Below are 57,240 nucleotides of genomic sequence, written 5' to 3'. Positions count from 1 at the left end.
TTTATCTTTTATCTATTATATTTTTTATGATTTATTAGACTATATACTACTCTTTATTTTTAATTTATTAATTGTAATCTTATTATTAAAATTACTTTAAATAATATAAATCCCCTTTTATTTCTGTTGAAAAAACTTTTTAAAAGTTATATCATTATTTGTAATTAATATTAACAAATAATTTTTATCAATATGGGAGGTGTATAAATGAAAAAATATTTTAACTTAGCAACTTTTTATTTAATTTTAGGACTAGCTATGGGTGTATTTTATAGGGAATTTACAAAGATTAATGGATTTGAAGGAAAAACATCACTATCAATTATTCATACTCATATCTTAACTTTTGGATTTATATTTTTTATTTTAGTTTTACTTTTAGAGAAGAACTTTAAGTTATCCCAAAATAAAAATTTTAAAAAATGGTGTATTTTTTATAATATTTCATTAATATACTTAGTAGTTACATTTACTATTAGGGGAACATTTCAAGTATTAGGTCATGATTTTGTAGGTTTAAATCATATATCTGGTCTTTCACATGTTCTTTTAAGTATAGCTTTGATATGGTTTACAATTATATGTAATAAAGCTATAAAAAATTGATAATCACTTACTAATATATTTAAATAAAAATAAGGAAGAAGCTAAATTAACTTCTTCCTTACATTAATTTAATAATAATTATATTATCTCTTTTTCTTTAGGAATAATCCTCCAAGTAAAGATGTTAGTCCTAGCATGCCCATAGAAGCTGCATTAACAGGTGCACCTGTTTGAGGTAGTTCTTCTTTTATTTCCTCATCTCCTGGTTTTTGTTCTTCACCTGGCTTTTGCTCTTCACCTGGTTTTTGCTCATCTCCTGGTTTTTGTTCTTCACCTGGCTTTTGCTCTTCACTTGGTTTTTGCTCATCTCCTGGCTTTTGTTCTTCACCTGGCTTTTGCTCTTCACCTGGTTTTTGCTCATCTCCTGGTTTTTGTTCTTCACCTGGCTTTTGCTCTTCACTTGGTTTTTGCTCATCTCCTGGCTTTTGTTCTTCACCTGGCTTTTGCTCTTCACCTGGTTTTTGTTCATCTCCTGGTTTTTGTTCATCTCCTGGCTTTTGTTCATCTCCTGGCTTTTGCTCTTCACCTGGTTTTTGTTCATCTCCTGGTTTTTGTTCATCTCCTGGCTTTTGTTCATCTCCTGGCTTTTGCTCTTCACCTGGTTTTTGTTCATCTCCTGGTTTTTGTTCATCTCCTGGCTTTTGCTCTTCTGTAGGATTATCAGAGTTTTCCACCTTAGAAAATGTTATTTTTATTGAGTTTGCTTGGTCTCCCCAGAATGTATAGTCAAAGTATCCATTCTTAGCTAAGCTTTCTACTGCTGATGCTGCATTGTCTTTTGTTAAGACAATTCCATTAACTTCTACTTTGTCTACTTTGTATCCTTCTGCTGGGTTAACTGTTACTCTTACTTCTTCTCCAGTCTTTACTAATACGTCTCCTCCAGTTAGAGTTTGACCATTTATTTCTACTGATCCATTTCCTTCTGTTGTTACATTTAGTATTGTTTGATTAGTTTCAAGCTTAGCAAATGTTATTTTTATTGAGTTTGCTTGGTCTCCCCAGAATGTATAGTCAAAGTATCCATTCTTAGCTAAGCTTTCTACTGCTGATGCTGCATTGTCTTTTGTTAAGACAATTCCATTAACTTCTACTTTATCTAATTTATATCCCTCTGCTGGATTTACTTTTACTCTTACTTCTTCTCCAGTCTTTACTAATACGTCTCCACCAGTTAGCTCTTGGTTATTTAGTACTACTGTTCCTTTTCCCTCAGTTGTTACATTTATAACTGTTTCCTTAGCTTCAACCTTAGCAAATGTTACTTTTATTGAGTTTGCTTGATCTCCCCAGAATGTATAGTCAAAATATCCATTCTTAGCTAAGCTTTCTACTGCTGATGCTGCATTATCTTTTGTTAAGATAATTCCATTAACTTCTACTTTATCTAATTTATATCCTGCTGCTGGATTTACTTTTACTCTTACTGATTCACCAGGTTTTACTGATACATCTCCACCAGTTAAAGTTTGTCCATTTATTTCTACTGATCCATTTCCTTCTGTTGTTACATTTAGTATTGTTTGATTAGTTTCAACTTTAGAAAATGTTACTTTTATTGAGTTTGCTTGATCTCCCCAGAATGTATAGTCAAAATATCCATTCTTAGCTAAGCTTTCTACCGCTGATGCTGCATTGTCTTTTGTTAAGACAATTCCATTAACTTCTACTTTGTCTACTTTGTATCCTTCTGCTGGATTTACTTTTACTCTTACTGATTCACCAGTTTTTACTAATACGTCTCCTCCAGTTAGAGTTTGACCATTTATTTCTACTGATCCATTTCCTTCTGTTGTTACTTTTAATGTTGTTTGATTAGTTTCAACTTTAGCAAATGTTACTTTTACTGAGTTTGCTTGATCTCCCCAGAATGTATAGTCAAAATATCCATTAGCTAAGCTTTCCATTGCTGATGGTGCATTGTCTTTTGTTAATACTACACCATTAACTTCTACCTTATCTAATTCATATCCTTCTGATGGATTTACTTTTACTCTTACTGATTCACCAGTTTTTACTGATACATCTCCACCAGTTAAAGTTTGTCCATTTATTTCTACTGATCCTTTTCCTTCTGTTGTTACATTTAGTATTGTTTGATTAGTTTCAACCTTAGCAAATGTTACTTTTATTGAGTTTGCTTGGTCTCCCCAGAATGTATAATCAAAATATCCATTAGCTAAGCTTTCCATTGCTGATGGTGCATTGTCTTTTGTTAATACTACACCATTAACTTCTACCTTATCTAATTCATATCCTTCTGCTGGATTTACATTTACTCTTACTGATTCACCAGCTTTTACTGATACATCTCCACCAGTTAAAGTTTGGCCATTTATTGCTACTGTTCCTTTTCCTTCAGTTATAACCTTTAATGAAGCATAGTTTGACTCTTGAACTTCTATTCTATTTTCAACTGTATCAACTATATCTTGTGCATATACAGTTTCCATCCCCTGAGCTGATAATGCAACTATCAGCGCCATTATAAGCTTTTTTTCATAAAAAAACCCCTCCATTTACTTATTTTTTATTAATTTTATCACCACCATTGTTTACTATTCAATTACTTTAATGTTAGTTATTCCTAAATTATTTTTAATATTTATAAAATTTTAATTAATATATAAATATAAAATTATAAAAATTTACAAAATAATAAAAATATTATTTTAATAAATATAGTGTATTTTAAAAAAGACCGCCTTCTATAATTAATCCTAATTTTGAGCATATCTAATCAAATCTACTGGATTACTTCTATTGAAGTACCTTTTATACCTAAATATACATATTCACAACTTGAATCATTACATACTCCAATTGACTCTACTATTAAATTTTCTACATATATATCAATATCTATATTCTTCATATAAATCATGTTTATCACAGTAGTCTCTTAATATCTTTCTTTGCACTTATATGTTGACTACTATATGAAATAATATTCCTAATAAAACTTAAATTAAATTGTAAGAACTTAAATTATAATAATATTTATAATAAATTTCTTGATTTTAATTATGAAAAAGTTGAAATTCTCTCTTTAAAATCACAAATATAATTATCTCTTCATAAAATAACTAGTATTATAAATACCTAAGGAGTGTCTAATGAATCCATATTGTGATAATAGTATAAACTTTGAAAAGTTACCAAAGAAATTCCCACCTCAACATCAATCAGTTCAACCTGGAATAGAATCAATAATGGTTCCTAGTCCTATATTTGATAATCCTGATTATAAGGGCAGTGAAAAATTAAAAGGAAAATCAGTTCTTATTACTGGTGGTGATAGTGGAATTGGTAGAGCAGTTTCTATAGCATTTGCAAAAGAAGGAGCAAATATTGTAATCTCTTATCTTTACGAAAATGATGATGCTGAAACCACAAAGAAATATGTAGAAAAATATGGTGGAAAATGCTACTTAGTTCCTGGTGATATTTCTAATAAAAACTTCTGTGAAAAATTAGTTAGATTTACAGTGGAAACTTTAGGTGGGATAGATGTTTTAATAAATAATGCTGGAGTTCAATTCCCTCAAAATAATATAAACTGTATTTCACAAGAGCAACTTGAATTAACCTTTAAAATAAATATTTTCTCAATGTTCTATCTTACACAAGAAGCTTTAAAATACATGAAAAGAGGAAGTACAATAGTAAATACTACCTCTGTTACTGCTTACCAAGGCAAGGAAAATCTTATAGATTACTCCTCAACCAAAGGTGCTGTAGTTACCTTTACAAGATCACTTTCACAATCAATCGTTAAAAATGGAATAAGAGTTAACGCAGTAGCTCCAGGTCCTATTTGGACTCCTCTTATAGTATCAAGTTTTTCAGAGGAAGAAGTAGCTCGTTTTGGATCTGATGTCCCAATGAAACGTGCTGGTCAACCTTTTGAACTCGCACCAGCATATGTCTACTTAGCATCTGATGATTCCTCCTACGTAACAGGACAAGTTCTTCATGTAAATGGTGGAACTATGGTAGATAGTTAAAAACTTTATATTAAAAAAAGCCTGTTTTTATTTAAAACAGGCTTTTTTTAATTCTATTTATGGTACGTTTCTCCGTATCAGTATTAAGTGAGGTTTTTATAATATTTTTACATAAAAAAAGGTTGTAGTTTAAACCACAACCTATAATAATCTAAAATTATCTTCTATTTTGCTCTTTTTTAGCTCTTCTACAAGATATACATCTTGTTGGCTCATTTTCAAATCCTTTTTCTTTGTAGAATTCTTGCTCTCCTACTGAAAATATGAATTCACTTCCGCAATCTCTGCATTTTAATGTTTTATCTGACATAAACATTCCTCCTAAAATTAAAGATTCTAAATGGATATATAATCTCTAATTTTGAGAACTATTTATCTAAATGAAACTTTTTTTGTTAGCTACTCTGCTACTATTTTAGTATAACATAGTACTTAACTATTTACAACCTTTTATATTTATTTTTTTTAATTATTTAAAATTAATACATTTTTTTCTATATAACTATATCTAAATTCAACACCTTTAATCGAATATTTCTTAACATAAAAGAAAAAGGAATACCCTTAATAGGTACTCATCCTTATTTTACTAGATATTCAACTAGTTTATCATTTATATTAAGTTTTATTTAGTCTATTTCTCTTAATTCATTTTAATCTATTTAAAGTAAAAATATCCATTATTTGTGATAAGGTTCATTCTTCATAATTCTAAATGCTCTATAAACTTGTTCTAATAACATTACTCTAAATAATTGATGGGGAAATGTCATTTTTGAAAAGCATAATTTGTAATCAGCTCTTTTTATTACTTCTTGTGATAAACCAAGGCTTCCTCCAATTACAAAGGTAATATTTGAATTTCCCATAACTCCACAATTCTCTATATACTTTGAAAATTTCTCAGAAGTTATTTCATTACCTTTTAAATCCATAGCAATTACATGCATATTATCCTTTATTTTTGAAAGTATTAACTTACCTTCTTTTTCTTTTATTTGAAGCTCCTCTTTTTCTGAAGCATTATCTGGTGTTTTCTCATCAGGAAGTTCTATTATTTCTAATTTGCAATATCTACTTAATCTTTTTGAATACTCATCTATAGCTTGCTTTAAATACTTTTCCTTTAGTTTCCCTACTGAAATAACTGTTATATTCATCTTTCGCCCTCCTAGTTTTAACTACCAATAATATTACCATAAAGTAAAGCTCTTAGTAATCCTATAAAATACCCTATACCTCTTATTAATAATTCATAATTAGTGAGATATATAAATGAGTTATTAATTTTTAGTACATGGTCTTAATAAATTTTAAATACCATAATATTTTAAAACTAAAATATTAATTTTTATATATAAAAAAGACTATGCAAGATATATTCTTACATAGTCTTTTAAACTTTTTATAGCATATGCATTGCAGCTCCTGTAAAGAATGGTATTAACCAAATTACCCAAACAATTATACTAAATTTGTGGAATTTAGCTATCATATTTTTATCTTTCTTTACTAAAACTACAGTTGCCCAGATAGCATGTACTAACATTAATATTAATGCTGCTCCACCTGTTATTGTGTGGAAACTAAAGTTTATTCCCCCAGCTATCTTTTCCATAGCTCCAGTTCCTGTAGTATCACAAATTAGACCTAAGTAGAAAAATGCTAAGTGCCATAGTTTTAAAGTTTTTTGAATCTTTTCAGACCAAACACCTATACTATAAAATAATAGTGCTAAATTCATAAATATTATTGCTATAATTAATTCTTTTGACATTACTTTCATCTCCTTTTTTATTTGAACCATGTTCATATTATAATACCATTGTATTCTACTTACAATTTAGTAATATTAATTTCTTAATAAAAAGACTTTATTAATTTTCAAAATTTAATAATTGCAAAGCAATACATTTAATAATAATTATTTACAAATTATCATTCTGTATCAAATTCAGATTTATAAAAAAAGTAAGAACATTTTTACATGTTCTTACTTGTAAATTTTAATATCCTAATTCTTCATTTAAAAATATTACATGTATTCTATTTGAATTACTTTGACTTCTGATTAAAGTATATTCTCTACATATCTTTTCTGGACTTTTACAATCCATGCAATTTCCCACCTTAGCACAAGGTGTTTTCTTATTTAATCTTTTTGCATTAGCAGGAGCTGAAATCCTTCTATTTCTTTGTATAGCTTCACTTAAATTTTCAACAATTTTATTATATCCTGCTACAATTATGACCTTATCTGGTCCATAAAGCATAGCTGCTACTCTGTTTCCATTACCATCAACATTATATATTTCACCCTCTTCAGTAATTGCATTTGTACTTGTGAAATATACATCTGATGAAAAGGCACCTCTGTATATCTTTTTTATATCTTCAGGTTTTAACCCCTCTTTATATCTATCTAAAAATTCATATCTTCCACTTCTAAGATGATCTATAACTCCAGCTTCAAATAAGGACATAGAGCCTCCGCAAGCTACTATATCTCCACTATTAGTTAATTCTTCTATCTTACTTATAAGTTCTTCTTTTGAATTTACTAAATATCCATTCATATTATTTTCTTCTAAAGCTTTTATAACTTTATTAATTCTACATTCTCTTAACCACATAACATTCTTATCCATAATATAAACTCACCCAAAATAATTAATACTTAAATTATATCATATTAAAATCTTAAAAAAGCACATAAAAAAGAGGTAGACTAGGTCTACCTATTCAAAAAATTAATTATTTTCCACAACACTTTTTATATTTCTTTCCACTTCCACATGGACATGGTTCATTTCTTCCAACTTTAACTTCTTCATTTCTTACAGTTTTTGAATCTCTGTATCTGAATTGGATTTCTCTTCTCTTTTCTCCTGAGAATATAGCATCCCATTGAGGTAAGTTAAATAAGTAATCTGCTTTTGCATCTAACATATTATAGTATAAATTTTCAAAGTCTATATCAAATGATAATTCTGTATTGCTTTCAACTTTTTCTAAGTCATATGGAGTTTTTAAACTATCGTTTATTCCATCTACGAATCCCATTACAAACTCTTCTGTTGTACCGTATTCTTTAGCTAAATCTGCAATTGTAGCTTTCTTAACTTCTTTGTGATTAGCTAATAAATCTTTGTATATTTTAGTTTCTACATCACTATATTCTTTCCAGAATGCAGCTTCTCCCTTAACCTTAACATATTCTACAACCATGTCTGTCCATTGCTTATATAAACTCATACTTCCTTCTCCTTTTTAATCAACTTTATATCAAAATTATAATAATTTAGACAATATATTTCAATATTTTACTAATTAATAAACATATAAAATATATATTTTTAATACATATGAAATTATTTGTTTACATTTTTACAAATTCCCTAATTATTTATCTTTAAATTAGGTATATCTTCTTTTCCGAAAGGTTTACTAATGTCAAAATTACCACCTAATGAATCAACCATTTGATTATCAACAAGTATATTAATCTTATTAATACTTGGTATTTGGGTTATTGTAGCTATTATACCTTCTAAGGTTGCCTGTTCTTTAGTTGCACTCATATTTACAATAGCTTCTTTGCTTAAATTTATGATTGCAATATCATCTTTTATATCAAAAGATAATAATTTAGTATCCTTAGGTAATATAGGAGCTAAACTTCCCTTTTGAGATGGCCCTTGAATAAGAGCTTGTATTAAATACTGCCCTAAAATTTCATCACCATCAACAAGTATTTCTTGTTGCTCTATTTTAGGATTTTGTTCATCCTTAGTTCCATCAAAGTATAAAGATAAATCAATATCTCCTATTAAATCATTAGCTATTGTTTTTACCCTCTCATTATTGTTAGCTGCTAACTTATCCATTTTTATGCTGTCACATCCAACTAACAAAAAAGATGATAGAATTAATAAAATCATCCCTTTTTTCATATAAATTCCCCTTACTTAAAAACTTATATAACTACTTGGTTTATGTCTATCTGCTAACTTAAGCTCTAAATCTTTCCCTATGTTAATTTTATGTGCATTTAATACATTAATAACAGCTTGTTCAGCTAATTCTGGCACATTATTAGTATTGCTTAAATGACCTAATATTATTTTTCTATGCTTATCATGCTTCATTATATCAACGATAGCTTTTCCGCAATCTTCATTAGATAAATGTCCAACCTCACTAAGTACCCTTCTTTTTAGTTCATAAGGGTATGGTCCAAACTTAACCATCTGTACATCATGATTTGATTCTAATAAAATAACTTCAGATTCTCTAATATTTCTTAATATTTCCTCTGTAAATGTTCCAATATCAGTCGCAATACTTGCACTTTTTCCTTTGTGCTTTATAGTATAACCTGTTGAAGCCACAGAATCGTGTGGAGTATTAAAAGATGTTATATCTAAATCATTTAAACTCATGGTGCTTCTCTTAGGCATAATTTTTATATTTTCTTCTTTTATTTTTCCTAGGGATTTCTCCATGGCTTTCCAAGTAAGCTCATTTGCATATATAGGTATATTAAATTTTCTTGATAATATACCTGCTCCTTTTATATGGTCACTATGCTCATGGGTTATGAAAATACCATCAATCTCATTTGGATTTTGACCTACTTCTTGTAAACCATCTATTATTTTTTTGCCTGATAATCCTGCATCAATTAGTATTTTAGTTTTTTTTGAACCTACTAATATGCTATTACCACTGCTTCCACTATATAGTGAACAAAAAATCATATATTTCCCCCATTTATTGTTCTTATTTTCTGACTATATCAGCACCAAGCATTCTGAACTTTTCTTCTATATGAGGGTATCCTCTATCTATGTGTTCAATACTTGTTATTTCTGTAACTCCATCAGAAATTAAACCTGCGATAACCATTGCAGCTCCTGCTCTTAAGTCAGTAGCCTTAACAACAGCCCCTGTAAGTCTATCTACACCATCTATAATAGCTGATCTTCCTTCAACTTTTATAGTAGCTCCCATTTTTTTAAGTTCATCTACATGCTTATGTCTATTTTCCCATATAGTTTCAACTATTATACTTCTACCTTTAGCTGTAGATAGTAGAGTACACATTGGTTGTTGAACGTCTGTTGGGAATCCTGGATATGGAGCAGTTTTTAAATTTACTCCTTTTAAATCTCCATCAACATAAACTCTAACACTATCGTCTCCCTCTTCTACTTTAGCTCCCATTTCTAAAAGCTTAGCTGAAATTGATTCTAAGTGCTTTGGTATAACATTTTGAATTGTTACGTCTCCTCTTGTAGCTGCCGCTGCTATCATAAATGTTCCTGCTTCTATTTGATCAGGTACAACACTATAATTACAGCCTTTTAATTCCTTAACACCTTTGATTCTTATGACATCCGTCCCTGCCCCTTTAACATTAGCTCCCATAGCATTTAAAAAGTTTGCTACGTCTACTACGTGTGGCTCTCTTGCAGCATTTTCTAACACTGTAGTTCCTTCTGCTAAAGTTGCCGCTATCATAAGGTTTATAGTAGCTCCAACACTTACTACGTCAAAGAATATATTTGTTCCTATTAATTTTTCTGCCATTATATTTACAGCACCATGCTCTATTGAAACCTTAGCTCCTAGTGCTTCAAATCCTTTTATATGTTGGTCAATAGGTCTAACTCCTATTGGACAACCTCCTGGAAGTTCAACTTTAGCCTCTTTAAAACGTGCTAAAAGTGCTCCTATGAAATAATAAGAAGCTCTCATTTTTCTTACATCATTTCCACAAGCTTCTACAGTTTTTATTTCTTCAGCATTTATCTTTAATGTGTTATTATCCAATTTTTCAACATTACATCCTAATGATCTAATTATTCTCTCTAAGCAATGTACATCAGCTATATCTGGTACATTATCAATAATACATTCACCTTTGCTAGCTAGTATAGCTGCCGGTAATATAGCTACGGCAGCATTTTTAGCTCCGTTTATTTCTATAGATCCCTTTAAAGCTTTACCGCCATTTATAATTAATCTATTCATACAATTCACCCTTGCTAATTTTTTATATGTATACAATTACCATTTTCTTCTTTTTTATTCTTGTTTAGTTAAAATTTTTATTTCGATTAACCATATTTAAACTGGCTAAACCGTGAAATTTAAAGTATTACTCATAATTTTCATTATATCATAATAAGCTAATATTTAAAGATTTTTTTTATTGTTTACTTTTAAAATTTACCCAATTTATATTGTCTAAAAATACTTTTTATTCTGAAATTTCTCTCTTATTATTTTTTTTAAAAATTCTATATGTTATAATTTATAACAAAGTTTGTATTTATTTGGAACAAACTAATATTCAAGAGAGGTTTTGTTATGAAATATTATTTAGTAGCATTGTTTGATGAGGAGTCTTGTAAATCCCTTGAATCAATTCAAAGAGGTTTATTAAGAAAATACAAATTACCAAGAAATCATATAAGTTTACACATTCCTCTTGAAACAATTGATAACCCCAATCTAGATAAACTAGATGAAGTGGTCCTTAAATTAATCAAACCTTATAAGAAATTTAAGATAGAGTTAACTGGTAGTGCTGAGTTTAATGAAAGTACTAATAAAGCTCTAAACTTACAAATCGAAAACAAAGGTTATATTAAAAAAATTCATAGATTATTCAATGATATGTTAAAGTTACATGGTTTTAATGTTAGGGAGCGTGTTGACTCTCCTCTATACATACCTATAAACACCCCTAACTTTAAAGAAAATCATAAAAAGAATAATACGCAACCTACTGTTTTTAACTTAAGAGAATCTTCTCAAAAGAACATATTAAAAATTTCTAAAATAGAACTTTGGAGATTTCAAAATAACAAAAGAGAAATCCCTGTAAAATCATACGATCTAAGAAATTACTAAATAATTTATATTGTGTCTATTTATATTAATATTTATATGACATATATTCAATTAACTTAGGTTAAAATAATTGTAAATTAACATTTCGTAACTTTTTAGATTTGTATTCGTTTTCGCTCCTTTTCAATTGTGAAAAGATTCTGTAAAATTAACTAGTAAGCATTTTTTGCTTAAGAAGATAGGGGGATATACTCATGGAGTTAGATAATTTTTTTATTCAACAAGATAAGTTTAACAAGGAACTTGTTATCGATAGTAATTTAAATAACTATAAAGTTACCACTAGAATGTACTTAGCGCTTCAAGTTAAAATAAGCGAATTAGCTGATGAAACAAAATGTTTTATTTATTGGAACGATAGCAATAAATCTAAAGTTTCAAAACAATTAGTTTTAGAAAAATATATCGATTGTTTAAAACAAATCCTTACTATAGGCTTAAATAAAAATTATACTTGCTTAAAGAAATTAATAGTTAAACCAAATGATTATTGTTTAAGCGATCAATTTTTAACTTTACTTATAGATGTAAATGACTTAATAATATCTCCATCTATTGATCACTATAAAACATTATTTGAAGATTTTATAAGCTTAGGAATAAGCTTAGGTTTTTCAATAAATCAAATAGAAGAAATTTTTTTCAAAAATGATTGTTGTAAGATAGCTCTCTAAAATTTAGAGAGTTATTTTTTTATTTGTGGAAATACTAAGCTTGAGGTGATTTATTATGCTTGGTATTATTTTAGCAATTATTTCTGGAGCAGCAATGAGTATCCAAGGAGTTTTTAACACAAGAGTTTCAGAAAAGATAGGTGTTTGGGAAACAAATACCATAGTTCAAGGTTCTGCTTTTGTTTTAGCACTGCTTATTATGCTTATGCTAAGAAATGGTAATTACTCTGAACTTCGTTCTGTAAACAAAATATATCTACTAGGAGGAGCAATTGGTGTTGTTATAACCTATACTGTTATGGCTGCTGTAGGAACCTTAGGACCAACCTTTGGTATATCAATAATCTTAATATCCCAACTCTTAACAGCAGGAATAATAGATGCTTTTGCCCTTTTTGATAGTGAAAAAATCAGATTTGCTGCCCATAATTATTTAGGAATAATATTAATGATAGTTGGAATTATCATTTTTAAATGGAAAAGTTAATACATTGTCAAAATCATACTCCCATTCATATATTATAAAATAATAAATAATATGGGAGTATTTATTATGTTTTCAATAAAACAAAAATTGGATAGCAATCTAAAAATTTATATAAATCGCTCTTATTATACGAATTATAGAGTTCTTATAAAATGCAAAAAATTTATGGAAGATATAACAAAGAAAATACCTAAGCTTAGAGGTATTGTTATAAGAGAAATTAAGTCATTAAATTTGATTTGCGCTATTCTTACACCAAAAGCTATTAATAGGTTAATTGAATATCCTGAGGTAGAATTTATTTCTTTTGATGACCATGCTATACTTTGTGGGCTTAGTATAGGTACTGCTAATAGAATTGCCACCAATAAATCTTTTAATTTTACTGGCAAGAATGTATCTATTGGTTTAATTGATAGTGGAGTCTATCCTCATCAAGATCTAACAAATCCTACAAACAAAATAGATATGTTTTTAGATTTATTAAACAACTATTCTTATCCTTATGATGATAATGGACATGGAACTGCTTTAAGTGGGATTATATGTGGAAGTGGATATTCATCAAAGCTTGTTTTTAGAGGAATTGCAGAAAACACCAAAATATCTTGTATAAAGGCCTTTGATGCTAATGGAAAGGGCTATGTTTCAGATATACTTTTCGCCATTGAAACTCTTATAAATCAAGAGAATAATCCTATAAGAGTTTTATGTTTACCTTTTGAACTTACTAGCCATAATATTAAAATATCAGATTACTTTAACGAACTTTTTAAGTTAGCAGTTAGTAAAAATATTATTCCTGTTGTCCCTTCTGGAAGTATAGAAGGAGATAACACTATTCAAGGCTTAGCATTATCTCCTTGGTGTATAACAGTTGGTGGTATAGATTCTACAAAGACACCAACAACAACTTTTAAATTTTCTTCATCTGGAAATTCTAATGTGAAAAAACCAGATTTTTGTGCAGCCTGTGCTAATATAATGTGCTTAAACTCAGATAAAAAATATATTTCTGAAAGAAATGGAATAAAACTATATCCTCATAAATTAGATAGTAGTTACACAGTCTTTCAAGGAACCTCCTTAGCCTGTGCCTACATATCTGGAGTATGTGCACTACTTTTAGAGGCCAAGCCAGAACTAAATTACAAGGATTTATGTTCTTTATTAAAAATAGCTTCTAATAATAAATATGAACTACCTTCTGATTCTGTTGGAGAAGGAGTCATAGATTTATCATTTTTACTTGAAAATATTTAAAACTAACTTATATAATCTACAGGATTAATAGGATTACCCTTATATATAAGTTCTAAATGCAGGTGAGGCCCCGTACTTCTTCCAGTACTTCCAACCTTGGCAATAGTCTCACCTTTTTTCACTTCTTTCCCCAGCTCAGTTAATATATAACTAGCATGAGCATAAAGAGTTTCTGTATTATCATCGTGCTTTATCTTAACCATATTGCCATATATATCGTCATACCCAACAAAACTTACTACACCATCACAAGCTGCTCCTATTGGTGTTCCACTAGGAACCGCTATATCAACTCCTCTATGGCCTCCTCTACTCTTTTCTCCAAAGACAGATGTTATAACTCCACCTCTAGTTGGATGAGCTAAAAATGCCATATTTGAGTTAATTGGATTTTTTATTCCCTTATATATTTTTGTACTCTCAGCTTCTTTCAAAACTGATTCAGATATTATTTCACTTTCTGATTCTTTTCCATTTACAAATGTTACTTTCTTTTTAACCTTTTTCTCTCCCCATTTTCCTTCTTCAATAGTATTTTCTCCTAAATACTTGTCTTCTAGTTTTATAACTTCAACTGCTGGCTCTATTGATGCAATTTCATCAATTTCAGCTTCAATAGTTACATCTAGCAAAGGTTCCTCTAAAATATCATTAGCAAGCATTATCTTTGAAGTTATATCCTCTACTGAACTTAAATCTTTAGATTGAATCATATTCTTTTTTAAATCTATTTTTGTATCAAAATTTACTTCTTTAACTAAAACTCCTTTTTCAGAAGCCTTATCTATGTATGTTTGTTTTATTTTATTTAAAACAGTTTCAACTGTATCAGGATTTCCTATATACCCTATAACCTTGTTATTTAGAGATAATTCATAAGCCTCCACATAAACATTAGCCATACAAGGCATATTTACAAAAATAAGTTTTTCACTTCCCATTCTTGGGTATAAAGAATTAGCAAAAACATTAGTTTTAACTGTACAAAATAAAATAATTAAGGTAATTAGAAAAACTTTAATAAAGTTTCTCCCCTCACCCTCTGAAATACTCATATTGGTAATTCTCCTTTTAATAAAAATTTTAGTATAAATTTAAACACGTAAATTAATGTTTCCACTTAACAAAAAATTATTCATGTAAATAAAATATTTTTTGCAATTTATAGAAGCCTCCTTTATTGTTATAGAAAAGACACTTTGATATAATTAAACATAGTCTATTTTTTATTTATATACATTTTAAAATTTAGACTATTTATAAATCTAGAAAGGTGGTTATTTTTTGAGTACTTTTATGTTAAAAAACTCAGCCACTAAGTTTACTCCTGTTAGTAATGTATTCCTAGAAGAATATATGCCTAAAGCTCGTGGAGAATTTATTAAGGTTTATTTATTATTGCTAAAATATAATTTCACTGGAGAACCTGGAGTTAACTCTTCAATTTTAGCAACAAACTTAAATCTTTTAGAATCAGATATAATGAATGCTCTTAATTATTGGCATGACGAAGGTGTTATAAAACTAGTTCCTATAGATAAAATGAATAACTTTAAAATAGAATTTTTAGACTTATCAGAAGGTAATCATTCATCAAGTCAAAACTCTGTTGATTTATTATCAGCCCTTGATGAAAATAACACTAAGGATATGCTCAAAGATATAGAAAAGCTTATATGTCGTCCTTTATCCACAAAGGAAATGACAACTTATCTTTCTTGGCAAACAGAGCTTAATTTTTCCTCAGAGCTTATATTAATACTAATAGAGTACTGTGTATCTAAGGGTAAAAAAGATGTTAGATACATAGAGACAGTGGCTCTTGGATGGCATAATGCCGGAATAAAATCAATAGAGGAAGCTCAAGCTTATATAACTAAAACAGAAGACAAATGGGTTAAAATAAGAAAAATTCTTAAGTATTTAGGAATTCAAAATACCGAAATAATGAAGCCACAGGAAACTATGATGGAAAAGTGGCTTTTAACTTATAACTTCTCTGTTGAGTTAATACTTAAGGCTTGCGATATATGCTTTGAACGTTTAAACAGAGCTGATTTTAAATATATAGATGGTATCTTAGGTAAATGGTTTAAAGATGGTATAAAAACGCTTGATGATGTGGCAAAAAAAGATATTAAAAAGACATCTAGTATTAAAAAACCATTTAACAAAAATAATTCAGCTCCAATTCAAAAGAAACCAGCTAGAGAAGCAAACTTTACCCAAAGAGATTATGACTATGATTCCTTAGAAAAACAATTGTTAGGATGGGATATTGAATGATTAAAGGTTATAAAAGTCAATTGATGGATATGTATGAAAAAATCCGTCAAAAAGAAAAATCAAATCTAGCTAATAGACAAAAAGAGTTAAAAGAAAAGCTACCTCAAGTTTTTGAGTATGAAAGAGAAATAAATAAGCTTTCTTTAAAACTTTCAATGCTTGCTTTAAGAAAACATGAAAAAGAAAGTTTTGAAAAATTAAAAAAAGAAATTGAAAATCTTAGAGATGAGAAAGATCAACTACTTGCTATGAGTGGATATCCAAAAGATTATTTAGATATGCATTATACCTGTCAATCTTGCAAAGATACAGGATATATAGGTACTAAAAAATGTATTTGTTATAAGAAAAAACTTGTAGACATATACTATGAGAATTCTCACATGGCTGATGCTTTAAAACTAAATAATTTTTCAAAATTTGATATAAATGTTTTTTCTCCTTTAAACAATGGTAATGAAAAGTATTCTCCAAGAGAAAATATGCAAATAATCATTGATAAGATGGTTAATGGATATATCCCTAAATTTGATAAGCATAATGAAAATATACTTTTCTATGGTAGTCCTGGAACTGGAAAAACATTTTTAACTTATTGCATAGCTAAAGAATTATTAGATAATGGATTTCTTGTCGTTTATAGAACATCTGATGAACTTATTAGAAATCTTAGAGAAATACGATTTAATAATGATCATGAATTAGAAGATTTGCTTATAAATTGTGACTTACTTGTTATAGATGACTTAGGTGCAGAACAAATAACTGATTTCTCTACAACTGAGTTATTTACCCTTCTAAACAAAAAAATATTATTAAATAAAAAGATGATTATATCTACAAATTTAAATCTTCCTGAATTGAAGCAAGCTTATGCAGAAAGAATAACTTCTAGATTGCTAGGAAACTTTCTTCTATTTAAAACTTACGGAGATGACATAAGAATAAAGAAAAATCTTCAAAAAAGAAAAAATACACCTTATCTTACTTAAAAGATAAGGTGTACTTTTTTGCATAAATAAATTAAATGGCGAATTACTCTCTAAAAGAATAAAAAAAAACTTCAGTTTAACTGAAGTTCTTTGGAGCTGATGATCGGACTTGAACCGATAACCTGCTGATTACAAGTCAGCTGCTCTGCCAATTGAGCCACACCAGCATGTGGCGACTCAGAAGGGGCTCGAACCCTCGACCTCCGGCGTGACAGGCCGGCACTCTAACCAACTGAGCTACTGAGCCATTAAAAGTTTTGGTGGTCGCAACAGGGATCGAACCTGTGACCCCCTGCTTGTAAGGCAGGTGCTCTCCCAGCTGAGCTATGCGACCGTAATATGGTGACCCCTAGGGGAATCGAACCCCTGTTACCACCGTGAAAGGGTGGTGTCTTAACCGCTTGACCAAGGGGCCAAAACTGGCGACTCAGAAGGGGCTCGAACCCTCGACCTCCGGCGTGACAGGCCGGCACTCTAACCAACTGAGCTACTGAGCCATTAAAAGTTTTATGGTGGTCGCAACAGGGATCGAACCTGTGACCCCCTGCTTGTAAGGCAGGTGCTCTCCCAGCTGAGCTATGCGACCGTAATATGGTGACCCCTAGGGGAATCGAACCCCTGTTACCACCGTGAAAGGGTGGTGTCTTAACCGCTTGACCAAGGGGCCAAAAATGTGGCGACTCAGAAGGGGCTCGAACCCTCGACCTCCGGCGTGACAGGCCGGCACTCTAACCAACTGAGCTACTGAGCCATTAAAAGTTTTATGGTGGTCGCAACAGGGATCGAACCTGTGACCCCCTGCTTGTAAGGCAGGTGCTCTCCCAGCTGAGCTATGCGACCATGTTGGTGACCCCTAGGGGAATCGAACCCCTGTTACCACCGTGAAAGGGTGGTGTCTTAACCGCTTGACCAAGGGGCCACATTAACTCTTAAAACCACATCATTTTTGACCAGTTTTAGCTTTAAACTAAATTTGTTTATTTTGTTTTTCGTCTTTCGCACTTGGCGACCTGACAAGGAATATAATACCCAAAAACTAAAGTTATGTCAACACTTTTTTTAGTTATTTTAGGCCATTTATAGCTATTTAATAAAATTATAATTATAATTCGCCATTTTACTCAAAATTACTCTCTTTTTCTATTTTTTCAACTATTTTTTTATAGACATTTAACTGCCTTTCTCTCCAACCTATTTGATTCTTTAATTTTCCTATATTAAAATGGCACATTTCAATGAATTCTGCTTCTTCTAGAACCTTAATATTGAACTTATAACTATCTTCCCTAAAATTTCTTCCACTTGCTTCAATTTTTATTGGATAGCTCTCGTTTAGGTATATAAGTATCTCTTTATCCCAAATTCCTCTTTTGCTTGTTGATTTAGTAAAATCATTTAAAACTTTTAAGGATTTTACTTCCTCAATAGATTCTTCAATTGAATCTATTATACCTTTATAAAACAAAGCTGATGTTCCTCTGTTTATTTTTATTTTTAATAAATCAGTGTATTTTTTAATTATATCATCAACTTCTCCTTCCGAAACTAATTCTCCCTCATTCATTTTAAAAGTTTTTATGCCTGAATTATTTTTATAATTTACCACTACTTGATCATAATTCATTCTTCTAATCTTTAACTCTGTATTATACCCCTCTATATTTTCATTGGTAATTCTAAATTTCATAATATTCACCTCACTATTTAGTATTACTCCTTAAAGAAAATAATATAACCTTATAATTTCTTCTCTTTAAGTATCTATTACTAGTCAAATATGATACAATTCAAACTTAGAAATGTTATGATTAAACATATAAGAAATTTAGAAAATTATTTTTGATTATTAATATATACAAATTTAGAAGGGAGAATTAAAACTTATGATATACCATGATGTAGTTATTATAGGAGGCGGAGCTTCTGGTATGACAGCTGCAATTACAGCAAAGGATTTTGGATTAGATGTTGCTATAGTTGAAGGAACAGACAGAATAGGCAAAAAAATTCTTACTACTGGAAACGGTAGATGTAATATAACAAATTCATTAATAAGTTTTCCATTTGAAAACTTTCATAGTGCAAATGATGGATTTTTTATTAAATCTTTAAATAAATTTTCTGTAGAAGATACAAAAGCCTTTTTTCTTAATCTAGGATTACCAATAATAGAACTTGAAAAAGGGAAAAATTATCCTCAATCTTTACAGGCATCTTCTGTTGTAGATATTTTAAAAATAGCCTTAGAAGAACGTGAAATTCCTGTTTATAATTCTTACAAAGTAAAATCTATCCACAAATCTAAGGGTAAATTTACTTTATCCACAGGAAATGAGGATTCACCTGTGATTAAGTGTAAAAAGTTAATAATGGCTTGTGGAGGAAAATCTGCTCCTAAAACTGGTTCTGATGGCTCTGGATATACTCTTGCTAAAAGTTTAGGCCACTCTATTATTGAACCTAATCCAGCTATAGTCCAATTAAAACTATCTCACAATAAACTTAAAGCTTTATCAGGAATAAAGTTTAATGGTTATGCTGAAGTTTTATGTGATGGAAAAAGTATTAGAAAAGAATTTGGAGAGATTCTTTTTACAGACTACGGAATATCTGGCCCTCCAATATTACAAATATCTAGGGAAGCTTCCTTAGGATGCTTTAAAGGTAAAGAGGTTAAAATCTTAGTTGATATGATGCCTGATAAATCATTAAAAGAGTTAGAAGATTTCTTAGAAGGACATTTTGCTATTTTTTCTTGTAGAGAAGTTATAAACTCACTTATAGGTGTTGTTAACAAGAAAATGATCCCTATATTATTAAGAGAAGCAGGCATAGATAATTTACATAAACCATGTTATGAACTTACTTGGAAAGAGAAAAAAGCCTTAATAAACCTTATGAAATCTTGGGAATTTAAATGTATTGGAACAAATGGATTCCAAGCAGCTCAGGTAACTACTGGTGGAATAAATACAAAGGAAGTTGATGCTGAGACTCTTCAGTCAAAGTTAGTAGATAACCTTTATTTTTGTGGTGAATTATTAGATGTAGATGGAGATTGTGGTGGATTTAATCTTCAATGGGCTTGGAGTTCTGGATTTACTGCTGCACTTTCTTGTACCCTTCAGTAATATATTTTCTATAGATAATATAACCTTTTAATTTAAGTAAAATTTATTTTTATATAATACAAAACCCTTGGTATAACTAGGCTACAAACTCCTAGCCATACCGAGGGTTTTATTACTTTTAAAACTCTTTTTTCCAAATTGTTTCTATTGAAGCTGAAACTTCACCTAATCTATTGTTTACAATCTTGTAAAGGCACTTATAACCTTCTTCAATCTCATCCCATTGGCAAACAATATTTACATCATCCCCAAGTCTAACTTCCTTCTCATACTTTATTTTAGCTGATATAAGGCTATATTCATCTAAAATACACTCTGGAGTAGCTTCCATAGTCCATTCTAAGTATTTAGTGTTATTAACATGCTTATTAAAATCTATATCACTTCTTCTTACAGAAATATTTGATTCTAAATCTTCTCTAATTAATTTTTCAACTTTAGTTGATTTTAACTCTACCTCTCCAGTATCACTCATGTTTATTAACTCACAATACTCTTTAGGTATTCTAACAGCTCTACGCTTTTCTAAATCTATTAATAAGAAAATAATCTTTCCTTCAGCCACAAGTTCATTTTTTTCATTATAAACTTTATATACTCTACAAGCATAAAATTTCTTTATTCCTTCTAGATAAGTTTCCACATTTATTGAACTTTTATATGGTATTGGCTTTTTTATATCTATTGAATAACTATAAATAATCCAACTTAATTCATGATCTTTTAAATACTTAATTCCTTCATAAGCTAACTCTTCCTCATGGATTGCAGATACATCACCAAAGATTTTCATAAGTGGAACCATTCTTATGTTTTTATTAACATCTGAATCATAATATAGTACATCATATTTTTTCATAAATTTATTTTCGCTCATAATTAATTCTCCTAGAAAAATTTTAATACCAATAAGTTTCTGCTAAAGTAATGCTTTCTCCCTCTTCATTTTCTACTTTATGAAGAACCTTTACTTCATCTTCACCCTTAATTATTTTTGACTTTATAATTACATTATGACCATATGTAATTTCTTTTTCAAATTTTATTTTTATTTTTTTCATTTTGTAATTTAGAACAATATCAACTGGTACTGTTTCTAAAATCCACTCTACATACTTAATATTACTTACATGCATATTTAGATCTATATCTAAATATCTTATGTGAAATTTCATCTCTAAATCTTCTTTATCAAATTTCTCAAAGTTTAATTTTTTTCTTAATAATTTTGAAGACTCCTTACTTAATCCATGAATCTCATATTCTTCGTCGCTTATTCTAGCTGGTCTTCTAGTTTTTTTGTTTATTAAGAAGGCTAATACATCAGCTCTAGCTACTAAGGCCCCATCCATATCATAAGCCTCAAATACTCTGTTAGAATAAAACTTTCTTATAGATTCAACATAAGTTTTTACCTTAATTTTCTCTCTATATCTTGGATATCTATTAACTATTATTTCATAATCAAAAAATACCCAAGTAGTTTCACTGCTATTATCTGCATAGTTCATTGAATTCTTTTCTTCTTGACTTAAGCAACAGTCTGAAAAAAAGTTCATCATTGAAGTTATTCTACAGTCTTTTCTTCCATCTGTTTCTCCATAAGTAACTTCATAAACTTTTTCATAAGCTTTCCCCATTTTAATCACTCCTCATTTGGAAGTATATCAAATCAAAAAATACCTTTCAAACTAGAAAAACACCACTAAACTAGGTGTTTTAGTGGTGTTTTCTTTATAAATATATCAATACAAACAATTTGTGATGGATTCTTATTTAAAGTATCTGTTTAATAATCCAGCGAAAGCTTTTCCGTGTCTAGCTTCATCTTTACACATTTCGTGAACTGTGTCGTGGATTGCATCTAAGTTTAATTGTTTAGCTAAAGTAGCTAAATCTTTCTTACCTTGGCAAGCTCCATGCTCTGCATTTACTCTTGCTTGTAAGTTAGCTTTTGTATCAGCTTCTACAACTTCTCCTAACATTTCTGCGAATTTAGCAGCGTGTTCTGCTTCTTCGAAAGCTATTCTTTTATAAGCTTCAGCAACTTCTGGGAATCCTTCTCTGTCAGCTTGTCTTGACATAGCTAAGTACATTCCTACTTCTGTACATTCTCCTACAAAGTTAGCTTGTAATCCTTCGATTATTCTTTCATCTACACCTTTAGCAACTCCGATTCTGTGCTCATCTGCAAATGCTAAGTCTTCTCCTTGCTCTATGAACTTGTCAGCTCCAACTCCACATACTGGACATTTTTCTGGTGCTTTTTCTCCTTCATAAACATATCCACATACTGTACAAACAAATTTTTTCATAATCTTATTCCTCCTACAAAACAAACAATTTATCTAATTTCAATTTATATCATAATTTAAAAGTCTTTATTTAAGTGTTTTTTTGTTGATGTATTTCCCCATCAACCTTATGTTATTATTATATAATAATTATTATTATTTAGCAATAGTTATTTTTATTTTTTTCAAAAAAATTTTTTAAATATATAATTTATAAACAATGTATTTAAATTAATCTTATATTTAAACTTAATAATTAACTTTTAAAGTAAATAGTATAAAAATAAGAAGCACCTATTAAAAAAGCACTTCTTATTTTAAACAGAGCTTAAAATTAATATTCTATGTTATTTATAGCTTCTATTAAATCGTCTAAGTTTATTCCATGAACTATTGCAGCCTCTTCTAAAGTTTCAGCTTGAGCTGATGGGCATCCAACACATCCCATACCAAAGCTCATTAATACCTCAGCAGCTGTTGGCATTTTTCTTATTACTTCTCCAATTGTCATGTCTTTAGTTATCATAATAAACTACACCTCTCTTAATTAAATTAAAAGTTATATCCTTAATTATACTCCCTATAAATTTCAAATACAAGTATTTCACTCTGAATTATAATATTTAAAATAAAACTTATATATACTTTTCTATATTTAATTTTTCTATTATATCTTTTATCACAATCCTATCTGGAGGATTAACCTCTTCTAGTGAAGGAATATCTACCTTTTTAAAAAATAAAGCATCTGCGCTTTCTTCTCCATCTAAGACTACTTCTCCTTCATAATCATTTGAAATAAATATAGAAGATGCGTTATAAATTTCATCCCCATTAGGATATTTATTGTAACACTCTTTACCAGAGTAAACATTAAATAAGCTTAAACTCTTGACCTTAAGCCCCACTTCTTCGTATGCCTCTCTAATAGCAGCTTCCTCAAAACTTTCGCCAAGCTCTAAACTTCCTCCAGGAAGTCCCCATTTATTATTGTCAGTTCTTTTTTGTAATAATACCCTTCCCTTTTTATCAATTATTATTATTCCAGCTGAACACATTATAAGTGGTCTATGTGGATTAGGAAGTTCTTTTCTTAAATCCATTATATATCCCATACAATTCTCCTCTTAAATTACATAATTTTATTCTAAATTAATTTAAAAATATTATACCCTAAAATAAAAAATAGCTTAAGATTAAATAATCTTAAGCTATTTTAAAGTAATTATTCTTTACTACTTATTAAAGTTCTTCTCTTACTCTTATAGTTTGGTTTCTCTTTGGTCCAACACCAACTATAGAAACTTTAGTTCCTGTGAACTCTTCTATTCTTCTTAAGTAAGTTTTAGCGTTCTCTGGTAACTCTTCGTAGCTTCTTGCATCAGCAACTTCTTCTCCCCATCCTTCGAACTCTTCATATACTGGTTTACATCTAGCTAAATCTTCTAAACTAGCTGGGAAGTAATCTATAACTTTTCCATCTAATTCATATCCAACACACATTTGTATTTTATCTAATCCAGCTAATGTATCTATTTTAGTTACTACTAATGAAGTTAATCCACAAACTCTTGTAGTAGTTTTTAAGATAACAAGGTCTAACCAACCACATCTTCTTGATCTTCCTGTAGTTACTCCGTACTCATGACCTTTTTCTCTTATCCAATCACCAGTTTCATTTTCAAGCTCTGTTGGGAATGGTCCTTTACCAACTCTTGTAGTATAAGCTTTAGCTATACCAACAGCATTAGTTACCATGTTTGGTCCTATACCTGCTCCACTAGCAACTCCACATGAAGTTGTGTTTGATGATGTAACATATGGATAAGTTCCATAGTCTATATCAAGAAGCATTCCTTGAGCTCCTTCAAATAATACATTTTTATCAGCTTGGATAGCGTTGTATATTTCAACTGAAGTATCTTTAACATATGGTCTTAATCTTTCAGCAAATGCCATATATTCATTGTATATTTCATCGAAGTTTAACTCTTCTCCACCTAATAATTTGATGTATCCATTTTTCATTTCGATGTTTATTCTTAATTTTTCAGCAAAAGAATCTTTGTGCATAAGGTCACAAACTCTTATTCCTGATCTTTCATATTTATCTGTATAACAAGGACCTATTCCTTTGCAAGTAGTTCCTATATCATTTTTTCCTCTAGCTTTTTCTTTTAACTTATCTAAAGTTATGTGGTATGGCATTATAAGATGTGCTCTATCACTAACTATTAATTTCTCTGGAGTTACTTTTACTCCTAAGCCTTCTAAATAATCTATTTCTGTAAATAGTGCTTTAGGATCTACTACAACACCATTTCCTATTACGTTTAATTTCTCGTCATGTAATATTCCTGAAGGTATTAAGTGTAACTTGTATTGTTTGTCTTCAACTTCAACTGTATGTCCAGCGTTATTTCCTCCTTGGAATCTAACAACTACTTCTGCCTCTTCTGCTAAGTAATCTGTCATCTTTCCTTTTCCTTCGTCTCCCCATTGAGCTCCTAATACAACAAATGCTGACATTTTTTATTTCCTCCTTATAAAAAGAACATTAACATTCTTTTTTTATAAACCATAACGGTTGATTAACTTTTTCCGAGTAGACAACGTTCGTATTTATAGGTATTTTTGCTATAAATTTCATTGTCCTATACCATATTAACAGAGTAAAACTCTTAGGTCAAGGCAATAAAAACGAATATTTTAACATATTTTTAGTCCTAAAGTTCATTTTATTTAATTCAATTAAATAATATTTAATTTAATAATATTTCTTCGTCAAAATTCTCATTAATATTACTCTTTTCCTTATACTTATTCTTATCAATAAATTGATTTTTTACTAAATATTTTTACTTCTAAAACTAATTAAATTATTAACATTAAATTTAGATAAAATTTCAATTTTGATTTTTAAAAATGTTATACTATATTTAACGAAAGAATTACTTAATTAGACACTAAAAATCTTATTTTATTAAATATAACAAAGGAGGATAAAAAATGAATACATATGGTGTTTTCGATATCCTTGGACCAATTATGATTGGACCATCTAGCTCTCATACTGCAGGGGCTGCTAGACTTGGAAAAGTAGCTAGAGCAATCTGTGGTAAACCAATGAAAAAAGTTACTTTTCTTTTACACGGTTCTTTTGGCAAAACTTATAAAGGTCATGGTACAGATAAAGCTTTAGTAGCAGGTATCCTTGGAATGGAACCTTCTGATACACACCTTAGAAATTCTTTAGAAATAGCAAAAGAAAAAAATATTGAAATAGAGTTTAAAGAAGTTGATTTAGGAGATGCACATCCTAATACAGTTAAATTTATAATTGAAGATATTGATGGTGTTTTTCATGAAATAGTAGGATCATCAATAGGTGGTGGAAGTATTAAAATCACTGAGGTAAATGGTAGCGTTGTTGAATTTACTGGTGAATACCCAACACTAATAATCTCACATAAAGATGTTCCTGGAGCTGTATCTAAAGTAACAGCCATAGTTTATGAGCATAATATTAATATAGCTTTCATGAAAGTCTTTAGAACAGAAAGAGGAAAGGCTGCAAGAATGGTCTTTGAAATGGATAGCCCTATTACAAAGGACATTATTGATGAAATTAAGAAAGTTGAAGCTGTTGAAAAACTAGTTGTTATAAACCCAGTAAAGGAGGATATTTAGATGATTGCAAGAAGCGGTGCTGAATTATTAGAAATATGTAGAGAGAATAATTTCTCCTTAGCTGAATACGCTATTCAATATGAAATGGAAAGTAAAAACTGTACTAGAGAAGATGTAATAAAAGGTATGGAAAAAGTTCTTCAAGTTATGAAAGAAGCAGCTAATGAAGGGCAAGAAAAAGAAGTTTATTCTGTAAGTGGATTAATTGGCGGAGATGCTTATAAATTAAAAAAATACTTAGAAAAAGGGGATACTTTAACTGGGAATGTTATGGTTGGCGCTATGGCAAGAGCCTTATCTTGTTCAGAAGTAAATGCTTCTATGGGAAGAATAGTGGCATGCCCAACAGCTGGTTCTTGCGGAATATTACCAGCTGTAATATTGACTGTAGGAGAAAGATTAAATCTAAGTGATGAAGAACTTATTCAAGGTTTATTAGCATCCTCTGCTGTAGGTATGATAATTGCGCAAAATGCAACATTAGCCGGTGCTGAAGGTGGATGCCAAGCTGAATGTGGGTCTGCTGCTGCTATGGGAGCTGCTGCCACTGTAGAAATGATGGGTGGAACTCCAGAAATGGCTTTAGATGCTGGGGCAATAGTATTTAAAAATATACTTGGTCTAGTTTGTGATCCAATAGCTGGCTTAGTAGAAGTACCTTGTGCTAAAAGAAATTTTGCAGGAGCAGTTAGCGCCTTAACAACTGCCGACTTAGTTATGGCAGGCATACATAGCAAGATACCTTTTGATGATACAGTTGAAGCTATGTATAGAGTAGGAAAATCTTTACCTGCTTCTCTAAGAGAAACTGCCTTAGGTGGTTTAGCAATTACTAAAACAGGACTTAAATTAAAAGAAAAAGTTTTTGGTAAAGATAAATAATTATTTTTTAATGAGCATATGTAATTATATATGCTCATTTTATTTTTAAATAATTAGCATTCAATATTAATATACGCTTTTTAATTTTATATTGGTATTTCTTCAAAGTTACTAGTAAATTATTGACATTTATTATGATAATATTGTAATATTAACTTGTAATAACATCATTATCTTTGGTGCTTTTTTATTTCTACCAACTGGTAATGACAACATTATAATAGGGGTGAGATTTATGAATAAAATTTTTGGATTTACTCAAGAAGAATTATCCAGCTTAAAAGCCACTTATACAGCCAATGAAATATATCAACAACCAGAATTATGGAAAGAGACTTTAAACATAGTAGAAAATAATAAAGAAGCTATAAATAAATTCTTAGAAAAAAATTTAAATAAAGACAATGTAAGAATAATCTTAACTGGAGCAGGAACATCTGCCTATGTTGGAGATACCATATATCTTTATTTAGCTAAAAAGTTAGGTAAAAGAGTTGAAGCTATAGCAACTACTGACTTCGTTTCAAATCCAGATGAATATATAGATGAAAATGCAAATACCATCTTAGTTTCTTATGCTCGTTCTGGTAATAGCCCAGAAAGTGTTGGAACTTATGATTTATTTGAAAAGAAAGTTAAAAATCTAGCACACATAGTTGTTACTTGTAATAAAGAGGGTGAGCTTGCTAAGAAGTCTCAAGAAAAAGAAGGAAACTTAGTTTTATTAATGCCAGAAAAATCAAATGATAAGAGTTTTGCTATGACAAGTTCCTTTACTTGTATGACATTAGCTACTCTACTTTTATTTGATATAGCTAATCTAGAAGAAAATAAAAAAATCGTTGAAGAATTAGCTACTAAAGGACAAGCTTCTCTTGATAATCAATGGAAAGATGCAAAAGCAATTTCAGATTTAGGAGCAGAAAGAATTGTTTATGTAGGTTCTGGCGCCTTAAAGGGTCTTTGCCATGAAATGGCTCTTAAAAATTTAGAATTAACTTCTGGTAAACAAGTTACTGTTTGTGAATCAATCTTAGGCTTTAGACATGGTCCTAAGTCAATAATAAATAATAATACTTTAGTTATATTCTTATGCTCTACAAATGATTATACAGCTCTTTATGATTATGACTTAATAAAAGAAGTTTATAATGATGAAGGTACTCAAAAGGTTGCTGTTTTAAATTATTTTGACAGAGAAAATCTTAAGGAAATTTCTCATAAATATATAACAGCTAATGGATCTAAATTAGATGATACATTTATAGCATTTAATTATATAATATTTGGTCAAATGATTTCTTTCTTTAACTCTTTAAGACTTGGAATTTCTCCTGATAATCCAAGACCTGATGGAACAGTTAATAGAGTTGTTCAAGGGGTTATAATTCACGAATATAATAATTAATTTATGAGAGGTGTTTTTTATGAATAAAATTAAATCTACTAAAGATATGCTTTTAAGAGCTCAAAAAGGAGGATATGCTATTCCTGCTTTTAACATACACAATCTAGAAACTTTTCAAGTAGTTGTTGAGACTGCCGCTGAGCTTAACTCTCCTGTCATAATCGCAGGTACTCCTGGAACTATTGATTATGCTGGTCCAGATTATATAGTAGCTATGGCTGAAGTAGCCTCTCAAAAATATGATATTCCAATAGCAATTCACCTTGACCACTTTGAAGATCCAAAGCTTATAAAAAGTCATATAATAACTGGATTTAAATCTTGTATGATAGATGCTTCCCATCTTTCCTTTGAAGACAATGTAAACATGGTAAAAGAAGTTGTAGACTTTGCTCATAGATATGACGCTACTGTTGAAGCTGAACTTGGTAAACTTGTTGGAGTTGAAGATGACTTAGTGGTAGATGAAAATGAAGGAGCATATACAGACCCTGATGCAGCTTTAGAATTTGTTGAAAGAACAGGTGTAGACTCACTTGCTATAGCAATTGGAACTGCTCATGGATTATATAAAGGAACTCCTAAATTAGACTTTGATAGATTAGTTAAAATTAGAGAAAAGGTATCTGTACCTTTAGTTTTACATGGTGCATCTGATGTTCCAGATGAATTAGTTAAAAAAGCTATAGAACTTGGAATATGCAAGGTTAATGTTGCTACAGACTTAAAGATTCCATTTTCAGATGCAGTAAAAGATTATTTCATAGCTAATCCAAAGGCTAATGACCCAAGAAAATATATGACTCCAGGTAAAGAGGCTATGAAGAAAATAGTTGAACACAAGATTCTTCTTTGTGGTAGTAATGGTAAAGCTTAATTATTTAATTTTATATATAAAAGAGACATCAATTTTTTTGATGTCTCTTTACTTTATTAATCTTCTTCTAAAACTACAGTATATTCAAATTTATCTCCTCTTGAAACACTTACTGTATACTCTATAACTCTTTCATTTTCAAAGGTAACTCTTTCAATTCTCATTGCAGCTGTACCATCTTCCACATTTAATAATTTTGAATCACTCTTTGAAATTAATATTGGTTTAAAACTTTCCTTAGCCTTAGTTAGACTAACATTATAGACTTCTCTAAATATATCATACATAGGCTTTTCTTTAAGCATCTTTTCTTTCAAATCAATAAATCTATATTCAGGTAAATAAGTACACTCTACCATCATTGGAACTTCATCTGCTATTCTTAGTCTTACTATCTTATATACCAGTGAGTTTTCTTCCACTTTTAATTTTTCAGAAATCTTATTGTCAGCTCTTATTAAATCAAAGGATAATATTTTTGAAGATGGATTTTTCCCAAGCTTTTTCATTTCTTCAGTAAAACTATAAAATTTTAATAATTGTTGTTTATACACTTTAGGAGATATAAAAGTTCCCTTTCCATGGACCTTATATACATACTCTTTTCTTTCTAATTCTCCAATGGCTTGCCTAGCTGTTGTTCTACTAACATTATATTGCTCACATAATTCTCTTTCAGATGGTAACTTATCATTTTCCTTAAGTTCTCCGCTATTTATAAGATCAATTAGCTCTGTTTCTAATTGATGATACAGGGCTATGCCCCTGCTTCTCTTAAACATTCTTCCACCCCTAAATTCTAATAATACTATTTATAGTGTTATCATATTTACTATTTTTTTTCAATGTTTTTCTCTATAAAGCATAAACTCACAGTATATACAAACTGTGAGTCTTTAAAAATAATTATTTTCAATTTTATAAAACCTTAGAGACACAATACCTTTCTACAGTCATAGTAATATTTTTTGTTTTGTCTATTATAATCTCTACAGTTTCTTTATTAACCTTTGAAACCTTTCCATGTATACCACTACTTAAAACAACATTTGAGCCTACTTTTAAATTAATCTGTTGCTCTATTATCCTAGCTTTATCTTTGTTAACACCTTTAAAACTAACAATATACCAAACTAAAAATACTGCTACTAGAACTAATAAAATAATCATAAAAGTTTTCATTGGTCTCCCCACTTTCTTATATGTTTAATAATTCTCTCACACTACAAACACTATCTTTGCCATCATTTTTTATCTTTTCAACTAATTCTTTTATATCACTAAAACAATCTCTCTCCATTGTTGCAGTAACAACCATAGGCAAGTTTACCCCTGTTATTACCTCTACCTTATCTGATTTATATAAATTTAAGGCTGATTGATTCATTGGAGTTGCTCCTAATAAATCTACAAGAACCACCACTCCCTCACCACTATTTAATTCATTTATTTTTTCTCCAAGCTCTTCACCAAAACTTTCTGCATCTTGTCCTCTTTTTAAAGATACTATGCTAAATTTCTCTTGGGTTCCACAAATCATATCTATTGCATCAAATAACCCTTTTGCCATTTCACCGTGAGTTGCTACTAGTACACCTATCATCCTTCTTTGCCTCCTAAAAACCTATTTATTAATATATGGACTGTATCAAAATAACTTTTTAATAAAACTCATAAACAATATTAATAAGTAATTTTAATAATATTCTTTTAAGCTTTATTACTCTCCTTTGATACAGCCCACCTTAAATCAAAACAAAATATACTTATTTAAATTATGCAACTATTCCTAAAGCACCTAAAGTTGTGAATAATATGAACATACATATAACAATTTTGACTGGGCTCCACTTTTTATTTCTTAATAAGTGGAATACTCCTAAAACAGCTAAAACAGGAAGTAGTTTAGGGAATAAACTATCTAAAGTTGTTTGAAGAACAAATTCATATCCTCCAAAGTTAGCTTGGATTGGAGTTGTAATATTGATTATTGAACCAATCATACCTCCAACAACTATTAATCCTACGATTCCAGCTCCAAAAGTAACCTTATCCATCATGCCAGCTGAGCTTGTAGCTAAATCTGCACCCTTTTGATAACCTAAAGTTATAAGTTTCCACTTAACAAATAAGTTCCAGCTTATGAATATGATTTGTGTAATTATAAGAGCTACTAAGGCACCAGTAAAATCTTCAGTTAAAGCCATAGATGCTGGTATAGATATTAATAATGGTCCTAAGATTGCAAACATCATACTATCTCCGATACCTGCTAAAGGCCCCATCATACCAGTTTTAATACCTCTTATAAGCTCTGGATCAGCTTTTTGTTCTTCTAAAGCAGCAACTATACCTAAGATAACGGTTGCACCGTAGTTAGGACAAGTATTAAAGAATTCCATATGTCTAGTTAAAGCCTTTTTCATACCCTCTGGGTCATCTTTATAAACCTTCTTTAAAATTGGTGATATAGAAATTGCAAATCCTAAAGCCTGCATTCTTTCATATGACCAAGAAATTTGTAATAATAAATGGTTTAAAAAGACTTGCCATAAATCTTTTTTTGTTATTTTAGATTCCATTAGAATTCGCCTCCTATCTGCTCAAAATCTTCCTCATTATTTACTTTAGCTCCATCATTTTTATGATATAACTCAACGTAAATAACAGCAGTTATAAGACCTATTAAACCAACTGCGATCATTGGTAAATTTAAGAAACATACTAATATGAATCCCATAATAGCAAAATACCATTGTTTAGTTATTGGTAGGTAGTTTAATAATATTGCAACCCCTAATGCTGGCATTGCACGTCCTGCAGCAGCGAATCCATTAGTTAACCATACAGGAACCTTTTCTATAAATGCAGTAGCAACCTCTGAACCAAAGAATGCACCTACGAAAACAGGAATTGCTCTTGATAATCCCCATGGAATTGATCCAAATAAATGCCATCTCCACATTCCTTTTAAGTTTCCATTTGCAGCATGTGAATCAGCTTTATGAGCACAAATTCCAGTAGATAATCTCGCTAATACATCTAAGTATGATCCTAATAAAGCTATTGGAACTCCTAGTGCAATACCACTTTCATAACTTCCAGTTAAATAACCAAAAGTAACTCCTAAAATAGCACCAGTAGTATAGTCTGGAACAACAGCTCCACCATATGAGTGAACTCCAAGAGACATCATTTCTAAAGTAGCCCCTACAAAAAGACCAGTTTGAATATCTCCTAAGATAAGACCTGCTCCAAAACCAGCTATTAACGGCCTATGCCATAAACCTAGATAAGGACCTAGCATCTCATTAATGCTTAGGAAAGCCCATACAGAGAGTAGTAAAATTTGTATAATTCCTATTTCTTGCATAAACATATCCCCCTAATTATTAAATTGTATAATCCCCTTAAAATAATTAACTTTTAAAAGCCTCTACTAACGGTCTAATATCTTGCTTTGAGTCTGTCGGAATCATTTGGAAGTAGCAATTAACATTTTTATCTAGCAAACTTTTTAATGCTTCAAACTCTTTTTCTGTAACAAATAGTTTTTCACTTAATTTTTTAGCATTTGGTTTATGAGTCATATTGCCTATATTAAGGTCCATATATTTAAATCCACCCTCATAAATCCTATTAGCATCTACCACATCCTTAACTAATAGAAAAACTCTCTCATTTGGAGCTAGTCCTCTATTTAAGTATGCAATAACCTTATCAACTGGCTGCATTGATATTCTTACTTGCTTTGGAGCAGCTAATTTTAGTATTGCTTGTTGATTTGGATCACTAGCAACCATATCATTGGCAACTATAATATGATTTGGATTTGTCATTTTAGACCAAGCCAAGGCTACTTGTCCATGAATAAGTCTTCCGTCAACTCTGAAATGTACTATTGGCATTTTAAATCCTCCTTAATATTGTTTGTACTATTATATGACTCTAAAAATCTAGTAATACATCTTTATAATAATTTTATAATTAAATTATTATTTTAAACGAAAAAAACTCCTAGAAAATCTAGGAGTTCTTGTAGGAGTTTTATTATGTTTGTTTGTGTTTGTTATGTTTGTGTTTGTTTGTCTTTATCCAGTTCATGAATAATAATCAATCTCTAATTGATAATGATTATCATGATTAAAGTATATATGTTTTTTTATTTTTTGTCAATAAAAAACATTACATTTTTTTAGATTTTTTTGAACATTTTTTCATGGCACTCATTACAGAGCTTCTAAATCCAGTCTCTTCTAACTCTAAAACAGCTTCAATAGTTGTTCCTCCCGGTGAGCAAACATTGTCTTTTAACTTAGCTGGATGCTCTCCAGTTTCTAAAACCATCTTAGCTGATCCTAATACTGATTGAGCAGCTAATTTATAAGCCTTATCTCTACTTATTCCCTCTCTAACAGCAGCATCTGCCATAGCTTCTATAAACATATAAACATAAGCTGGTGATGACCCACAAAGTGCTATAAATCCATGGAAATCTTTCTCACTTAACACTTCTGATTTTCCAAAAGCATTAAATATATCCATAACTTCTTTTAATTCTTCTTCATTTACTAATTCATTAGGACAAATAGCGCTCATTGCTTCTCCTATTAAAGCTGGAGTATTTGGCATAGTCTTAACTATTTTTGTTTCTTTCTTAAACCATTTTTCAACATCACTTAAATTAATTCCTGCTGCTATAGTAACAATAGTCTTATTTAAGTCTACACAATCTCTTATTTCTTTTATAACTTTTTCATACATATATGGCTTTACCGCAAGAAATATTATGTCACTGTTATTACAAACTTCTTTGTTATCAAGAGTTGTGTTTATTCCTAATTCATTTTTTATTCTTTCTGCACTTGATTCTCTTGAACATGATGCAATAATATTTTCTTTGCATACAATACCTGACTTTAATATTCCTAAAACCATAGCACTTCCCATGTTACCACAGCCTATGAATCCAATTTTTTTATTCATATTATCCTCTCCTTTTTAATACAGATGGTAATTATTTTATTAACTTAATTTCTTAATAGTCATTTTAACTATTTAGTATCTAATTATAAATACTTTAATTATTATATACCTTTTAATATGTAGCTACCAATAATAAAATTAAAGGGCATATCAGCATTCTGATACACCCTAAATTTATTAAACATCCTTATGAATAGCTTCATAATCTGCAAATTTACTGTATTGACCAAGCCATGCAAGCTTAACTGTTCCAACTGGACCGTTTCTTTGCTTAGCTATTATACATTCTCCAACATTTTTATCTTCTGTTTCCTTGTTATAGTACTCATCTCTATATAAGAACATAACAAGGTCAGCATCCTGCTCTATTGATCCAGATTCTCTAAGGTCAGATAACATAGGTCTATGGTCTGCTCTTTGCTCTGGAGCACGAGAAAGCTGAGATAATGCTATAACTGGACATTCCATCTCCTTAGCTATAGCTTTTATATTTCTTGAAATCTCCGCAACCTCTTGTTGTCTACTTTCACCACTTCCACTCATAAGTTGTAAGTAGTCTATAAGTATAAGATCTATTCCATATTCCATTTTTAATCTTCTACACTTAGATCTCATTTCCATTACAGAAACCCCAGCAGTATCATCTATGTATATCTTAGCTGATGCTAAAGGGCCTGATGCTCTAGCTATATTGTCCCAATCCTCAGGAGTTAATTTACCTGTTCTAAGACTTAACATATCTACATTAGCCTCTGAACATAATAACTTATATGCAAGCTGTTCCTTTGACATTTCCAAAGAGAATATAACAACACTCTTTCCCTCTCTTAAGGCAGCATGTTCTGCTATGTTAAGAGCAAAGGTTGTTTTACCCATAGATGGTCTTGCTGCTATAAGCACCATATCACCCTTTTGGAATCCAGAGGTCATCTCATCCAAGTCTTTAAATCCAGAACCAACACCTGTAAGTTCTCCTTCATTATTAAATATAGCCTCTATTTGCTCAAAACCTCTTTCAAGAACAACACTTAAAGGTTCAAAATCATTTGATGATCTCTTTTCAGATAAATCAAATATTTTCTTCTCTGCTGAATCTATAACTTTTTCAACATCTTCTTGATTGTTATAACAATTCTCTATAATTTCTGTAGAAGATTTTATAAGTCTTCTAAGCATAGCTTTTTCATCAACTATTTTTATGTATGATTTTATGTTAACTGTACTAAGTACAGATGCACTTATCTCTGTTACATAACTTATACCACCGGCTTTTTCAAGTCTATCAGTAGATTTTAAATACTCTAAAAGAGTTAATTGGTCTACGGCTTGATCTCTTTGGTACATTTCTATTATACTTTGAAATATTACCTTATGAGCATCTCTATAAAATGAATCCTTATTTAAAACCTCAGCGGCTTGAGCTATGGTTGTTCTATCTATTATCATTGCCCCTAAAACAGATTGTTCCGCTTCTATACTTTGTGGCAAACTCTTCATTACTGGTGCTTCCATTATTCCTAATTTTCCTCCTTTCCCTTAAAATAATTTTCTAATATCATTAAAAGTTTATAAGATATTTTAAACCTTATAAACTTTTCTTAAACTTTTTATAATTAAATATTCTATTATAATTTCATCAGTTATTATCCAATATATCCCAAATAAATTACTTTATACAAAAAAATATAATTTAGTGACATAATACATAATTAATTTTTTAATTATAAAAACTAATTAATAAAATACTACTCCACTATATATAATACATTAAAATTTATCAATATATATAGAAAAATAACAAGAAAAAATGCTTTATCACAATATATATAATACATGAAATCTTGTAAAAAACCTATAGTTTTATTTATACTAGGTAAATTTAAAAGACAAAATAAAAAACCTAGAAATAAATCTAGGTTCTTTATTTTTAATTAAAAGCAATTTCCATAAGCTCTTCTATAGAACTTATAGCTTTAACTTCTATATCTTCTAATCCTTTAGGGATTTCATTTTCATTATCTTTAGGAACAGTTACTAACTTAATTCCCTTTCTTCTAGCCCCGTATATTTTTTCAAATATACCTCCAACTGGTTTAATCTTTCCTCTTAAAGAAATCTCTCCAGTTATAGCTAAGTCTTGTCTTATTGGCTTTTCTAATAAAGCACTCATTATACATATGGTAATGGCAGCTCCAGCAGATGGTCCATCTATCTTTCCTCCACCAATTACGTTAACATGTATATCATAGTCATTTATATCCTTATCAGTTAGCCTTTTTATTACAGATGCAGCATTAAATACAGAATCCTTAGCCATTGAACCAGCAGTATCATTGAATCTTATTTTTCCAGCACCCTTTTTCTTAGCTTTAAAAGCAGTGGCTTCAATCTCTATTGTTGAGCCTAAGAATCCTGAAACTCCAAGTCCATAAACATGACCTACTTCTTTTTCTTCTAAATTTTCTAGTATTTCATATGGAGTAAATCTTCCTATGCTTACAACTTCATTTAAATCCTTTGAAGTTATTTCTAGGTCTTCTGGAACTTCTCCCTCTAAGCCATAAATAGCATGACCATAAGCATCTGCTAATATATTTACAGCTCTTCTACCTTCTATAGTATAAGAAGCTATTTTCTTTTCTAAACCTTCTTCAAGCTTAACATTAAGCTTCTTAGCTGCATTTAATACTATCTTTTCAATATCTCTTGATGATAGTGGTTCAAAATAAACCTCTGTACATCTTGAACGTAAAGCAGGATTGATTTCTCCTGGTTCTCTAGTAGTTGCTCCTATTAAAACAAAATCTGCTGGAGCTCCTTTATCAAAAAGATATTTTATATATTTAGGTGTATTTTCATCATCTGGATCATAGTAAGATGATGAGAATTCAACTCTCTTATCTTCTAAAACTTTTAAAAGTTTATTTTGAAGTATTTCATCTAATTCTCCAATTTCATCTATGAATAATATACCACCATGAGCTTCAGTAACTAAACCTGGTTTTGGTTCTGGAACTCCTATTTCAGCTAAGTCTCTTTTGCTACCTTGATATATTGGATCATGTACTGAACCTAAAAGTGGGTTTGTAATTTCTCTTGGATCCCATCTTAAAGTTGTACCATTAACCTCTATGAATTTTGATCTATCATCAAATGGAGTTGATTTTAATTTCTTAGCTGTTTCTAGAGCAATTCTAGCAGCTGTTGTTTTACCAACCCCTGGAGGTCCATAAAGTATTATATGTTGAGGATATGGTGAAGCTAGTTTTGAAAGAAGTGACTTAACAGCTCTCTCTTGACCAACTACCTCATCAAATGAATCAGGTCTTAATAAAGACATTATATTCTTATTTGGAACTCTTTCATCTAACTCTTCAAGCTCCTCAAGCTTTTTCTCTGTCTTAGCATTTTCTGGACCTTTTTTCTTTTTCATTATGTTTACTCTAAGTTCATCAACATACTTTTCTTGCTTTTCCATTAAGAATTGTTCAACTTCTTTTTCTATTTTATTTTGAACATATCTTCTAGCAATAGCATCTGATATCATAGCACAAACATCTTCTAAAGCTTCATTTATAGTTTCTTCAGTTGGAACTTCACTTAAACCCTTTCCTTCAGAAACAATTTTACTTAATCCATAAAGTCTTTCATAAGGATCAGTTGAATTTATATAATTTTGTACTTTAAATCTTATAACTCTCGCTCTAAATGCACCTTCGTCTAATATATTATTTATTATATCTTTTAGTGCTTCAACTTGAGATTCTACTCCAAGTTCACTATTCATAACATCTTGTAGAACCTCTAATTCTTTAATTGATTTCAAAATAGAATCCTCCTCTTATTGAACAGGAACAACCATAACCTTCATTTTTGTTGAAACTTCTGGATATAGTTTAACTTCTATGTTATAAGTTCCTGCAATTTTTATTGTATCCATAACAATTTTCTTTTTATCAACTTCTACATTAAATTGTTTTTTGATAAGTCCTGCTACATCTTTGCTAGTTATAGCTCCGAATAATTTTCCATTATCTCCAGCCTTACCATCTATTTTTATTACTTTATCTTTTAAATCAGCAGCTAAAGCTTGAGCAGCTTCTAATTCAGCTAACTTTTGTCTTCTTTCGTTCTCTTTTTTATTGTTTAATATATGAAGATTATTATCAGTAGCTTCTTGAGCTAATTTCTTTGGAAATAAAAAGTTTCTAGCATATCCATCTGATGCATTTATAACATCGCCTTTTTTACCTAATTTTTTAACGTCTTGAAGTAATATTACTTTCATTTTATTCACCTTCCCTTGAGTTTTTTGCAATAGCTTCTTTTATTTTTTCTATAGCCTCGTCAATAGTGGCATCCTTAATCTTAGCGCCAGCCATAGTCATATGACCTCCGCCACCAAGTTCTTCAAGAATCACTTGAACATTAATATCCCCTAAAGATCTTGCACTTATAGCAACATCTTCACCTAATTTTATTAATACAAATGAAGCTTGTATTCCAGTAATATTTAAAAGTTCATCAGCAGCCTGAGCTGCCACAACAGTATCAGTAATATTTTCTGGGCAAACTGCTATTGCTATTTTATTTTCTACCTTTGCAGATTTTATTATTTCTGCTTTTGCTATATAATTTTCTAAGTTATTACTAAATATTTTTTTAATCTCTACTGTGTCTGCACCTAATCTTCTTAAAAATGAAGCTGCTTCAAAGGTTCTTACACCGGTTTTAAAAGAGAAATTCTTAGTGTCTATATAAATTCCAGCTAAAAGACCTTCTGCTTCAATTCTATTTAATTTAGGTTTATCTAACATATACTGAACCATTTCAGTAACAAGTTCTGATGTAGATGAAGCATATACCTCAATATAATTTAATAGTGCTCCCTTTATATCCTCAGGACTTCTTCTATGATGGTCTATTACAACCACCCTTTCAATAAGTTCTGTTAACTCTCTATCTAATACATAGTTTGCACTATTAACATCTACTATTATTAATAAAGTATTGTCATCTATATTCTTTTTAGCTTCTTCAGTAGATATAAATAGTTTACTATATTCTTCTTTTTCTTTAACTCTATCTAAGAAAAATTCTATAGCATTAGTATCTTTTTCTAATACTATATTAACATTTTTTCCTAACTTCTTCACTACTGAAGCTAAACCAAATGAAGCACCAAAACAATCCATATCAGGATTTTTATGTCCCATTATATAAACAGTACTACTTTCATAAACAAGTTCTTTTAATACATGGGCTACAACCCTAGCTCTAACTCTTGTTCTCTTTTCAAGTTCCTTAGCATTTCCTCCAAAGAACTCAATATTTTTACCTGATTTAATAACTGCTTGATCTCCACCTCTACCTAAAGCTAATTCCTTAGCCTTTGTGGCATCATCTTGATTTTGTGCAGGAGTTTCTCCACCTCTTCCAACACCTATGCTTAAGGTTACTTCTATTTCATTCCCTAAGTTAATTTCTCTTATAGTATCTAGTATATCAAACTTTTTAGAAATTTCCTTGCCAATAATAGCATCGTCTACTGATAAAATATATTTACTATTATCATACTTTTTTATCATGGCATTTAGTGAATTTCCATAATTATTTATTGTTCTTTCTATTTCTGCTATAAGTAGTGGTTTTTTGTCATCATCTATTGTTTTTAAAACTTCACTAAAATTATCAACTTCTAAAAGCATTATACTTTCTTTTGTGGCCTTCTTTAAATAAGTAACATCATTAAAAAATACCAAAAAATATTTTTTATCTGATTCATCTAATTTTAAACCCTCACTATAAACTTCATAGATATTACTTTTTATTTTTATATTTTGAGAATTTTCTTTTCCTGTTCTAATGATCTTATCTAAAGCAACACCTTTTATAACAGATACTAAATTCGTTTCTAGTAAATCTTCACTATTTATAAGCTTACTAAACTTATGGTTATACCATATTATTTCACCAGTAGAATTTAATATAGTTAATGGGAAAATCAAATTAAAAATATTGTCTTTAACTTTCTCATCTACATTTTTATATAATTTATCTATCTTTTCTTCCTCATCCTTTTCTTCTCTTAAAAAGTCAGATATTTTATAGATTAAATATATTATATATACAAAAGCTATTACTAAAGATACTATTTTAAAGTTTAATTTCCAAAATACTAAGCACGCTAAAACTACAAATGCAAAGTAAGCTAAAAATTTATTATAATCTTCCAATATTGATTTCATTTTAACAGCCCCTTACTAAATATAAATATTAGTTATTGCACTTTCTTTTTTAGTTTCTCCTTAATGTAACTTCCTAAACTATTTGGATCTACACCTCTTATATCAATTAATACATCAATCAATCCTAATATTCCAAATAATTGTGGTATTGAAGTAACCATTAATATACTAATAAAAACTATTAAAAAATTGCTAAATCTATATCTATACTTTAATAAATTTGAGACTACAGCTAATCCTTGAATTATAAGCATAGCAAATAATAAATTTAGTGTAAGCATGTATATGCCCTTATTACTTATTACTCCCTTGCTTACTAAAAGCATAACAAAAAGATTTATTAATACAACTGCTGCAATTAATATTGGGTTAAAAAACCACTTTGAAAAAGGTGGTAAGCTGTTTAATTTAAATCCTAATTTATTAATAATGTACTTTCCAACGGTATAACTTAAAAATGCTCTCATTATTATAACCATAACTAATACCATAGGTATCATATTCATTATAAAACTTGCATCCATAGACTTCATAAGCTCTATCATTTGAGTGTTAGCCTGTGAACTTCCCATCATTTGTTCACTGATTTTAGCAGCTTCATTAAAAACATTTACTAATTCATTTATATATTGATTAAATGTAATTCCTGTAAAAGCTGAAAATAATAATGCTATTTCTATTAATACACCAATTGTATTTGCTACAATTAAATATATAAATGATTTTATTCCTGAAAATTTCTTTTTAACACAGGTTCCTAAAACCAAACCTATAATTCCATTTGTTATGGCTAATTGAATTCCATATATAGACCCCATGAAAAATCCAATCAAAATTCCACTAATAACAATAGAACAAATAGAGGTTTTAAGATTATACTTTAAATACAATAAAGCTATAGGAATTGGAATAGCAAAGCTTATTATTGTACCTATTCCTGGTAAGCTAGTAAGCATCATAAGTACAAATGTTATTGCTGACATTATTCCAGCTTCAACTATAGATTTACTCTTATTCTTTTCTTCCATATGTTCCTCCAAATAAATTATCTTCTTTCTTTTAAATGATTAAATAATTTAGTTAAGTTACCTCCTTGTTTTTCTAAATTATCCTCTTCAACTATACCAATCTTTAAACTTTTTTTAATTGTCTCATCTACTTCTATTGCAGAATGACCTAACTTATCTGCTAAAATGTATAATAAAATAATTAAAGATGCTATGCAGTTTACTATGGCATCCTTTGCTACATTACTTCCTTTTGTTAAAAGTGTAAATAGTTCTCCTAATATGCAGATAATTTGAGCTTTTATTTCTTCAATAATCTTTATATCTCCCATGATATTAAAGTTATCTTTTTTCATATTTCCCTCCCAATTATACCCTTTATTATATACCTTTATTTTATTTATTTTTTTAGTCTTATGCAATAAATGAGACTTAATTCAGAGAAAACTTAAAAACTCTAAATTATAGTAGCATTTATATTAAAGTGTACATATTTTAATAAGTATACACTTTAATATACTTACCACACAAATAAAATTTTCTTAAACCATTTAATAAGACTATTTAAAAACTTTAATGATTATAATAATTTAATATATAATAAAAAAACCCCTGAAAATATCAGGGGTTTGCAACCATTACTCAGTTGTGAATGGTAATAATGCGATATTTCTTGATCTCTTGATAGCATCTGTTAATTGTCTTTGATGCTTAGCACAAGTTCCAGAAATTCTTCTTGGTAATATTTTACCTCTTTCTGTGATGTATTTCTTTAATTTAGCTACATCTTTGTAATCTATTGATTCAGCTTTATCAACGCAGAATATGCAAACTTTTTTTCTTGCTCTTCTGAATTTTCCGCCTCTTTTTACGTTACTCATCACTATTTCCCTCCTTACCTAAAATCTGAATTAGAATGGAATGTCTCCATCATCAATTGGTGTCATATCATCATTACTATTGAATGATGAATCACTAAATGAATTGTCTGGCATACCGAAAGAACCACCGAAATCATTTCCTGAACCAAAGCCTGAGTTTCCTCTTGCTCCGCCATTTCCTGAATCGATAAAGTCAAAACTTTCAACAACTACGTCAGTAGTATATCTTCTAGTTCCATCTTGAGCTTCATAACTTCCAGTTCTTATATTTCCTGAAACAGCCAATTGTCTGCCTTTAGTAATATATTGAGCTATGGTCTCACCAGTTTTTCCAAAAGCTATGCAACTGATAAAATCAGCTTCATCTTTTTTGAATTGTCTATTTACAGCTAGTGTAAATCTTGCAACTGCTGTACCGCTTCCTGCTGCAAATCTAAGCTCTGGATCTTTAGTAAGTCTACCAATTAAAACTACTTTATTCATTTACGACCACCTCTTATTGCTCTTCTTTAACGATGATGTGTCTGATTATTCCGTCAGTTATTCCGAATACTCTGTCTAACTCTTTTGGTAATTCTGGGTTAGCAGTGAAGTTGATTAAAGTATAGTAACCTTCGTTAACTTTAGCGATTTCGTAAGCTAATTTTCTCTTACCCCAGAAATCAACGTTGTCAACTGTACCATTTCCGTTTTCTATAACACCCTTGAATTTTTCGATTAAAGCTTTAACAGCTTCCTCGTCTAATGATGGGTGAGCTACGAATATAGTTTCATATTTTCTCATCATTTACACCTCCTCCCTCTGGACTACGGCTATGCTCTAGCATAGCAGGGATTACAATTAAATATTCTAACATTAAAAGAGGGTTATTGCAACCCTCTTTATTAATGTAAACATAACTTTTATAAATTTATTTTTTTAAAATTTTATTCATTAATTTCTTCCTCTGGAGCATTTGATTTTATAATCTTTTTTACTCCCTTTTGGAATTTAGATCTAGGAATCATTACAATTCTTGAGCATCCTAAACATTTTATTTTAATATCAGCTCCAACTCTTATAACTTCCCACTCATCACTTCCACAAGGATGTACTTTCCTCATTTTAACTATATCACCAATATAAAATTTGTTTATCAAATTAAATAACCTCCTCTAAAATAAAATTTATATAAATTAACCTGTAATTATTTCTTTCATATATTTCTTTTTATCAAGAGTCATTTTTATTCTCTTTCTTAACTCTACTTCTGTTTCCCAAAGTTTCATGGATTTTACTTTTCCACAAATTCTAAGATTAACACTAGAACTTGTTAGATCTGTAACTCCCCAAACTTTTAATGGTTCTGTTATATCATTATTTTCTTTATTATATGTATCACAAACTGAGTTTATAGTGTTTATTACTTTATTTATATCATCGCTATATGAAATTCCAATATCAATCTGAACTCTCATATCACCTCTACAATTATTTGTTACTATTCTTATCATTCCATTTGGAATAATATGAAGAGAACCATCTTGATCCCTAAGCTCAGTTGTCCTAAGACCTATTACCTCTACAATTCCACTTACACCTTCTATGGTTACATAATCCCCAACATTGTATTGGTTATCAAAAAGTATAAATATCCCATTTATTACATCTTTAACAAAACTTTGAGCTCCTAAACCTACGGCTACTCCTCCTACAGAGGCAAAGGCCCAAGATATATTTCCAAATATAATAGATAATATAGTTGTTATACCTATAAAATATACTGAATACATCAAAATACTTTTTAATAAAGTTCCCAATGTATTTGCCTTTCTTGTGTCTAAGGAGAACTTAAAGTTTGTATCTATTTGTTTTTGCACAGCTTTATCTATTAATTTGCTTCCTATTTTAATTACCAAAATCATAAAAATAACTATGACACATATTGTTATAAATTTTTTTAATAGAAAATCAATAGTAGATAAAGATATCTTTATTTTCCCAAGCTTAATGTGATCAAATTCAAAATTAATTCCAAGCAAACTATCTAATAACATTAAACCACTCCTTATGATTTTGAAATAAATAATTATTTATATATTTCAAATCCTTTATTGGTTATTGAATATATATTTTTAAATTTAATTTCTAAAGTTTCTATCTTTTCTAATTGATCTTTATTAAAGGCTGAACTTATTCCACAACTTTTTGTTATGTAAGTTGGAGTTGGCATTATTATAAATGATATTCCATTTTCTTTAAGTATTCTTTCTCCTTCCATAGCCTCGTGTGTATTATTAAAAACCATGATAAAGTCTTTCATACTATTTTTCCTCCTAAAAAGTATATCGTTTTATTAGTATATATTATAAGTATATATCATAAAAGTTAACACTTTCAAAATAAGGGTGAAAGCTTTTCTATTTTGAACTATAATATAATTATGTAAATTTATAAAAACAACTGTAAAAGGAGTTTGAGTATGTCTTTTTTCTATTTAAAGGCTATTTTATCTGGAATTGTAACAGGCCTATTAGTTTCTATACCATTAGGTCCAGCTGCAATAGAAGCTGCAACACAATCTCTAGATAAAGGATTTAAAAAAGGCTTTGAAGTTTCATTAGGCGCAATAGCCGCTGACTATTTGTACATATTATTAATAAACTTCGGAGTAGCCCAATTATTAAATTTAAATAGGTATGTAGAATGTGCCTTTTGGATTATTTCAGGATTAGTTCTTATAATAGTTAATTTAATATTTAAATCTTCTCAAAAAAGTTTAGACGAAAAATGTGTTGAAACTATAGATAGTCATAAAACTGGTAATGGTTTTATAAATGGTTTTTTAATAACCTTTGTAAACCCTATGACTTTATCAGTATGGATGGCTGTAAGTGCTGGAATAATGAGTATATGGAAACTTTCAGGTAGACATTTCTTTTTAGTAGCCATAAGTGCTATGTTTATAACAACTTTAGCTTGGTTTATATTATTAAATTTTATGGCTGCCAAAGGTGGAAGTCTAGTAAAAAAAGAACTTACTGGTAAGGCTGATAAAAGTGTAAAATATTTTATGATTTTACTTGGATTAGGATTTACTATATACGGAATATTTAAAATTTTCATGTGAGGTTTTTGCTTATGAATAAAATATATTTTGATAATGCAGCAACTACTTTCCCTAAACCTGACTCTGTAATAAAAGCTATGTTTGATTATATGAGTTTTGAAGGCGGAAGTGCTAATAGAGGATCCTCATCTACAGCTCTGCAAAGTAGTAGAGCTGTCTATGAATGTAGATATGAAATAGCTAAATTCTTTAATTTTCCTAAAAGTGAAAATGTTATTTTCACAAATAATATTACAACATCATTAAATATGTTACTTTTAGGAATAATTAAATCTGATTGGCATATAATTACTACATCTATGGAACATAATTCTGTCTTAAGACCTTTAGTAAAAATTAGCGATGAGCTTCCTAATGTAGAACTAGATATAGTTCAATGTAATAATGAAGGTCTAGTATCAGTTGAAAAAATAAAAGAGAAATTAAAGAGTAACACAAAGCTTATAATTTTATCTCATGCATCAAACCTAGTTGGAACAATTCAACCAATTAAAGAAATAGGGAAGCTTTGCAAAGAAAATGATATCTTTTTTATTTTAGATTCTGCGCAAACAGCAGGGGTTATTCCAATTGATATGACTGAACTTAATTTAAATGCATTAGCCTTTACAGGTCATAAGTCTCTTTTAGGACCTCAAGGAATAGGTGGTTTTATTATAGATGATAAATTAAATTCTATATGTAAAAATATCTTTTCTGGCGGAACAGGAAGTAATTCCTCACTAATAGAACATCCTCAAGAATTGCCTGATAAATTTGAATATGGAACTTTAAACACTCCAGGAATAATAGGGCTTCTAGAGGGAATAAAATTCATAGAAAAAGAAGGCATTGGAAATATAAAAGCAAAAGAAGAAATATTATGCCAAAAAGCTATGGATTTATTATCTGAAATTCCAGAAGTTAAGATTTATGGTCCTATGGATGCCAAAAAGAAAACTTCAACAATATCTTTCAATATAGAAGGTATGGATCCTGAATTTACAGGATTCTTGTTAGATAGTGAATTTAACATAACATGTAGGACTGGAATTCATTGTACTCCGCTTGCTCACAAAACAGTTGGTTCATATCCAGCTGGAAGCATAAGAATAAGTTTAGGGTACTTTAATACAATAGAAGAAGTCTATAGATTTGTTGAGGTTATAAAAGAATTAATTTCAAGGAGGTAGACTTCTGACCTATGAAAAATTTAATAATCAAAAGTGAAAAAATAAGTGTGTTTTTTATTTTATACACACTTATATTTTTTACGTTTTTTAATACATTAAAATATACTTTGCCCTTTCTACTAGCATTCATATTTTCATTGCTACTAAAGACACCCACTCAATTTTTAATAAAAAAATTCAAATTAAATGTTGGACTTGCTTCCTTTATAAGTACATTTATTTTTTTCTTAATAATAATAATTTTATTTACATTATTTATTACATCTTTAGCTTATGAATCTTCATCCTTAACAAACTATATTCAAGAAATAATAAATACTAACTCTAAGGAATTTCAAAATTATTTTATATCACTACAAAATTGGATTGAAGTAAACTTTATTGATAATGCAGTTTTAAACTTAATAAAAAATACTTTAATATCTTCATTTAAAGAAATAACTGTACTTATTCTTTCTTTTGGAACTGAACTAATTCAAAAAGTTTTTTTATTAATAAGTTATTTACCTTATACCTTTATGCTTCTTATTTTTACTGTACTATCAACTTATTTTTTATCAAAGGAATTAAACACTATTAACTTTAGTAAAACTTTGTCTAATTATCTTAACTCTAATTACAGCAATAGAATTTTAACCATTTTATATGAAATAAAAAAAATGCTTTTGACATACTGTTTCTCTTATTTATTTTTAATTTTTATTTCTTTTGTATTAACCTTTTTAGGATTTTCCTTTTTAAATATTAAATATGCCCTATTACTTAGTGTACTTGCTGCCTTATTAGACTTACTCCCTGTATTAGGTATGCCCTTAATTTATTTTCCTCTTATTTTTATTTCATATAACTCAGGAAATATTTTTTCAGCTATTTCATTATTTATATTGTATATATTTATTTTTTTATTACGCCAATTTTTAGAACCTAAATTAATGTCATCCACTTTAGGAATACACCCTTTATTAATATTAATTTGTATTTTTATAGGATTAGAATTAAATGGACTTTTAGGAATAGTATTTTGCATCTTTCTAATTATTTTTTTCAATATATTTAAAAAAGTTAATGTTTTATAGTATAGACTTTTTGTTTTTGGTAATAATTTCAAGTAAGGAGGTTGGTATAATGTGTACAAGTTTTTATATAAATTCTTTAGATCCTAAAGCTTCTTTTAAAATTAGGGATTATCTTTGCAGAGAACTTTCTCCAGTTATAAAAGAAAATAGACCAATTGTTTTTATATGCATTGGATCTGATCGCTCCACAGGAGATGCTCTTGGCCCATTAATTGGTGAAAAGATTAAATTTTTAAGTAAAAATAATATTTTCATATATGGAACATTAGAAGAAACTGTCCATGCTGGAAACTTAAAAGAGACAGTAAAAATAATTAAATCAAAACATAAAAAACCTTTTATTATAGCCATTGATGCTTGTTTAGGAGTTGTTGATAATGTAGGACACGTACTTATTGAAAAGAGACCTCTTAAACCTGGAATAGCATTAAATAAGGATTTGCCTGAAGTAGGAGACTTAAGCATACTTGGAATAGTAAATATTTCTGGTTCCTTAGAATTTATGGTTTTACAAAATACTAGATTATACACTGTAATGTTACTTGCAAATGCTATATCTAATGGAATTCACCATTGCATATTAAAATCCGTAGGATTTAAAAAGAATATATTAGATTCAACTTTAGAAAATATTTTATAAAATTCTCCATAAATACTCATATAGTTTTTATATACTCCCCCTATTTATTGAAATGTTTCACGTGAAACATTTTGTTTAACACAAAAATAGGTTATATTAAAATCAACTAAAAATCGTTGTTTTAATATAACCTATATTTCTTCTTAAACCTATTTATTCATTGCAGCATTTAGAACATGTAATTCTTCTTCTGATAAATCATATCTAGATATTCCTTTATCTATTGGCTTTGCATATGTTGTACTATAATCTCTACCATATATTCCAGTTAAAATAACTCCATTATTTTCTCCATCTAATAAAGCAACTGAAAAACTTAAATCACTTCCAACATCTTCGAAAGCTTTATATCTTATAACAGATACCTTTTGAGTACATTTTTCAACTTGAGCTTTTAATATTTTATTAGTTTCTAATGTTTCTTCAGAATCTTTTTTAACTTCTTCAACTTTATCTAAGTAAGAGTTAATAAGTTCTTCTAAATTCTTATTATTAACCCCTCTCATGATTTTTCTAAATTTATTTTCTACTTTGCTTAAACTTCTGAAAGCTACTATTAATAGTATGAACTGTATTAAAACTAATACTATTAATCCTATTGTTATATAAGTTGAATATTGTGTAAGTATATTTAGTACATTCTCCATGTAGTTTATCATCCCTTCGTGTTTTTAAAATGTTTCACGTGAAACATTTTAAATATTTATAATGTCTAGTATTCTCTGTAAGTCTTCTTCTGAATAGTATTCTATTTCTATCTTACCTTTATTCTTATTAGCATTTAAATTAACTTTAGTTCCAAAGTGATCCTGAAGTCTATCTCTAACATCTTTGTAATATGGATTAAGTGGTTTTCTTCTTTCTGATGTTTTTTCTTCAACAGCATCATTTAATATCTTTTTAACTAATTTTTCAGTTTCTCTAACTGAAAGAGAGTTATCAATTATTTTTTGAGCTATTTCATATTGTGCCTCATTTTCTAAAGGTAGAATAGCTCTTCCATGTCCTTCTGAAATAACTCCTTCCATTACATACTCTTTAACTCTATCATCTAACTTTAATAATCTCATTGTATTTGTTATTGTAGTTCTTGATTTTCCCATTGTTTTTGAAAGCTCTTCTTGAGTTAAAGCAAATTCTTTTAATAGTCTTTCATATGCTAATCCTTCTTCTATAGGATTTAAATCTTCTCTTTGAATATTTTCTATTAAAGATACTTGTAGAAGTTTTTCATCTGAAATATCCATTATTAAAGCAGGAACCTCTGTTAATTCTGCTATTTTAGCAGCTCTATATCTTCTTTCCCCTGCAATTATTGAATATCCCTTTTCTTCTTTCTTTAATATTAAAGGTTGAATTATACCATGTTCCTTTACAGACTCAGCTAATTCATTTAATTTATTATTGTCAAAAAACTTCCTAGGTTGTTTTTTATTAGCTTTTATATCTTTAAGCTCAATATTTATTATTCCACCTTTTTCTTTTTTTTCTTCCTTAATATTATCTTCTGGTATTAAGGCTCCTAATCCTTTTCCTAAACCAAATTTTTTAGCCATCTATATATTCACTCCCTGTCTTTTTAGGAATTCCTCAGTTAGTTTTTCATAAGATTTAGCTCCCCTACATCTTTCATCATATAAACATATTGGCAATCCAAAACTCGGAGCTTCAGCTAGTCTAACATTTCTAGGAATAGTAGTTTCATATAATCTATCCTTAAAGTACTCTTTTACTTCCTTATAAACCTCTGTACTTAAATTAGTTCTTGAATCATACATAGTCATTACTACACCTTCAATATCAAGATCCTTATTTAAAGACTTTTTAACTAAATTTATTGTATTTATTAATTGTCCTACCCCTTCTAAAGCATAATATTCTGCTTGTATAGGTATTAAAACACTATGAGATGCAACTAAAGCATTAATAGTTAGAACTCCTAAAGATGGAGGACAATCAATAAATATATAATCGAATTTATCTCTAATTTTATTTATTTCATTTTTAAGTATATATTCTCTATCTTTTCTATCTATTATTTCTACCTCAGCACCTGCTAATTCCATTGTTGCTGGTACTACATAAAGATTTTCAACTAATTCACTTTTCATTATTATTGTTTCTATCTCTTCACCAGCAGTTAATAAATCATATATAGACTTGTCTAATTTTCTCTTATCTATACCTAATCCACTTGTAGTATTCCCTTGAGGATCTATATCTATAGCTAAAACCTTAAATCCCTGCATTGCCAAGTAAGAACATATATTTATATTTGTTGTTGTTTTTCCAACGCCACCTTTTTGATTAAAAACACAAATTGTTTTCATTAAACTCATCCAAGAATATCTTATTCTTGAACATCCACCTCCCTTCTAACACATCTATTTTATTATATATTTTTACATTACATAATAAAAGATGATATTGGTTATTTCTGATTAAAAAATGAAAAAATAGGAATGTTTCACGTGAAACATTCCTATTTTTATGGTCAATATATTTATTATTTTTTAAAAGCTTTTATAACTTTCAATTATAATATTTTCTTAAACTAAAAAGTATTTTAAAAATTATATTTATTTTAATGGTTTCTTAGTTACATTACCTGCTTTTCTAGGAAAAGTCTTTGGCGTACTTTTTATTTTATCTACTATTACTAAGTTATGATTTAAGTCTGTTCCCTCAATTTCAACCTCAGTTATACCTTTAAGCTTACCACCTAAAGTACCAATAGCATTTTTTGAATCATTTAACTCTTCAGTTATATTTGGGCCTTTTAAAGCTATAAAATTCCCATTTACCTTTACATATGGAATACAAAATTCACTTAGAACACACATATTAGCAACAGCTCTTGATGTAGCAATATCAAAATTTTCTCTTAACTCTTTTTTTCTTGCACCATCTTCTGCTCTAGAATGTATAGTCTTAACATTTTTTAATCCTAGTTTATTTACAACTTCATTTAAAAAATTTATTCTCTTATTTAATGAGTCTAATAGAGTAACCTCTACATCTTCTCTCATAATAGCTATAGGTAACCCAGGGAACCCTGCACCTGTTCCAACATCTATTACTGTCTTAGCTTTTTTAAACTCATCTGCTTTAAAAGCTTTTATACAATCTATAAAATGTTTTTTTACTATCTCTTCATCCTCTGTTATTGCCGTTAAATTTATTTTTTCATTCCATTCCTTTAATAAATCTTTGTAAAGCATAAATTTTTGATATTTGTCTTCATTAAATTCCATACCCACACTATCGCAAGCTTTTTTCATTAAATCAAAATATTGCATTCTTAATCCTCCAAAACTTTAAGAGTATAAATAATTTATTTTAATAATTTTATTTTTTACTAAAAAACTAAAGTTATCCACATGTGGATAACTTTTTAAAAGGGGTAAAACAGCACCTTTTTTAAGTTTTACACAAGACTTATCCACAGGTGCTGTTGAAAACTTCTGAATAACTTTTAGTTATCAGTATTTTTTCCAGTTTTTCTATAATGCTCTAAGAATATTAACAGAACTGATATATCTGCTGGGGATACCCCTGATATTCTTGAAGCTTGACCTATATTTAAAGGTCTAATTTTATTTAGCTTTTGTATAGCTTCTATTCTTAAACTATTTACGTCATTATAATCTAAATCCTCTGGAAGAACTTTTTTCTCAAACTTTTTAAATTGAGCAACTTGTTCTAATTGAGTTTGAATGTATCCTTCGTATCTAGCAATTATGTTTATTTGATCCCCAATATCCTTTGGTAAATCAGGTCTTTCAGGATCTAAACATGCTAATGAGAAGTAGTCTAACTCTGGTCTTTTTATAAGTTCATACATTCTTATTGGCTTTTTAAGCTCTGTTGAACCTAATTCAACTATTTTCTCATTATTTTCTGTTTTATTAGTTATTTGAAGTTCTTTAAGTCTCTCAAGCTCACGTTCTAAGTTTTGCTTTCTTTCCTGAAACTTACTCCATCTTTCTTCTGTAACTAATCCAACATTGTGTCCAATTTCAGTTAATCTGAAATCAGCATTATCTTGTCTTAATAATAATCTATATTCAGCTCTTGATGTCATCATTCTATAAGGCTCATTAGTACCTTTAGTAATTAAATCATCAATTAAAACTCCTACATATCCATCTGATCTTGTAAGTATCATAGGATCTTTTCCTTGAACTTTTAATGCTGCATTTATACCAGCTACTATTCCTTGAGCCCCAGCTTCTTCATATCCTGAGCTACCATTAATTTGTCCAGCACTAAAGAATCCATCAATATTTTTAAATTCTAGTGAAGCCTTTAATTGTGTTGGATCTATACAATCATATTCTATTGCATATGCAGTTCTCATAATCTCAGCATTTTCAAGACCTGGAACTGTTTTTATCATTTGAACTTGAACATCTTCTGGAAGAGATGATGACATTCCTCCAACATACATTTCTTCTGTATCATCACCTTCTGGTTCTATAAAGATTTGATGTCTATCTTTATCTTGGAATCTCATTACCTTGTCTTCTATTGATGGACAATATCTTGGCCCAACACCTTTTATGCTTCCATTATACATTGGTGATCTATGTATATTTTCTTGAATTACCTTATGAGTTTCCTCATTAGTATATGTTAACCAACATGAAACTTGGTCTCTATCTATATTTCCACTTATAAATGAGAATGGTATTATTTCCTCATCTCCTGGTTGTTCTATCATTTTTGAGAAATCAACACTTCTCTTATTGATTCTAGCTGGAGTACCAGTTTTAAATCTTCTAAGGTCAATTCCTAAATCTATTAATGATTTTGAAAGTTCATTAGCATTGCTAAGTCCATTTGGACCTTGGCTATAACTAACATCTCCGATTATTATTCTACTTTGTAAATATGTTCCACTTGTCATTATAACAGCTTTACACTCAAAAAATGCACCATTTTTAGTTAGAACACCTTTAACTTTCCCATCTTCAACTTCTACAGAAACTACCTCTAATTGTCTTAAGTGAAGATTTTCTTGTGTTTCTAAAACCTTTTTCATTCTTTCTTGATATTTCTTTTTATCAGCTTGTGCTCTTAGAGAGTGTACAGCAGGTCCTTTTGATGTATTTAACATTTTAGATTGGATAAATGTATGGTCTATATTTACTCCCATCTCTCCACCTAAAGCATCTATTTCTCTAACTAGATGTCCCTTAGCAGTTCCACCTATATTAGGGTTACATGGCATCATAGCAACGGAATCTAATGTTAATGTACAAACTAAAGTTTTACATCCCATTCTAGCTGCCGCTAATCCTGCCTCACAACCTGCATGACCAGCACCTATAACAACTATATCATAACTTCCTGCATTATATCTCATATTTCATCATTCTCCTATTTTCCACAACAAAATTCTGCAAATATTTTGTTTACTAAGTCTTCCTCTAACTCTGCTCCAGTGATTTCCCCTAAGGCTCTTAAAGCAGATGTAACATAAATTGATACTAGATCTAAAAACTCATTATTATTAAGTCCATTTAATGCACCATCTAAGTTTTCAGAAGCTCTATATAAAGCCTCTTTATGTCTAGTATTAGTTACCATTACACTTTCAGCATCAATTGATCCATTAAAGAATAAATCTTTTATCTTTGATTTTAAATCATCTATACCAAAACCAGTTTTTGCAGATAGTTCTATTTTATTTTCTAAGTTATCCACAATTTCTGAGGATAACTTTCTATCTAAATCAACCTTATTTAAAAGTACTATGTATTTTCTATCTTTAATGTAATCAATAATTTCCTTGTCTTCCTCATCTAATTCTCTACTTGTATCTAACATTAGTATAACTAAATCAGCTTCATTGATTTTTTCTTTAGATTTTTCTACACCTATTTTCTCTACAACATCTTCAGTTTCTCTGATTCCCGCTGTATCTACTAGTCTAACAGGTATTCCATCTAAATTTATATATTCTTCTATTACGTCCCTTGTTGTTCCTGCTATATCAGTTACAATAGCTCTCTTTTCATTTAATAGAGCATTTAAAAGTGATGATTTTCCTACGTTAGGTTTTCCTACTATAACCATGCTTAAACCATCTCTAATAAGTTTACCTTCATCAGCAGTATCAATTAAATTATTTACTTTACCTCTAAGAGTTATAACATCCTCTTTTACCTTAACTGGTATAGTTTCATCTGGTTCTTCGTCATCCTCTGTAAAGTCAACAGCATATTCAATTAGAGCTAATATATCTAAAGCCTCTTTTCTAAGATTGTTTATCTCAGTAGAAAGTCTTCCTTGACTTTGAGTCATAGCTGATTTCATTGAAAGTTCAGTCTTAGCAGTTATTATATCCATAACTGCTTCTGCTTGGCTTAAATCTATTCTTCCATTTAAAAAAGCTCTTTTTGTAAATTCACCTGGCTCAGCAAGTCTTGCACCAGCTTTTATTACATTTTGTAGAACTTTATTAGTAGCTACAATACCACCATGACAGTTTATTTCTACTGTATCCTCAGCTGTAAAGCTTCTAGGACCTTTCATAAAACTAACTATAACTTCATCTATAATCTCATTATTTTCATCTATCATATGACCATATCTCATAGTATATGGTTTTATATCTAATAAATCTTTTCCGTTTATTCCTCTGAATATTTTATTTACAATCTCAAGAGCTTTATTTCCTGATACTCTAATTATAGCTATTCCACCTTCTCCTAATGCTGTAGCTATAGCAGCAATAGTATCGAATTCTTTCATAAGCTCCTCCTTTATAATGATATTCTCAAATTTGAACTAATATTGATTTTACCCAACAAAATAGAATAAGTCAAAATTTTAAATCATATTATTTATGGCAAAAAAATATGATTTTACTAAATTGTTTAATAGATTACTTACTTAAAAATACTATCCAATTAATTAAATCATATACTTGATAAAAAAATAAGGTGAAAATATAATATTTTCACCTTATTTTTTAAATTTATCAACAATTGTAGCCTTTAGTATGACTATTTTTCTATAGTTACTAACAAGTTATCCACAATTTATCTACAGTTTATTGTGGATAAAAAAAGGAAAGCTTTAAGCTTTCCTTTTTATTTCTTTAATTCTACTACAACTCTTCTGTAAGGTTCTTCACCTTCACTAAAAGTTCTAACAAAATCATTATTCTGTAACTCTGAATGAATAACTCTTCTTTCATAAGGATTCATAGGTTCAAGTTTTAATATCTTACCTGACTTTCTCACCTTATAAGCTATTTTATTAGCTAATCTTTTAAGAGTTTCTTCTCTTTTCTGTCTATAATTCTCAGTGTCTAAAACCACTCTTTTGTACTTGTCTTCTTTAGCCTTATTAATAACTAAACTAGTTAAATATTGAAGTGAGTCTAAAGTTTCCCCCCTGTATCCTATGATGGCTCCCATCTTAGGTCCAGTAAGATTTATATTTACTAGGTCTTTACTTTCTTCAATATTAATTTCAGCTTCTATATTCATGTTATCAAGAATATCCCTTAAAAACTTTTTAGCCTCTAAGATTCTATCTCTTTTCACCTTAACTGAAATTTTAGCAGGCTTTGCACCAATTAAATTAAAGAAGCCTTTACTTCCTTCTTCTATAACAGTAACCTCTACTTTATCTTCTGTAGTGTTCAACTGTTCCAATGCGCTTTTTAAAGCTTCTTCAACAGTCTTTCCAGTAATCTCAATTGTATTCATACCCTTGTTTCACCACCTTAGAAAAGCAAAATAAATTCTTATTACTTAATATCTTTATATTGTTCTTTTTCCTTAGCTCTCTTTCTGCTAGGTAAAACAACTATGAAGTATGTTTGAACCATTTGAATTAGGTTACCTATTACCCAGTATAATACAAGCATTGATGGGAATTGTATTGACATTACACCCATCATACCAGCCATTACTATATTCATAGTATTCATATTCATTCCACCAGGTGCTCCCCCAGCTTGTGACTGAGTAAACTTTGTCATTAATAAAGATGATAAATATGTTGTTGCAGCTGATAAAATTGGTAATATGAATGTTCTATCTGGAGCCCATAAATCTCCTAACCATAAGAATGATACACCTTGTAACTCAGTTAATCCAGTGAATACATAGTATAATGCAAATAATATTGGCATTTGGATTAATAAAGGTAAACAACCACTCATTGGGTTTACATTATTCTCCTTATAAAGCTTCATCATTTCTTGTTGAGCTTTTTCAGGATTATTTTTATATTTCTTCTGAAGTTTAGCTATTTCTGGCTGTATTTCTTGCATCTTTTGTTGAGATCTAGTTTGCTTTATATTTAGCGGTAATAATATTAATCTTACTAATAAAGTTAATAAGAAAATAGTTATTACGTATCCAGCACCTACACCAAAAATATCTAGTGAGGCAACAAAGCCGTGGATAGCTTGAAATATCATTGTGAATAAATTAGTTATCGGCTTTAAAATTGACTGCAATACATTACCCTCCTATATTTAAACCGTATATATTTATTTTACAGGATCATATCCACCCTTACAGAATGGATTACACCTTAATATTCTTCCTATACTCATAAATCCCCCTTTAAAAGCACC

Annotated in this window: 63 protein-coding genes and 10 tRNA genes (1 of these 73 only partly in view); 17 read left to right on the top strand and 56 right to left on the bottom strand. The window is 29.4% G+C overall.

The window, feature by feature from the left end; all coding sequences use genetic code 11:
• Positions 1 to 207 precede the first annotated feature (207 nt).
• Positions 208 to 606, top strand: a complete 399-nt coding sequence (locus I6G60_RS02010; protein WP_003456879.1) for a DUF2871 domain-containing protein — start codon at positions 208 to 210, stop codon at positions 604 to 606.
• 83 nt (positions 607 to 689) lie between these two features.
• On the opposite strand, the gene I6G60_RS02005 is transcribed toward I6G60_RS02010, so the two are convergent.
• Both I6G60_RS02005 and I6G60_RS02000 read right to left on the bottom strand, forming a co-directional pair.
• Positions 690 to 3,092, bottom strand: coding sequence for an InlB B-repeat-containing protein (locus I6G60_RS02005; protein WP_223932483.1), 2,403 nt, complete (start codon positions 3,090 to 3,092; stop codon positions 690 to 692).
• 260 nt (positions 3,093 to 3,352) lie between these two features.
• A complete protein-coding gene (locus I6G60_RS02000; protein WP_003456797.1) occupies positions 3,353 to 3,499 on the bottom strand; it encodes a hypothetical protein in 147 nt (48 codons plus the stop codon).
• 223 nt (positions 3,500 to 3,722) lie between these two features.
• On the opposite strand from I6G60_RS02000, the gene I6G60_RS01995 reads away from it, so the two are divergent.
• A complete protein-coding gene (locus I6G60_RS01995; protein ID WP_011591181.1) occupies positions 3,723 to 4,613 on the top strand; it encodes an SDR family oxidoreductase in 891 nt (296 codons plus the stop codon).
• Between the two features lie 157 nt (positions 4,614 to 4,770).
• Here I6G60_RS01995 and I6G60_RS01990 read toward each other — a convergent pair whose 3' ends face one another.
• From I6G60_RS01990 to I6G60_RS01955, 8 genes are all read right to left on the bottom strand, one after another.
• Entirely contained in the window at positions 4,771 to 4,923 is a 153-nt protein-coding gene (locus I6G60_RS01990) for a zinc-ribbon domain-containing protein (RefSeq protein ID WP_003479385.1), read from the bottom strand.
• 370 nt (positions 4,924 to 5,293) lie between these two features.
• Complete coding sequence (rlmH, locus tag I6G60_RS01985; protein WP_003456814.1) at positions 5,294 to 5,773, bottom strand: 23S rRNA (pseudouridine(1915)-N(3))-methyltransferase RlmH; 480 nt, start codon at positions 5,771 to 5,773, stop codon at positions 5,294 to 5,296.
• 245 nt (positions 5,774 to 6,018) lie between these two features.
• The gene (locus I6G60_RS01980) at positions 6,019 to 6,390 is read right to left on the bottom strand and encodes an HsmA family protein (RefSeq protein WP_011591182.1); all 372 of its coding nucleotides are present in this window, start codon (positions 6,388 to 6,390) and stop codon (positions 6,019 to 6,021) included.
• 229 nt (positions 6,391 to 6,619) lie between these two features.
• Positions 6,620 to 7,261, bottom strand: coding sequence for a lactate utilization protein (locus I6G60_RS01975; RefSeq protein WP_003456852.1), 642 nt, complete (start codon positions 7,259 to 7,261; stop codon positions 6,620 to 6,622).
• A gap of 106 nt (positions 7,262 to 7,367) precedes the next feature.
• Entirely contained in the window at positions 7,368 to 7,868 is a 501-nt protein-coding gene (locus I6G60_RS01970) for an SEC-C metal-binding domain-containing protein (RefSeq protein ID WP_003456869.1), read from the bottom strand.
• A 143-nt stretch (positions 7,869 to 8,011) separates the two neighbouring features.
• A complete protein-coding gene (locus I6G60_RS01965) occupies positions 8,012 to 8,566 on the bottom strand; it encodes a GerMN domain-containing protein (RefSeq protein ID WP_003456832.1) in 555 nt (184 codons plus the stop codon).
• Positions 8,567 to 8,581: 15 nt separating this feature from the next.
• On the bottom strand, positions 8,582 to 9,373 hold the full coding sequence (locus I6G60_RS01960) for an MBL fold metallo-hydrolase (RefSeq protein ID WP_011591183.1): 792 nt from the start codon (positions 9,371 to 9,373) through the stop codon (positions 8,582 to 8,584).
• Between the two features lie 22 nt (positions 9,374 to 9,395).
• On the bottom strand, positions 9,396 to 10,649 hold the full coding sequence (locus I6G60_RS01955; RefSeq protein ID WP_003456772.1) for a UDP-N-acetylglucosamine 1-carboxyvinyltransferase: 1,254 nt from the start codon (positions 10,647 to 10,649) through the stop codon (positions 9,396 to 9,398).
• 339 nt (positions 10,650 to 10,988) lie between these two features.
• Between I6G60_RS01955 and I6G60_RS01950 the strand changes: the two genes are divergently transcribed.
• From I6G60_RS01950 to I6G60_RS01935, 4 genes are all read left to right on the top strand, one after another.
• On the top strand, positions 10,989 to 11,534 hold the full coding sequence (locus I6G60_RS01950; protein ID WP_003475852.1) for a 2'-5' RNA ligase family protein: 546 nt from the start codon (positions 10,989 to 10,991) through the stop codon (positions 11,532 to 11,534).
• A 194-nt stretch (positions 11,535 to 11,728) separates the two neighbouring features.
• Positions 11,729 to 12,208 carry a dUTP diphosphatase gene (locus I6G60_RS01945; RefSeq protein ID WP_061429369.1) on the top strand — a complete coding sequence of 160 codons (480 nt, stop codon included), beginning with the start codon at positions 11,729 to 11,731 and terminating at the stop codon, positions 12,206 to 12,208.
• Positions 12,209 to 12,263: 55 nt separating this feature from the next.
• Entirely contained in the window at positions 12,264 to 12,695 is a 432-nt protein-coding gene (locus I6G60_RS01940; RefSeq protein WP_003456757.1) for a DMT family transporter, read from the top strand.
• Positions 12,696 to 12,761: 66 nt separating this feature from the next.
• On the top strand, positions 12,762 to 13,958 hold the full coding sequence (locus I6G60_RS01935) for a S8 family serine peptidase (RefSeq protein ID WP_004456928.1): 1,197 nt from the start codon (positions 12,762 to 12,764) through the stop codon (positions 13,956 to 13,958).
• A 2-nt stretch (positions 13,959 to 13,960) separates the two neighbouring features.
• Here I6G60_RS01935 and I6G60_RS01930 read toward each other — a convergent pair whose 3' ends face one another.
• A complete protein-coding gene (locus tag I6G60_RS01930; RefSeq protein ID WP_011010989.1) occupies positions 13,961 to 15,013 on the bottom strand; it encodes a M23 family metallopeptidase in 1,053 nt (350 codons plus the stop codon).
• A gap of 229 nt (positions 15,014 to 15,242) precedes the next feature.
• Here I6G60_RS01930 and I6G60_RS01925 point away from each other — a divergent pair, with 229 nt between their 5' ends.
• Both I6G60_RS01925 and I6G60_RS01920 read left to right on the top strand, forming a co-directional pair.
• Positions 15,243 to 16,244: a DnaD domain protein gene (locus I6G60_RS01925; RefSeq protein ID WP_003456897.1), complete on the top strand. Its 1,002-nt coding sequence runs from the start codon at positions 15,243 to 15,245 to the stop codon at positions 16,242 to 16,244.
• Positions 16,241 to 17,236, top strand: coding sequence for an ATP-binding protein (locus tag I6G60_RS01920; protein ID WP_003456704.1), 996 nt, complete (start codon positions 16,241 to 16,243; stop codon positions 17,234 to 17,236). Before I6G60_RS01925 ends, I6G60_RS01920 begins: the two co-directional genes overlap by 4 nt.
• 91 nt (positions 17,237 to 17,327) lie before the next feature.
• Here I6G60_RS01920 and I6G60_RS01915 read toward each other — a convergent pair.
• From I6G60_RS01915 to I6G60_RS01865, 11 genes are all read right to left on the bottom strand, one after another.
• Positions 17,328 to 17,403, bottom strand: a tRNA-Thr gene (locus I6G60_RS01915).
• Between the two features lie 3 nt (positions 17,404 to 17,406).
• Positions 17,407 to 17,483: transfer RNA gene (locus I6G60_RS01910), tRNA-Asp, on the bottom strand.
• An 11-nt stretch (positions 17,484 to 17,494) separates the two neighbouring features.
• Positions 17,495 to 17,570, bottom strand: a tRNA-Val gene (locus I6G60_RS01905).
• A gap of 6 nt (positions 17,571 to 17,576) precedes the next feature.
• A tRNA-Glu gene (locus I6G60_RS01900) sits at positions 17,577 to 17,651 on the bottom strand.
• A gap of 5 nt (positions 17,652 to 17,656) precedes the next feature.
• Positions 17,657 to 17,733: transfer RNA gene (locus I6G60_RS01895), tRNA-Asp, on the bottom strand.
• A gap of 13 nt (positions 17,734 to 17,746) precedes the next feature.
• Positions 17,747 to 17,822: transfer RNA gene (locus I6G60_RS01890), tRNA-Val, on the bottom strand.
• A gap of 6 nt (positions 17,823 to 17,828) precedes the next feature.
• Positions 17,829 to 17,903: transfer RNA gene (locus tag I6G60_RS01885), tRNA-Glu, on the bottom strand.
• Between the two features lie 7 nt (positions 17,904 to 17,910).
• Positions 17,911 to 17,987 (bottom strand) — tRNA-Asp (locus I6G60_RS01880).
• A 13-nt stretch (positions 17,988 to 18,000) separates the two neighbouring features.
• Positions 18,001 to 18,076 (bottom strand) — tRNA-Val (locus I6G60_RS01875).
• Between the two features lie 4 nt (positions 18,077 to 18,080).
• Positions 18,081 to 18,155 (bottom strand) — tRNA-Glu (locus tag I6G60_RS01870).
• A gap of 198 nt (positions 18,156 to 18,353) precedes the next feature.
• Positions 18,354 to 18,923, bottom strand: coding sequence for a hypothetical protein (locus I6G60_RS01865; RefSeq protein WP_003466875.1), 570 nt, complete (start codon positions 18,921 to 18,923; stop codon positions 18,354 to 18,356).
• Positions 18,924 to 19,119: 196 nt separating this feature from the next.
• On the opposite strand from I6G60_RS01865, the gene I6G60_RS01860 reads away from it, so the two are divergent.
• A complete protein-coding gene (locus I6G60_RS01860) occupies positions 19,120 to 20,367 on the top strand; it encodes a BaiN/RdsA family NAD(P)/FAD-dependent oxidoreductase (protein ID WP_197925557.1) in 1,248 nt (415 codons plus the stop codon).
• A 118-nt stretch (positions 20,368 to 20,485) separates the two neighbouring features.
• Here I6G60_RS01860 and I6G60_RS01855 read toward each other — a convergent pair whose 3' ends face one another.
• From I6G60_RS01855 to I6G60_RS01830, 6 genes are all read right to left on the bottom strand, one after another.
• Entirely contained in the window at positions 20,486 to 21,244 is a 759-nt protein-coding gene (locus tag I6G60_RS01855; RefSeq protein ID WP_003456854.1) for an acyl-ACP thioesterase domain-containing protein, read from the bottom strand.
• A 22-nt stretch (positions 21,245 to 21,266) separates the two neighbouring features.
• Positions 21,267 to 22,007, bottom strand: coding sequence for an acyl-[acyl-carrier-protein] thioesterase (locus I6G60_RS01850; RefSeq protein WP_003466879.1), 741 nt, complete (start codon positions 22,005 to 22,007; stop codon positions 21,267 to 21,269).
• Positions 22,008 to 22,139: 132 nt separating this feature from the next.
• Positions 22,140 to 22,682 carry an NADH peroxidase gene (locus tag I6G60_RS01845; RefSeq protein ID WP_011591188.1) on the bottom strand — a complete coding sequence of 181 codons (543 nt, stop codon included), beginning with the start codon at positions 22,680 to 22,682 and terminating at the stop codon, positions 22,140 to 22,142.
• Between the two features lie 313 nt (positions 22,683 to 22,995).
• Entirely contained in the window at positions 22,996 to 23,187 is a 192-nt protein-coding gene (locus I6G60_RS01840) for a DUF1858 domain-containing protein (RefSeq protein WP_003451010.1), read from the bottom strand.
• 109 nt (positions 23,188 to 23,296) lie between these two features.
• Positions 23,297 to 23,776: an NUDIX hydrolase gene (locus tag I6G60_RS01835; RefSeq protein WP_003460002.1), complete on the bottom strand. Its 480-nt coding sequence runs from the start codon at positions 23,774 to 23,776 to the stop codon at positions 23,297 to 23,299.
• A 127-nt stretch (positions 23,777 to 23,903) separates the two neighbouring features.
• Positions 23,904 to 25,190, bottom strand: a complete 1,287-nt coding sequence (locus I6G60_RS01830) for an adenylosuccinate synthase (RefSeq protein WP_003450991.1) — start codon at positions 25,188 to 25,190, stop codon at positions 23,904 to 23,906.
• A 480-nt stretch (positions 25,191 to 25,670) separates the two neighbouring features.
• Here I6G60_RS01830 and sdaAB point away from each other — a divergent pair, with 480 nt between their 5' ends.
• From sdaAB to I6G60_RS01810, 4 genes are all read left to right on the top strand, one after another.
• The gene (sdaAB, locus tag I6G60_RS01825) at positions 25,671 to 26,351 is read left to right on the top strand and encodes an L-serine ammonia-lyase, iron-sulfur-dependent subunit beta (RefSeq protein ID WP_003459996.1); all 681 of its coding nucleotides are present in this window, start codon (positions 25,671 to 25,673) and stop codon (positions 26,349 to 26,351) included.
• Positions 26,352 to 27,233 (top strand): L-serine ammonia-lyase, iron-sulfur-dependent, subunit alpha, encoded by an 882-nt coding sequence (gene sdaAA / locus I6G60_RS01820; RefSeq protein ID WP_003451046.1) that lies wholly within the window; start codon positions 26,352 to 26,354, stop codon positions 27,231 to 27,233.
• A 235-nt stretch (positions 27,234 to 27,468) separates the two neighbouring features.
• Positions 27,469 to 28,641 carry an SIS domain-containing protein gene (locus I6G60_RS01815; protein ID WP_011591189.1) on the top strand — a complete coding sequence of 391 codons (1,173 nt, stop codon included), beginning with the start codon at positions 27,469 to 27,471 and terminating at the stop codon, positions 28,639 to 28,641.
• 19 nt (positions 28,642 to 28,660) lie between these two features.
• A complete protein-coding gene (locus tag I6G60_RS01810; protein WP_011010998.1) occupies positions 28,661 to 29,518 on the top strand; it encodes a tagatose bisphosphate family class II aldolase in 858 nt (285 codons plus the stop codon).
• A 56-nt stretch (positions 29,519 to 29,574) separates the two neighbouring features.
• Here I6G60_RS01810 and I6G60_RS01805 read toward each other — a convergent pair whose 3' ends face one another.
• The 19 genes from I6G60_RS01805 to I6G60_RS01715 all read right to left on the bottom strand — a co-directional run bounded on the left by I6G60_RS01805 (position 29,575) and on the right by I6G60_RS01715 (position 44,943).
• Positions 29,575 to 30,300 (bottom strand): GntR family transcriptional regulator, encoded by a 726-nt coding sequence (locus tag I6G60_RS01805; protein ID WP_003466360.1) that lies wholly within the window; start codon positions 30,298 to 30,300, stop codon positions 29,575 to 29,577.
• Between the two features lie 136 nt (positions 30,301 to 30,436).
• A complete protein-coding gene (locus I6G60_RS01800; RefSeq protein WP_011010999.1) occupies positions 30,437 to 30,700 on the bottom strand; it encodes a preprotein translocase subunit YajC in 264 nt (87 codons plus the stop codon).
• Positions 30,701 to 30,716: 16 nt separating this feature from the next.
• Positions 30,717 to 31,121 (bottom strand): PTS sugar transporter subunit IIA, encoded by a 405-nt coding sequence (locus I6G60_RS01795; RefSeq protein WP_003451031.1) that lies wholly within the window; start codon positions 31,119 to 31,121, stop codon positions 30,717 to 30,719.
• A gap of 172 nt (positions 31,122 to 31,293) precedes the next feature.
• Entirely contained in the window at positions 31,294 to 32,100 is an 807-nt protein-coding gene (locus tag I6G60_RS01790) for a PTS system mannose/fructose/sorbose family transporter subunit IID (RefSeq protein WP_003460011.1), read from the bottom strand.
• Complete coding sequence (locus tag I6G60_RS01785) at positions 32,100 to 32,891, bottom strand: PTS mannose/fructose/sorbose/N-acetylgalactosamine transporter subunit IIC (protein WP_003451051.1); 792 nt, start codon at positions 32,889 to 32,891, stop codon at positions 32,100 to 32,102. The genes I6G60_RS01790 and I6G60_RS01785 overlap by 1 nt, the downstream gene beginning before the upstream one ends.
• Before the next feature lie 46 nt (positions 32,892 to 32,937).
• Positions 32,938 to 33,426 (bottom strand): PTS sugar transporter subunit IIB, encoded by a 489-nt coding sequence (locus tag I6G60_RS01780; RefSeq protein ID WP_003451042.1) that lies wholly within the window; start codon positions 33,424 to 33,426, stop codon positions 32,938 to 32,940.
• 277 nt (positions 33,427 to 33,703) lie between these two features.
• Positions 33,704 to 34,504 (bottom strand): pyrroline-5-carboxylate reductase, encoded by an 801-nt coding sequence (proC, locus tag I6G60_RS01775; protein ID WP_003459984.1) that lies wholly within the window; start codon positions 34,502 to 34,504, stop codon positions 33,704 to 33,706.
• Between the two features lie 177 nt (positions 34,505 to 34,681).
• The gene (locus I6G60_RS01770; RefSeq protein ID WP_003451036.1) at positions 34,682 to 36,016 is read right to left on the bottom strand and encodes a replicative DNA helicase; all 1,335 of its coding nucleotides are present in this window, start codon (positions 36,014 to 36,016) and stop codon (positions 34,682 to 34,684) included.
• A 415-nt stretch (positions 36,017 to 36,431) separates the two neighbouring features.
• A complete protein-coding gene (gene lonC, locus I6G60_RS01765) occupies positions 36,432 to 38,330 on the bottom strand; it encodes a Lon family ATP-dependent protease (protein ID WP_003459992.1) in 1,899 nt (632 codons plus the stop codon).
• Positions 38,331 to 38,345: 15 nt separating this feature from the next.
• Positions 38,346 to 38,792, bottom strand: a complete 447-nt coding sequence (rplI, locus tag I6G60_RS01760) for a 50S ribosomal protein L9 (protein ID WP_003451030.1) — start codon at positions 38,790 to 38,792, stop codon at positions 38,346 to 38,348.
• Position 38,793: 1 nt separating this feature from the next.
• A complete protein-coding gene (locus tag I6G60_RS01755) occupies positions 38,794 to 40,752 on the bottom strand; it encodes a DHH family phosphoesterase (protein ID WP_003459997.1) in 1,959 nt (652 codons plus the stop codon).
• A 32-nt stretch (positions 40,753 to 40,784) separates the two neighbouring features.
• Positions 40,785 to 41,780 carry a YybS family protein gene (locus tag I6G60_RS01750; protein ID WP_003459978.1) on the bottom strand — a complete coding sequence of 332 codons (996 nt, stop codon included), beginning with the start codon at positions 41,778 to 41,780 and terminating at the stop codon, positions 40,785 to 40,787.
• Between the two features lie 17 nt (positions 41,781 to 41,797).
• Entirely contained in the window at positions 41,798 to 42,115 is a 318-nt protein-coding gene (locus I6G60_RS01745) for a MazG-like family protein (RefSeq protein ID WP_003450993.1), read from the bottom strand.
• A 282-nt stretch (positions 42,116 to 42,397) separates the two neighbouring features.
• Complete coding sequence (gene rpsR, locus I6G60_RS01740) at positions 42,398 to 42,640, bottom strand: 30S ribosomal protein S18 (RefSeq protein WP_003451020.1); 243 nt, start codon at positions 42,638 to 42,640, stop codon at positions 42,398 to 42,400.
• Positions 42,641 to 42,670: 30 nt separating this feature from the next.
• Complete coding sequence (locus tag I6G60_RS01735; RefSeq protein ID WP_003451037.1) at positions 42,671 to 43,123, bottom strand: single-stranded DNA-binding protein; 453 nt, start codon at positions 43,121 to 43,123, stop codon at positions 42,671 to 42,673.
• A gap of 13 nt (positions 43,124 to 43,136) precedes the next feature.
• Positions 43,137 to 43,424 carry a 30S ribosomal protein S6 gene (gene rpsF / locus I6G60_RS01730; RefSeq protein WP_003479405.1) on the bottom strand — a complete coding sequence of 96 codons (288 nt, stop codon included), beginning with the start codon at positions 43,422 to 43,424 and terminating at the stop codon, positions 43,137 to 43,139.
• A 143-nt stretch (positions 43,425 to 43,567) separates the two neighbouring features.
• Positions 43,568 to 43,780: a DUF951 domain-containing protein gene (locus tag I6G60_RS01725; protein WP_003459977.1), complete on the bottom strand. Its 213-nt coding sequence runs from the start codon at positions 43,778 to 43,780 to the stop codon at positions 43,568 to 43,570.
• A gap of 36 nt (positions 43,781 to 43,816) precedes the next feature.
• Complete coding sequence (locus I6G60_RS01720) at positions 43,817 to 44,677, bottom strand: mechanosensitive ion channel family protein (RefSeq protein WP_003466073.1); 861 nt, start codon at positions 44,675 to 44,677, stop codon at positions 43,817 to 43,819.
• Positions 44,678 to 44,709: 32 nt separating this feature from the next.
• The gene (locus tag I6G60_RS01715) at positions 44,710 to 44,943 is read right to left on the bottom strand and encodes a DUF3343 domain-containing protein (protein ID WP_003460020.1); all 234 of its coding nucleotides are present in this window, start codon (positions 44,941 to 44,943) and stop codon (positions 44,710 to 44,712) included.
• A 159-nt stretch (positions 44,944 to 45,102) separates the two neighbouring features.
• On the opposite strand from I6G60_RS01715, the gene I6G60_RS01710 reads away from it, so the two are divergent.
• The 4 genes from I6G60_RS01710 to yyaC are packed head-to-tail and all read left to right on the top strand — an operon-like array spanning position 45,103 to position 48,638.
• Positions 45,103 to 45,750: a LysE family translocator gene (locus I6G60_RS01710; protein ID WP_003459974.1), complete on the top strand. Its 648-nt coding sequence runs from the start codon at positions 45,103 to 45,105 to the stop codon at positions 45,748 to 45,750.
• 11 nt (positions 45,751 to 45,761) lie between these two features.
• A complete protein-coding gene (locus I6G60_RS01705; protein WP_110035063.1) occupies positions 45,762 to 46,922 on the top strand; it encodes an aminotransferase class V-fold PLP-dependent enzyme in 1,161 nt (386 codons plus the stop codon).
• A gap of 11 nt (positions 46,923 to 46,933) precedes the next feature.
• Entirely contained in the window at positions 46,934 to 47,998 is a 1,065-nt protein-coding gene (gene ytvI / locus I6G60_RS01700) for a sporulation integral membrane protein YtvI (protein WP_011591193.1), read from the top strand.
• Between the two features lie 49 nt (positions 47,999 to 48,047).
• On the top strand, positions 48,048 to 48,638 hold the full coding sequence (gene yyaC, locus I6G60_RS01695) for a spore protease YyaC (protein ID WP_011591194.1): 591 nt from the start codon (positions 48,048 to 48,050) through the stop codon (positions 48,636 to 48,638).
• Between the two features lie 149 nt (positions 48,639 to 48,787).
• Here the strand turns inward: yyaC and I6G60_RS01690 are convergent, their stop codons facing one another.
• The 9 genes from I6G60_RS01690 to yidD form a co-directional block, all read right to left on the bottom strand.
• Positions 48,788 to 49,285, bottom strand: a complete 498-nt coding sequence (locus tag I6G60_RS01690) for a DUF4446 family protein (protein ID WP_003451034.1) — start codon at positions 49,283 to 49,285, stop codon at positions 48,788 to 48,790.
• Between the two features lie 48 nt (positions 49,286 to 49,333).
• The gene (locus I6G60_RS01685) at positions 49,334 to 50,194 is read right to left on the bottom strand and encodes a ParB/RepB/Spo0J family partition protein (protein WP_003451039.1); all 861 of its coding nucleotides are present in this window, start codon (positions 50,192 to 50,194) and stop codon (positions 49,334 to 49,336) included.
• Complete coding sequence (locus I6G60_RS01680) at positions 50,195 to 50,968, bottom strand: ParA family protein (RefSeq protein ID WP_003451027.1); 774 nt, start codon at positions 50,966 to 50,968, stop codon at positions 50,195 to 50,197.
• A 249-nt stretch (positions 50,969 to 51,217) separates the two neighbouring features.
• Positions 51,218 to 51,937 (bottom strand): 16S rRNA (guanine(527)-N(7))-methyltransferase RsmG, encoded by a 720-nt coding sequence (gene rsmG / locus I6G60_RS01675; protein WP_003459994.1) that lies wholly within the window; start codon positions 51,935 to 51,937, stop codon positions 51,218 to 51,220.
• Positions 51,938 to 52,113: 176 nt separating this feature from the next.
• Positions 52,114 to 54,006 (bottom strand): tRNA uridine-5-carboxymethylaminomethyl(34) synthesis enzyme MnmG, encoded by a 1,893-nt coding sequence (gene mnmG / locus I6G60_RS01670; RefSeq protein WP_003451018.1) that lies wholly within the window; start codon positions 54,004 to 54,006, stop codon positions 52,114 to 52,116.
• Between the two features lie 14 nt (positions 54,007 to 54,020).
• On the bottom strand, positions 54,021 to 55,397 hold the full coding sequence (gene mnmE, locus I6G60_RS01665; RefSeq protein WP_003451045.1) for a tRNA uridine-5-carboxymethylaminomethyl(34) synthesis GTPase MnmE: 1,377 nt from the start codon (positions 55,395 to 55,397) through the stop codon (positions 54,021 to 54,023).
• A 341-nt stretch (positions 55,398 to 55,738) separates the two neighbouring features.
• Positions 55,739 to 56,362: an RNA-binding cell elongation regulator Jag/EloR gene (gene jag, locus I6G60_RS01660; RefSeq protein ID WP_003459972.1), complete on the bottom strand. Its 624-nt coding sequence runs from the start codon at positions 56,360 to 56,362 to the stop codon at positions 55,739 to 55,741.
• 41 nt (positions 56,363 to 56,403) lie between these two features.
• Positions 56,404 to 57,120 carry a membrane protein insertase YidC gene (locus tag I6G60_RS01655; protein ID WP_003460013.1) on the bottom strand — a complete coding sequence of 239 codons (717 nt, stop codon included), beginning with the start codon at positions 57,118 to 57,120 and terminating at the stop codon, positions 56,404 to 56,406.
• Positions 57,121 to 57,153: 33 nt separating this feature from the next.
• Positions 57,154 to 57,240, bottom strand: the final stretch of a protein-coding gene (yidD, locus tag I6G60_RS01650) for a membrane protein insertion efficiency factor YidD (protein ID WP_003451050.1). 123 nt of this gene lie beyond the right edge of the window; only the last 87 of its 210 coding nucleotides appear in the window; its start codon lies off the right edge, out of view — the gene reads right to left on this strand; the stop codon is at positions 57,154 to 57,156.

The organism is Clostridium perfringens, from assembly GCF_016027375.1.
In the GTDB taxonomy this organism is placed as follows: Bacteria; Bacillota; Clostridia; order Clostridiales; family Clostridiaceae; genus Sarcina; species Sarcina perfringens.
Note: the sequence above shows the minus strand (reverse complement) of the source record. Positions and strands in the feature narration are given on the sequence as shown.

Excerpts from the sequence above, each read along its gene's own strand:
- I6G60_RS02010 (WP_003456879.1), top strand. The coding sequence starts at position 208 with ATGAAAAAATATTTTAACTTAGCAACTTTTTATTTAATTTTAGGACTA.
- I6G60_RS02005 (WP_223932483.1), bottom strand. The coding sequence starts at position 3,092 with ATGGCGCTGATAGTTGCATTATCAGCTCAGGGGATGGAAACTGTATAT.
- I6G60_RS01995 (WP_011591181.1), top strand. The coding sequence starts at position 3,723 with ATGAATCCATATTGTGATAATAGTATAAACTTTGAAAAGTTACCAAAG.
- I6G60_RS01990 (WP_003479385.1), bottom strand. The coding sequence starts at position 4,923 with ATGTCAGATAAAACATTAAAATGCAGAGATTGCGGAAGTGAATTCATA.
- rlmH (WP_003456814.1), bottom strand. The coding sequence starts at position 5,773 with ATGAATATAACAGTTATTTCAGTAGGGAAACTAAAGGAAAAGTATTTA.
- I6G60_RS01980 (WP_011591182.1), bottom strand. The coding sequence starts at position 6,390 with ATGTCAAAAGAATTAATTATAGCAATAATATTTATGAATTTAGCACTA.
- I6G60_RS01975 (WP_003456852.1), bottom strand. The coding sequence starts at position 7,261 with ATGGATAAGAATGTTATGTGGTTAAGAGAATGTAGAATTAATAAAGTT.
- I6G60_RS01970 (WP_003456869.1), bottom strand. The coding sequence starts at position 7,868 with ATGAGTTTATATAAGCAATGGACAGACATGGTTGTAGAATATGTTAAG.
- I6G60_RS01965 (WP_003456832.1), bottom strand. The coding sequence starts at position 8,566 with ATGAAAAAAGGGATGATTTTATTAATTCTATCATCTTTTTTGTTAGTT.
- I6G60_RS01960 (WP_011591183.1), bottom strand. The coding sequence starts at position 9,373 with ATGATTTTTTGTTCACTATATAGTGGAAGCAGTGGTAATAGCATATTA.
- I6G60_RS01955 (WP_003456772.1), bottom strand. The coding sequence starts at position 10,649 with ATGAATAGATTAATTATAAATGGCGGTAAAGCTTTAAAGGGATCTATA.
- I6G60_RS01950 (WP_003475852.1), top strand. The coding sequence starts at position 10,989 with ATGAAATATTATTTAGTAGCATTGTTTGATGAGGAGTCTTGTAAATCC.
- I6G60_RS01945 (WP_061429369.1), top strand. The coding sequence starts at position 11,729 with ATGGAGTTAGATAATTTTTTTATTCAACAAGATAAGTTTAACAAGGAA.
- I6G60_RS01940 (WP_003456757.1), top strand. The coding sequence starts at position 12,264 with ATGCTTGGTATTATTTTAGCAATTATTTCTGGAGCAGCAATGAGTATC.
- I6G60_RS01935 (WP_004456928.1), top strand. The coding sequence starts at position 12,762 with ATGTTTTCAATAAAACAAAAATTGGATAGCAATCTAAAAATTTATATA.
- I6G60_RS01930 (WP_011010989.1), bottom strand. The coding sequence starts at position 15,013 with ATGAGTATTTCAGAGGGTGAGGGGAGAAACTTTATTAAAGTTTTTCTA.
- I6G60_RS01920 (WP_003456704.1), top strand. The coding sequence starts at position 16,241 with ATGATTAAAGGTTATAAAAGTCAATTGATGGATATGTATGAAAAAATC.
- I6G60_RS01865 (WP_003466875.1), bottom strand. The coding sequence starts at position 18,923 with ATGAAATTTAGAATTACCAATGAAAATATAGAGGGGTATAATACAGAG.
- I6G60_RS01860 (WP_197925557.1), top strand. The coding sequence starts at position 19,120 with ATGATATACCATGATGTAGTTATTATAGGAGGCGGAGCTTCTGGTATG.
- I6G60_RS01855 (WP_003456854.1), bottom strand. The coding sequence starts at position 21,244 with ATGAGCGAAAATAAATTTATGAAAAAATATGATGTACTATATTATGAT.
- I6G60_RS01850 (WP_003466879.1), bottom strand. The coding sequence starts at position 22,007 with ATGGGGAAAGCTTATGAAAAAGTTTATGAAGTTACTTATGGAGAAACA.
- I6G60_RS01845 (WP_011591188.1), bottom strand. The coding sequence starts at position 22,682 with ATGAAAAAATTTGTTTGTACAGTATGTGGATATGTTTATGAAGGAGAA.
- I6G60_RS01840 (WP_003451010.1), bottom strand. The coding sequence starts at position 23,187 with ATGATAACTAAAGACATGACAATTGGAGAAGTAATAAGAAAAATGCCA.
- I6G60_RS01835 (WP_003460002.1), bottom strand. The coding sequence starts at position 23,776 with ATGGGATATATAATGGATTTAAGAAAAGAACTTCCTAATCCACATAGA.
- I6G60_RS01830 (WP_003450991.1), bottom strand. The coding sequence starts at position 25,190 with ATGTCAGCATTTGTTGTATTAGGAGCTCAATGGGGAGACGAAGGAAAA.
- sdaAB (WP_003459996.1), top strand. The coding sequence starts at position 25,671 with ATGAATACATATGGTGTTTTCGATATCCTTGGACCAATTATGATTGGA.
- sdaAA (WP_003451046.1), top strand. The coding sequence starts at position 26,352 with ATGATTGCAAGAAGCGGTGCTGAATTATTAGAAATATGTAGAGAGAAT.
- I6G60_RS01815 (WP_011591189.1), top strand. The coding sequence starts at position 27,469 with ATGAATAAAATTTTTGGATTTACTCAAGAAGAATTATCCAGCTTAAAA.
- I6G60_RS01810 (WP_011010998.1), top strand. The coding sequence starts at position 28,661 with ATGAATAAAATTAAATCTACTAAAGATATGCTTTTAAGAGCTCAAAAA.
- I6G60_RS01805 (WP_003466360.1), bottom strand. The coding sequence starts at position 30,300 with ATGTTTAAGAGAAGCAGGGGCATAGCCCTGTATCATCAATTAGAAACA.
- I6G60_RS01800 (WP_011010999.1), bottom strand. The coding sequence starts at position 30,700 with ATGAAAACTTTTATGATTATTTTATTAGTTCTAGTAGCAGTATTTTTA.
- I6G60_RS01795 (WP_003451031.1), bottom strand. The coding sequence starts at position 31,121 with ATGATAGGTGTACTAGTAGCAACTCACGGTGAAATGGCAAAAGGGTTA.
- I6G60_RS01790 (WP_003460011.1), bottom strand. The coding sequence starts at position 32,100 with ATGGAATCTAAAATAACAAAAAAAGATTTATGGCAAGTCTTTTTAAAC.
- I6G60_RS01785 (WP_003451051.1), bottom strand. The coding sequence starts at position 32,891 with ATGCAAGAAATAGGAATTATACAAATTTTACTACTCTCTGTATGGGCT.
- I6G60_RS01780 (WP_003451042.1), bottom strand. The coding sequence starts at position 33,426 with ATGCCAATAGTACATTTCAGAGTTGACGGAAGACTTATTCATGGACAA.
- proC (WP_003459984.1), bottom strand. The coding sequence starts at position 34,504 with ATGAATAAAAAAATTGGATTCATAGGCTGTGGTAACATGGGAAGTGCT.
- I6G60_RS01770 (WP_003451036.1), bottom strand. The coding sequence starts at position 36,016 with ATGGAAGCACCAGTAATGAAGAGTTTGCCACAAAGTATAGAAGCGGAA.
- rplI (WP_003451030.1), bottom strand. The coding sequence starts at position 38,792 with ATGAAAGTAATATTACTTCAAGACGTTAAAAAATTAGGTAAAAAAGGC.
- I6G60_RS01755 (WP_003459997.1), bottom strand. The coding sequence starts at position 40,752 with ATGAAATCAATATTGGAAGATTATAATAAATTTTTAGCTTACTTTGCA.
- I6G60_RS01750 (WP_003459978.1), bottom strand. The coding sequence starts at position 41,780 with ATGGAAGAAAAGAATAAGAGTAAATCTATAGTTGAAGCTGGAATAATG.
- I6G60_RS01745 (WP_003450993.1), bottom strand. The coding sequence starts at position 42,115 with ATGAAAAAAGATAACTTTAATATCATGGGAGATATAAAGATTATTGAA.
- rpsR (WP_003451020.1), bottom strand. The coding sequence starts at position 42,640 with ATGAGTAACGTAAAAAGAGGCGGAAAATTCAGAAGAGCAAGAAAAAAA.
- I6G60_RS01735 (WP_003451037.1), bottom strand. The coding sequence starts at position 43,123 with ATGAATAAAGTAGTTTTAATTGGTAGACTTACTAAAGATCCAGAGCTT.
- rpsF (WP_003479405.1), bottom strand. The coding sequence starts at position 43,424 with ATGAGAAAATATGAAACTATATTCGTAGCTCACCCATCATTAGACGAG.
- I6G60_RS01720 (WP_003466073.1), bottom strand. The coding sequence starts at position 44,677 with ATGTTATTAGATAGTTTGCTTGGAATTAATTTTGAATTTGATCACATT.
- I6G60_RS01715 (WP_003460020.1), bottom strand. The coding sequence starts at position 44,943 with ATGAAAGACTTTATCATGGTTTTTAATAATACACACGAGGCTATGGAA.
- I6G60_RS01710 (WP_003459974.1), top strand. The coding sequence starts at position 45,103 with ATGTCTTTTTTCTATTTAAAGGCTATTTTATCTGGAATTGTAACAGGC.
- I6G60_RS01705 (WP_110035063.1), top strand. The coding sequence starts at position 45,762 with ATGAATAAAATATATTTTGATAATGCAGCAACTACTTTCCCTAAACCT.
- ytvI (WP_011591193.1), top strand. The coding sequence starts at position 46,934 with ATGAAAAATTTAATAATCAAAAGTGAAAAAATAAGTGTGTTTTTTATT.
- yyaC (WP_011591194.1), top strand. The coding sequence starts at position 48,048 with ATGTGTACAAGTTTTTATATAAATTCTTTAGATCCTAAAGCTTCTTTT.
- I6G60_RS01690 (WP_003451034.1), bottom strand. The coding sequence starts at position 49,285 with ATGGAGAATGTACTAAATATACTTACACAATATTCAACTTATATAACA.
- I6G60_RS01685 (WP_003451039.1), bottom strand. The coding sequence starts at position 50,194 with ATGGCTAAAAAATTTGGTTTAGGAAAAGGATTAGGAGCCTTAATACCA.
- I6G60_RS01680 (WP_003451027.1), bottom strand. The coding sequence starts at position 50,968 with ATGAAAACAATTTGTGTTTTTAATCAAAAAGGTGGCGTTGGAAAAACA.
- rsmG (WP_003459994.1), bottom strand. The coding sequence starts at position 51,937 with ATGCAATATTTTGATTTAATGAAAAAAGCTTGCGATAGTGTGGGTATG.
- mnmG (WP_003451018.1), bottom strand. The coding sequence starts at position 54,006 with ATGAGATATAATGCAGGAAGTTATGATATAGTTGTTATAGGTGCTGGT.
- mnmE (WP_003451045.1), bottom strand. The coding sequence starts at position 55,397 with ATGAAAGAATTCGATACTATTGCTGCTATAGCTACAGCATTAGGAGAA.
- jag (WP_003459972.1), bottom strand. The coding sequence starts at position 56,362 with ATGAATACAATTGAGATTACTGGAAAGACTGTTGAAGAAGCTTTAAAA.